Below are 57,671 nucleotides of genomic sequence, written 5' to 3'. Positions count from 1 at the left end.
GGTGTGGTCACCGGCCGGGTGCGGGTGTAGGCGGCTCGGCGGATCGGGTCTCGCAGGCAGTCGTACGCGGCCAGGATTTCCTGCAGGCGCTGGTCGGCGGCTGCGTCCGGCTCTGAAGGTGCGCGCGTGTCGGGATGGAGCCGGCGGACGAGACGACGAAAAGCTTGATCGAGCTCGTCGTCCGAGGCCGTGGCGGGCACGCCGAGGACCGCGTACAGGTCGGGGATCGGTCGCGTGGTCACGACTGCGCCTCCTCGGGACAGAGCATTCTCGGTGGTGTCAACACACACTTTCTTTATACTGCGGACGTCGTTCACCGTGAAGGTGGACCTTTCGGCGCCGCAGCACCGCGGGCCGCCGTACTCGCCGAGCTCTTCGCGGCCGCGGCCCGCGGCGAACTGCACCCCGTCGTCCACCAGACGATCGTCCTCAGGCCCTGACCGGCTCGCGGGACGGCGTCGACTCAGACTGTCTTTGCTCGGTGAGGAAAGAGGTGAGGAGGAGGGCCAGCGCGACGACCCAGGCGAGGACGCTCAGGACGGCCTGTGGAGCGGGCTGCCAGCCGCGTTCGGTGAAGCCGAAGAGACCGATGGTGCGGGAGACGGTGAAACCAGCCAGCCCGCTCAGGCACAGGCCGGCTGCGGCGAGGCGTAGCAGTACGGGCCTGCCGACAAGGAAGAGTGCGGCGACAGCGAACGATGCGGCAGCGTCCCACCGGAATGACGTTCCGATGTAGGGGATCGCGTGGTAGCCGCGGACGTAGAGCTGGGCGTGGATGTAGCCGCTGGTCGCCAAGCAGAGGGCTACCGCCAGACGGGTCGCGAGGGCCAGTTTCATGCGAGCTTCACGTCCTTGACCGCGAGGTTCCGGGTGCCTTCGAGGTAGCTGACTTCGCGGATCCCGAGGGCGTCCTTGAGCTTTCCAGCCGGCAGCGTGACCGGGGTCGGGGCGGGACGTTCGCCGGGACGTGGCAGCGGATAGGCGGTGGTGGTCGCGCTGTGGAAGGTGACGTTGCCTTCGGTCTTGGTGAAGAGCTGGTGGATATGGCCATTGAGGCAGGTGACCGACGAGAACCGTTTGAGATAGCTGAGGGCCTGGGTCGCGTCGTCCGTGCCCCAGCCCCACTGCGGATACAGAGCGAACAGTGGGATGTGGCTGAACACCACGATCGGCGTATCCGAGGACAGCTTCGCCACGTCCTTCTCGATGAACTCGAGCTGTTCGGTGCCGAGATGGCCCAGCTTCTCCAGGCTCAGCGTGTTGACCAGAGACAAGAAGTGCACGCCGTGGAGGTCGAAGCTGTACCAACCGTCGCCGACCGTCCCGGCGCCGAACGCCTTGCGGTACTTCTGCCCCGAATCATCGATGGAGTCGTGTTCGCCAGGAACGGTGAACACGTGGCCGGTCTTCAGTTCGCTCATCATCTGCTTGACCTGGTCGAACTGACCGGCGGTGGACAGGTGGGTGAGATCGCCGGTGTGCATGACGAAGTCAGCGCGGTACGGCAAGGCGTTGATCTGCTGGATGGCCTCGGCGAAGGAGTCCTCCACGCCGGTGTTGGCGGGGCCTTTGAAGCCGAGATGGCTGTCACTGATCTGGATGAACCGCAGCGATGCAGGAGCGGCTTGCGCCGGAGGTACGTCGTCCGGCCGGGCGATCTGGCTGATCACCTCGCCGCCGGTGACGGTGAGGACCACAGCGGCCCCGAACCATGCGGTATGCCGCAGCAGTTGGCGTCGCGTCATCCCTTCGGGGCTGAGGTCCTCCTCGACAGGTGGTGAATCCTGGCCGTCGGCGTTCACGCTGTCACCACCACGGTGCCGGTCATGAACGGGTGGATCGTGCACAGGTAGTCGTAGGTGCCGGCCTTGGTGAAGGTGTACTGGTAGGTGTCGCCGTTGTTCAATGTTGCCGATTTCAACGGTCCGTCCTTGGCCTGGCTGGTGACCGTGTGCGGATCCTGATCAGCGTTGGTCCAGGTCACGGTCGCGCCGACCTTCACGGTGATACTTGCCGGACCGAAGGCGAACTCCTTGATCTTCACCGACTGGGTCGCGACGGCCGGACCGGTGGGCGCATCGGTCGGCGACATCGACATCCCCGGCATCGGTGAGGTGGCCAATGAGGTGTTCGCGGCCGGCGTCGAGGGAATGGGCTGGGACTGGGGCTTCGTGTCACCGCACGCGGCTACGGCCGTCAGGCTGACGGCCGCGGCGAGCGCGGTGATGAAGCGTCGTGTTCCACGGCTGTTTCTCATGCCTGTCAATAGGCGTTGGGGTTACGCCGGCTGCGGCGGCACGAAGACCTGGATCACTCCCTCGGACTCACGGACCATCAGGCTGGGCAACGGGGCCAACGCGATCGGGAGCCGGTGGTGCAGGACCGAACCGTCGACGGCGAAGGCGGCGTTGTGACACGGACAGTTCAGTTGCCGCGCGGGTGCGTCCAATGCCAGCTTGCAACCGAGATGGGTGCAGACGCCCGACACGGCGTACAGGCCTTTGCTTGTGCGACGGACGAAGCCGACCATCGTGCCGGTGTCGAACGGACGGACGCTGCCATCGGGGAGGTCCTTGGCGGCGACCACCGCGCGCCATTCGCCGTTGTCGGGCGTGAGGGTCTGCTCGGCCGGCGACGGCTCGGCAGTGACAGCGCCGCTCAGTCCCCGTTCGATGGCGGCGCCGAGCCCGATCGAAGCAGCCGAAGCGGCCGCCACCGACGTCACGAACCGGCGCCGGCTGTTACCGCGGGGCAGCTCAACCGGCGGGGTTTCGTCCAGTTCCGTCCGCAGCCGCTCGCGAAGCGACTCGACAAACTCCGGGCTCGGCCCCGTGTCTGAGCCGCCTGCCTTCAGTGCGATCGCGGCCCGCAGTTGCGATTCGTCCGCCCGGTCGACAGTGAAGGGCTTGGTCCGGCGCTGTCGCAGCAGGTCTTTGACGAAGCGGCGCACTCCACGCATGGTCACGCCTCCATCCTGTCTGCCACTACCGCGGCCTGACGAAGTGCCCGGTGCTGAAGCACCTTCGCGTTGCCCACCGTCACTCCCAATTCCGCCGCGGCCTCTTTCAGCGAACACGCATTGAGAAACCGTAGCTGCAGAATGCGCCGATACCGCTCGGGCAACTCGGCCAGGATCGCCTCGGCGCGAGCGCCGGCACCGGTGCTACCGGAGTCCGCGACCGGCTCGACCAGCGCCCAGTCCTCCTCGAGCACGGTGATCTCCCGGCCGAGCGTTCGCCGCCAGTACCCCGCGAGCACGGTCCTCGCGGTCGCGAGGAGATATGCCCGTACTTCGCCGACGCTCGCGGCCAACCGCAACGGCCGCAGCGCGGTGACGAACACCTCCGCGGCCAGATCCTCCGCGTCGGGCCGGTTGCCGACCTTGGCGTACATCAACCGGTACACCCGGTCGACGTTGTCGTTGTAGACCGCCTCCCAATCCGGGTACCTGTCGTCGCTCACCACGTGCAGGTGAACCGGTGCGGCCACACCGTCATCCGCAGCGGGCTCATTGTCCGCTCTCCGCCGACCCCAGAACCGCTGTCCCGCCACGCGTCACCGCCCACTCCAAGTCAGGATCGACACCACATCAGGTAATAGGCGACGGGGTTACACGGGCCGGGTTGTAACTCCTGCGCCTATCTGTTGATGTCCATCGAAATCTCTCCCTGGAGTCATCGTGACATCTCCGGTCTCGCGTCGAGATCTCCTCCTCGCCGGCGGCACGATCGTGGCGGCGTCCGCGGTAGGAGCCGGTACTACGGCCGCCGCCACCCCCGACCTCCGGACGCGCCCTGGCGGCCACAGCGGCGGCGGTCTGGTCGTCGCGTGGAATCAGACCCTGCTCCGCATCGTGCGCACTCCCGGGGCTCAGCCGGCCACCGTCCACCCGACCCGAAGCTTCGCGATCCTGCACGCCGCGATCCACGATGCTGTGACCAGCTCTGGGAGGTCGCACCTGCACGTCGGAGCGCCGACTGCCGCCGCGGCGCAGGCGGCCCACGACGTACTGGTTGCGTTGTATCCGGCTCAGGTGGCGTCGCTCGACTGGCAGTTGAGAACGGACCTGGCCACGGTCGAACAGCGGCATGCTCGTGAGATCGGGATCGAGGCCGGCCGCCTAGTCGCCCGGCGGCTCCTCGACCTGCGCAGGAACGACGGGTCGTCGGCCACTCCGTCGCCACTGCCGCCAGGCACCGAACCTGGCCAATACCGGCCGACGCCTCCCGGATTCTTGCCGGCCGCGTTCACCCACTGGTCACACGTCACGCCGTTCGTCGTCGACCGGGTCGACCGGTTCCGGCCGGAGGCGTATCCAACGCTGAGCGGCCGCCGGTACGCCGCCGCGATCAACGAGGTCAAACGCCTCGGCCAAGACACGAGCACCAGCCGCACCAGCGACCAGACCGAGCAGGCGCACTTCTGGGCGGCGCCGATCTGGAACTACTGGAACGAGATCACCCAGACCGCAGTGCTTGCCCAGGGCAAAGACCTGGTCCACGCGGCCCGCATCTTCGCGCACCTCAACCTGGCCTTGGCCGACGCGGTCATCGCCTTCTACGACGCCAAGTACCACTACCGCATCTGGCGACCGATCACCGCGATCCGCTTGGCCGACAGCGACACGAACCCCGCCACCGTCGCGGATCCTGCCTGGAACAGTCTCGCCACCACACCACCGGATCCGGCTTATCCCGGCGCCCACAGCGTCATCTCCCAGACCAGCGCGACACTGTTGACCGCAGAGTTCGGTCGAGGCCACCGACTCGCCGTCACCTCCGAAGCGCTCCCCGGCGTCACCCGCCACTTCACCACCTTCCAGTCCATCGCCGACGAAGCCGGCCTCAGCCGCATCTACGCCGGCGTCCACACCAGACTCGACCACTACGCCGGCCGCACCCTCGGCCACCACCTGGCCCGCGCAACCCTCACCCGAACACCCACAGGCTGAGGCTGCGAGCCGGTTGTCTGGCAGCCTGGCCGGATGACGAGCATGCTCTGGATCGGTGGGGCGCCGGGTGCCGGCAAGTCGACGATCGCGCGACAGTTGGCGCGGGCCGGAGATCTGCCGTTGCACCCGGTGGATCTCTGGACCTACGACCATCTCGAACGACTGCCCGCCTACAGGCTGCTGGCCGAGAAGCCTGTCGAAGGTCCGCAGGGCGCCGCGGAGGTGTTCGTGGAGATCTCGCGGGTGCGGCTTCCGGTGATCCTCGAAGACGTCCACGCGCGCGGACTCGGCGAAGTACCGGCTTTGGTGGAGGGTCCACAGCTGTTCCCGTCGATGCTCGGGCCTGCCGTCCGGGCAGCCATCTGGCTGGTTCCCGATGCCAGTCTGACTCGGAAGGCACGCGAGGAAAGGCTCGACGCTGTCGATGATCCGCAGGCCCGAGCGCGATTGGATTCGTTGCTGGCGCGCGACGAGATCCTGGCGCGGTGGGTCTGGGACGAGGTGACCGCGGCCGGGTTGCCGTTGATCGAGGTGGATCCGGATCCTGACTGGAATGCGATCACGGCGAGGGTGGAGACAACTCTGGGTGACGTCCAGAGGCTGCAAGCCGGTGACGAACTAAGTCGCCAGCGCAAGATCGAGAACACGGCTGCCTGCCGTCAACTACGGCTATGGCGCGCCGACCGCGGCTTCGCCGACCTGCCGATGTTCCCGTTCGCCTGCGAGTGCGGCCGATCAGGCTGCACTTCGACCGTCCTCGCGAACCCCGACCAGTACGAGGAACTCAGCGGCGATCGCCTCTTGGCCCCACAGCACGGGGCCACGCGATCACCTCACTCGCCTTGAAAAGTTGCCTTCTACTCGCCGACGTGGAGGGAGCGGCCGCTCAGGAGGCTGTGCTTTCGCGGATGACGAGGTCGTAGTCGGCGGGGATCTCGGTCGGCGGGGACTGGTCGCCGTCGAGGCGGTTGAGCAGGAGCTGGACGGCGTGCGTCGCGATCTGCGTCTTGTCAGGGCGGATGGTGGTCAGGCTGGGGGTGCTGTAGCGGCCGTCCTCGATGTCGTCGAAGCCGACGAGTGCGATGTCCTCGGGGACGCGGAGACCGCGGCTGAGGATGGTGCGGAGCGCGCCCAGCGCCAGCAGGTCGTTGTAGCAGAAGACGGCGTCGGGGGGCTCGGGGAGGGCGAGCAGCTCAGACATGGCGGCGGCGCCGTCGGAGCGGTGGAAGAACTCCGTGGGACGGATCAACTCGGGGACGATCTCGTGGCCGGCAGAACGCAGGGCGGTCATGTAGCCCTGCGTCCGGAGCCGGCCGGTACGACGGCTTTCGTCGGACTGGTCGCCGATCGCGGCGATCCGGCGGCGGCCGAGGTCGACCAGGTGCTCGGTCGCCAGCCGAGCGGCGCCGACGTTGTCGATCATGATGTGGTCCAGGCCGCCCTGGATCACCCGCTCACCGAGCAGCACGACCGGCGTCGACGACGGCCGGTCGCGGAGGTCGGCGTCACCCAGCGCCAGCGGGTTGAAGATCAGCCCGTCGAACATCGCGGCCCGGCTGCCGCGCATCACCAGCTCCCGCTCGCGCACCGGATCACCGTCGGTCTGGTCGACCACGACCGTGTACCCGGCCGCGGCCGCCTGCTCGATCACCGCCCGGGTCAGCTCGGCGAAATAGGGGACGTCCAGCTCGGGCAAAACCAACGCGATCAGCCCCGACCGTCCGCGCCTCAGCGTCCGGGCGACCGCGTTCGGCTGGTATCCGAGTTCGTCGAGCACCCGCTGCACCCGGGCGCGGGTGTCCGGCGCCACCTGTGCGAAATCGTTGACGACGTTCGACACCGTCCGGACCGAGACCCCGGCCCGCTCGGCGACCTCACGCAGTGTGGCACCCACTCCGTACCCCTTCGCTGGCGTTCTTTCGACCCCTTGACACTTGCAACGTTGCAAGCTTAGCGTTTCAACACTGTTTGCAACGTTGCAAGGATCATACGAAAGTCACCGGCTTCGGCTGAAGGTCCGGTTCCCCTTGAGGACGCGCCATGATCAATTCCGTTTCATCCCCGGTTTCCCGTCGCACCGTACTGCGTGGTGCCGGTGCCGCCCTGGTCGCCGGTGGCCTCGGCGCCTGCGCTCCCGGCAACACCACCGGCAGTGATCCGCTGCCGACCGGCAAGGCGACCACTGCGCTGTCGGGTGAGCTCACCATCTGGGACCGCACCGGCGACCTCTACAAGGTGTTCGACAAGGCGATCGCGTCGTTCACCGCGAAGCACCCGCAGGTGAAGGTGAACCACCTCGCGGTCGACATCAACGCCAAGCTCCCGGCCACGCTGATCAGCGGCGCCGGCGTGCCCGACGGCGCCTTCTACGACGACTCTCTGCTGACCGGGGTCGCGCCGCATCTGCACGACCTCAGTCAGCTGATCGAGCAGTACAAGCCGGACATCGCGCCGTACAAGCTCGGTGTGGTCACCGTCGACGGCAAGGTGGTCGCGGTGCCCTGGGACCTCGACCCCGGCCTGCTGTTCTACCGCGAGGACATCGTCACCCAGGCGGGCGTCGACCCGGCGAGCCTGACGACGTACGACGCTCTGCTCGGGGCGGCGCGGACGGTCCGGGACAAGTTCCCGCAGGCCAGGCCGATCCACCTGGAGAACGACCAGTTCCTGGCGCAGTTGTGGATCGACATGTTCGCCAACCAGCAGGGCGGCGCCATGATCGATGCCCAGGGCAAGCTCTCGATCGACTCCGATCCCTACCGCAAGGCGCTGACCTGGCTGGACACGGTCCGATCGGAAGGGCTCGGCACGCTGGCGAAGTACACCCAGCCGACGGATCTGCAGACGCAGGACAAAGGTACGCAGGTGTTCGTGCCGTGGGCGCAGTGGTTCGTGTTCGCGCCGCAACAGTTGCTGAAGGCAAGCAAAGGCAAATGGCGTGCGGCGGCGCTGCCGGCATGGCAGGCCGGTGGTCCGCGGGCGGGAGTGATGGGCGGCTCGTCGTTCGTGATTCCGGCCAAGGCTAAGAATCCGGAGCTGGCCTGGCGGCTCTACGAGCACCTGGTCTTCAGCAAGGAGGGGTATACGACGGTCTACGGCCCGAACACGGTGTACCCGGGCGGCCTGAACACGTCGATCCCGTCGTACCTGCCGGCGCTGGATCCGGACACTCCATTGTTCAGGCCGATCGATGCCCTCGGCGGCCAGGACCTCTGGAAGGTGGCCGTCGAAGCGGGCAAGCAGGTGCCGGGCGGGTACGCGATCCCGACCTGGTGGGGCAAGGCGGTGGACTACTTCGGTGTCAACGTGCAGAAGATGCTCGCCGGCCGGCTCAGCCCTGATGAGGTCCTGAAGACGTCCGCGACCCAGATCCAGAAGAACCTGATGGGGCCCAGTTGATGGTGACCGTGACCGAGGCGATGGCGGCACGGCGGGAGGCGAGGACGGCAGGGCGACGCCGGGTCAAGGCAGCGCCGTACCTCTTCGTCGCACCGTTCGTCCTGGTCTTCGCGGCCTTCAGCGCGTACCCGATCTTCTTCGCGCTGCAGTTGAGCTTCACCAACTGGCACGGTGCCGGTGCGCTGAGGGTGGTCGGGTTCGCCAACTACCGCTACCTACTGGCGAGTCCGGACTTCTGGCAGTCGATGGCGACCTCGGGCGTGCTGTGGCTGCTCGTCGTACCGGCGCAGGTGCTGCTCGCACTCACCATCGCCGTTGCGTTGCGGAAGGCGCGGTTCCGCGGGCTGTTCAGCGCTGCGCTGATCGCGCCGTTCGTCACTCCGCTGGTGGCGATGGCGCAGGTCTGGATCATCTTGTTCGACAAGGACTTCGGCGCGGTCAACCACGGTCTGACCTCGCTCGGACTGCCCGCCGTCGGATGGTTGACCACCTCAGTGTGGGCCAAGGTGACGGTTGCCCTGCTGGTGCTCTGGCGCACCACCGGGTACGCCGTCATCTTGTTGCTGGCCGGATTGTCGACGATCCCGTCGGACGTCTACGAGGCGGCGCGGATCGACGGGGCCGGCGCGTGGCATCAGTTCTGGTCGATCACCGTCCCGCTGGTGACGCGGACGCTGAGCTTCGTCGTCGTGATCGGCACGTTGACCGTGTTCCAGCTGTTCGCCGAACCGTACGTCGTGACCGGCGGCGGACCGTTCAACGGGACCCGGACCGCAGGGCTCTATCTCTACAAGCACATCACGAACTCCGATCTCGGCCTCGGGGCAGCGAACTCGATGCTGCTCGTGCTGATGGTGCTGGCGCTGTCGGTCGCGTCGATCCGGCTGCTGCGATCGAGGGAGGACTCATGACAACCCGTACGGGATCCACGGCGTCCGTCCGGCTCGGCGCGGTGGGACGATACGTCCTGCTGATCGTTGCCGCTTGCATCAGTCTGGCGCCGCTGCTGTGGATGATGGCCTCCGCGTTCAAGCCGGGTGGCGACATCATCGCCCGGCCGTTCAGCTTCGACGCCGGCCGGCTGACGCTGCACAATTTCCGCGCGATGCTGGAGACGATTCCGATCGGTACCGGCTTCCGGAACACCGCGATCGTCGTCGTGATCAAGGGCGCGCTGACGATGATCTTCTGCCCGATGGCCGGGTTCGCCTTCGCGAAGTACACCTTCCCGGGCAAGCGGCTGCTGTTCGGCACCGTGTTGACCACGCTGATGCTGCCGACCCTCGTCCTGCTCATCCCGCTCCTGCTGGAGATGAGTCAGCTGGGCTGGGTCAGCACGTTCCAGGCCCTCATCCTGCCCAGCGCGGTCGACGCGTTCGGTGTGTTCTGGATGCGGCAGGTGATTATGGCGATCCCCGACGAACTCCTCGACGCCGCCCGCGTCGACGGCGCCGGTGACCTGCGGATCTTCGCCAGCATCGTGCTCCCGGTGATCCGGCCCGGGCTGGCAGCCCTCGGCGTCCTGAGCTTCATCAACATCTACAACGACTTCGTCTGGCCCGTGGTGGCGGTGAACGACGAGCAGCACCAGACCCTGCAGGTGATGCTCTCAGCGCTGGCGCAGAACATCCGCTCGGGTCAGCTCGGCGCCGACTGGACCAGCGTCTGGGGTCAGCTGCTCGCCGCCAGCACCGTGGCCGCCGTGCCCGTCCTGGCCGTCTTCATCGTCCTGCAACGTCACCTGATCAAAGGCGTCATGGCCGGCAGCCTCAAAGGCTGACGTCCCGACTTGGAGAAACAACCATGAACACACCCCGTCCCGAATACCCACGTCCCCATTTCGACCGCTCGTCGCGCTGGCTCAATCTGAACGGTCAATGGGATTTCGCTCATGGCCCGGACGACCCGAGCGACTTCCCGGAAACCATCGTCGTGCCTTTCCCGTGGGAGCACCCCGATTCGGGTGTGATGGCGCACTGGCTACCGACGGCCTGGTATCGCCGGCACCTCGATCGTCCCGCAGACTGGGCGGGGGAGCGGACGATCCTGCACTTCGGCGCGGTTCACCACCACGCGACCGTGTGGGTGAACGGTCAGCTCGCCGTCGAGCACGAAGGTGGTTATCTGCCGTTCGAGGCCGACATCACCGACCTGCTCGACTCCTCAGGTGCCGGGACGCTGGTGGTCCGGGTCCAGGCGCCAGCTGACAAGCGGTTCATCCCGCACGGCAAGCAGCGCAGCTTGCCTGCCGACGACTACGACGGCTGTGCCTTCACGCCGTCCAGCGGAATCTGGCAAACCGTGTGGCTCGAGCCACGCCCGCCGGAGTACATCTCGCAGCTCGACCTCCGCCCGACCCCGGCGCTGGACGGCATCGAGGTCACGGTCACGGGTCCGGCGCCGGTCCGGATCGAGATCCCAGGCGTCGTCGTCCGCGAGTACGACGAACTCTCGGGCCCGGTCACCCTTCCGATCCCGGAGCCCCGGCTGTGGAGCCCCGAGGATCCCTACCTGTACGACGTCGTCGTCACGGCCGGCGAGGACACAGTTCGCGGCTACACCGGGTTGCGCAAGGTCGAGTGGCAGGGCACCAACCTGCTGCTGAACGGCGTACCGACGTATGTGCGCGGCGTGCTGGACCAGGGGTTCTGGCCGTCGGCCGGACATGCGGCGCCGAGCGACGAGGCGTTGCGGCGGGATATCGAGCTGGCGCGCGAAGCCGGGTTCAACCTGGTGCGCAAGCACATCAAGCTCGAGGATCCGCGCTGGCTGTACTGGGCCGACCGGCTGGGGATGCTGGTCTGGGCCGAACCCCCGTCGACCGGCCGGTTCACCGAGGAGGCCGTTGCCGCATTCGAGGACGTCACGGCCGGGATGGTGGCGCGGGACGGCAACCATCCGAGCATCGTGATCTGGGCCGCGTACAACGAGGAGTGGGGGCTGGACTGGGACGTCCCCGGTGATCCCGCGAAACAGGACGCCGTACGCCGGGCGTACCGGCTCATCCGGGTGCTGGATGCGAGTCGCCCCGTCGTCGACAACTCGGGCTGGGCGCACGTCGAGACGGATCTGGTCGACTGGCACTACTACGACGACGACGCCACCTCGTGGGCCGCGGTCGTGGATCGTCTGATCAACACCGCCGACGGAAGTTTCCCGGTCCGGCTCGGGCCGGACTTCGTGGTGGACAAGGTGATTGCGGCACCTGGTTTCGATCCGGGGGACAAGCCGCAGCTCAACGGTGAGTACGGCGGTGGGTCGACGAGTGTGGAGCGCGGCTGGCACCTGCGCTGGCAGACCCAGGAACTCCGCCGTCATCCCCGCAATGCCGGCTACATCTACACCGAGCTGTACGACATCGAACACGAGACGGTCGGCATCTACACCTACGACCGCCGCACCAAGGATCTGGGCGGCACCGTCCCGTCCGATGTCCACGCCGAGACCACGCTCATCGTCGACGTCACCCCGCACGCACCCGGCCGCGACCTCGTCGTTTCGTCCGGTTCCGTGACGGTGCCGGTCCGTGTCTCCCACCACGGATCCGAGCCCTTGGTCGGAACCCTGCACTGGTCGTTGTCAGGCGCTGCCGCTTCCGCGCCGATTGATGCCAAGCCGTTCGCCGTCACCGACCCGATCGAGGTCGTGGTCCCGGTGTCTCGTTCCGGGCGTCTGCACCTGTGGATCACCGACTCGGCGGGCACGACTGTCGCCCGCAGCTTTGCGGACGTCACGCAGTACTGATCTCGGGGACCTCTCGACCCACCTGCCCAACGTCTGAGGAGGTTTCATGTTGATTCGTAGGTTGTTGGTTGCTGCCGGCGTCGTCGCCGGAGCTCTCGTCGCGATGCCGGCCACCGCGGCGCCGCCGGGGAACGTGCTGTACAGCCCCAACCTGTCCACCTATCCGAATGCCGACGCCAGTTATCCGCGGGCGATCCGGCTCGACCACGACGGGAACGGCGGCCGGACCGTGCTGGCGACCTTTGCCCGCCGCAACGAATCGGGGCCGAGCAACTTCCCGATCTTCCGCAGTACGGATGGCGGCGCGAGCTTCGGGTCGACCCCGATCAGCACGATCAGTTCGAACACCGCCGGCTGGGACCTCGGCGCGCCGGTCGTCTACGAGGTGCCGCGGACCGCGAACGGGCTCAACCAGGGCGACCTGCTCGCCGCCGGCACCGCGTGGGACGAGGGGAACTTCACCGCGCAGAAGATCGAGGTGTTCAAGAGCACCGACCACGGCGCGCACTGGCAGTACCTGTCGAACTGTACGGCGACCAGCGGCCAGCCGAACACCATCGGCCAGGGGATCTGGGAGCCGTGGTTCCTGCTCGCCCCCAACAACACTCTCGCCTGCTTCATCTCTGACGAACGCCCCGCGGGTTCGCCGACGAACAACCAGATCATCGGTCACTACACCTCGACCAACGGTGGCGTCACATGGAGCGCCGCCATCACCCCTGACGTCGCGTTCCCCGCCGACAATCTGGCCCGGCCTGGTATGTCGATCATCACCCCGCTTCCCAACGGCCAGTTCCTGATGTCCTACGAGCTCTGTCGCGACGCCACCAACCCCGACCACGCCTGCGAGGTGTACCTCAAGACCAGCCCTGACGGTTTGAACTGGGCACCGACCAACAGCCCTGGCACGCTCGCCCAGACCAGCGACGGCCGCCACCTGCTGCACACGCCGTACGTCGCCTGGGTCCCCGGCGGTGGCCCGAACGGGACGTTGCTGCTCTCCGGGCAACGCGTGGTGACCGGACCGACCGGGAACAAGGCCGTGATGGCGGAGTCCGGATCGGTGCTGTTGGCTAACACGTCCCTGGGTACCGGCAGCTGGACCGAGCTCGAAGCCCCGGTCAACGTCAACCCCACTGGCAGTTACGGCCCTGGCGCCCCTGGCTGCCCCGGCTACAGCTCGCCGATCGTTCCGTCGAGCAACGGTACGTCGTTCCTCTACCTGGCCGCGACCTGGCTCGGCACCGGGAACCAGTGCCAAGTCCGCTTCGGTACCGGCGGCGTCGGTGGACCGACCGGCGCGATCACCGGCCCGGCGGCGGCCGGTAAATGTCTGGATGTCGACCACAACACGGCGGTCAACGGGAACGCCGTACAGCTGTGGACGTGTGGCAGCGTGCCCGGACAGCAATGGACGATGATGGCCGACGGCACCATTCGCGCCTTCGGCAAGTGCCTGGACGTCGTCGGCAACGGTACGGCGAACTTCACCAAGGTGCAGCTGTGGGACTGCGGCCCGGCCGGTGGACAGCAATGGCGGCCGCAAGCCAACGGTGCACTGCTGAACCCGCAATCCGGTCGTTGTCTGGACAGTCCCAGCGGTGCCACGACCGACGGCACCAAGCTACAGATCTACGACTGCAACGGCCTCGACCCCCAGAAGTGGAGCCTGCCCGGCTCGCCGACCGGCCCGATCACCGGGCCCGCGGCCGCCGGCAAGTGCGTCGACGTCGACACCAACACCTCGACCAACGGGAACGTCGTCCAGCTGTGGACCTGCAACGGCGTACCGGGTCAGCAGTGGAGCGTGGCGACCGACGGCAAGATCCGTGCCTTCGGCAAGTGCCTGGACGTCGTCGGCAACGGTACGGCGAACTTCACCAAGGTGCAGCTGTGGGACTGCGGCCCGGCCGGCGGTCAGATCTGGCAGCCACAAGCCAACGGTGCCTTGCTGAACCCTCAGTCGGGACGGTGCCTCGACGCCCCTAACGGCGCGACCGCCGACGGCACCGACCTACAGATCTACGACTGCAACGGCCTCGACCCCCAGAAATGGAAGGTACCGCTGTAAACCGCCTGCAGAGCCCCGAGGACTTGCCGCTCACCCCGGCAAGTCCTCGGCCCGGACACCTTCCGATGCAGCGCGGGGACGTTGTCTCCGACTCGTTCCGTCGACGACTGCGCGGAAGGGAACGGAGGCGGCGAGTGTCAGGACCGCCTGGAAGGACCAGAAGTAGAGGGCGATCCACGTCTCGCGCGGGCCGATGGTCGCGGACTGGGTGAGGGTGGCGATTGCCCAGCCCGGGATCGGCCCGAGGGCGAACAGACCGCACGCAACGCGCACCCAGCGCCGCCCGGGACCGGCAAGGGCGTAGCCACCCGCTATGGCGAAGAGGGGGAGGGCGAGTGCTCCACCGCCGATTCCGTCGGCCAGAAAGTTGGCTGGGTCGGTCAGACCGGGAAGCAGAACACTGGCGAAGAGCAGTGGGGAGAGCGTCAACCATCGCCTGCGTTCGCCGCCTGTCCGTCGGATGTGCTCGGCCCATCCGAGGAGTACGCCGATCAGCACCCCAGGCAGCAGGATCCAGCCGAACGTGCCCGACCACGACACCGCGGAGTCGGGACCAGCGACCTGAGTCATGAAGCCTCGGAATCCCGAGGCCCAGGCCAGCCCGCACACGCCGCCCCAGACCAGCAAGCGCAGGTTCGAGTGGATCATCCTGCCCGCCTCCTGCTCACTGCTCGATCCGGGCGCGAAGGCGCTCGGATCGCTCACCGGCCGGGCTTGCGTGCAGCGTGTAGACGGCGAGATACAGCGCGCAAAGTGTGAGGCCGTAGATCGCAACCCCGACAGGCAGTGCGCTGGTGAAGCTCAAGCCGATCATGAACAACGACCAGACCCCGGCACCCACCGGTGCGTACCGCTGCCATCCGTGCCACTCACCCGATCGCAGTACCGCGACGCCCGCGACCAGCAGACCGATCGCGGTGACCGCAACGCCGAGGCCGAAGAGACCACCGACCACCTGCGGTCCGGTCTCGTCCATTCGCTGATCGGCGAACGGGATGCTCGCGAACTCCGCGAGGAAGAGCAGGAAGGTCCCAACCAGCGCGAGTCGCGCGCCGGCCCGCCCACGACGAAGAGAGCGCGCGAAGGCGAACATGCCGAGGAGGACGAGGAGATGCATGCCGGCGAACACGATCGACACCGGCGTCAGGGCGTCGCTGCTCCACGGGTAGCTCCACATCTCGTTGGATACGTCGGACGCCGGCTTGACGACCGCCTCGATGACGACGCCGGACAAGACGGTCGCGAGACCGCCGGTGAGTCCGGCTACCGCAAGCCCGCGGCTCGAATGGTTGTTCATGATGGTCCCGCCTTTCGGAGCAGAGGTGATGTCGCTGACGCTAGGAGCCGGTGATCAGTCCGCGCATCGGCGCCAGTACGAGACCTCGATCGGCGATTCCGCGCGATCGCCGTAAGTGCTAGCACTGTTGGCCGCGACCGTCGTCCGCTGTCACGATGGGCGGGTGGGCCGACGGACTGTACCGGCAGTGCTCTTCGGAGCGACCGTGGTCGTGGAGATCGCCGCGGTCGTGCTGTCATGGCGTTTGGAGCCCGGGTACGACACCCTCCTGTACGCCGTCGCAGGACTGACCACCGTCGGTGCCGGCGCGGTGATCGCACACCGCCGGCCGGAGAATCCGATCGGCTGGCTGTTCTGCGGCTTCGGTCTGCTCAACGCGATCGCCGCTGATCTCCTTCAGGGGTGGGGCCTCCGGGCCGCTGCCGACGCCTGGCCGGGCGGTTCGCTCGCTGAGTGGATCGCCTCGAGCAGTTGGCTGATCAGTGGCTACGGCTGGACACTGACTTTCCTGCTCTTCCCGACCGGTCACCTGCCCAGTCCACGGTGGCGGTTGGTGCCGTGGGCCGGCGCGCTCGGCATGGTGCTCGGTACGACCGGGTGGGCGCTGAGTCCGGACCGGGGCCGAGATTTGACCAGCGGCCGCAATCCCTGGGCGGTCGAGTCATTGCCGACCGGCTTCCTGCTGACTGTCGGAATGCCGCTGTTGCTCGGCTCACTGATTGCTGCCGTACTGTCCCTCGCGGTGCGTTTCCGCAGGACCAGCGGCCTCGAACGTCAGCAGCTCAAGTGGTTCGTCCTCGCAGCCTCGGTCGCGGGAGTGGTACTCCCCATCACCTTCGCGCTGTGGTACGTCACCCCGGCCGCCGGCGTGGTCGCCGCCCTCGCCCTCTCCGCGCTACCGCTCGCGGCGGGAGCGGCGATCCTGCGCTACCGCCTTTACGACATCGACCTGGTCATCAGCCGAACGGTCGCCTACGCCACGCTGAGCGTAGCGCTGGCGGCTGCGTACGGCGTACTGATCGTTGCTCTCGGCACCATGTTCGGCCGGAGCTCGGGGTGGGCGACCGCCGCGGCCACGGTGGTGTGCACGATCTTGTTCCACCCCTTGCGCCGCCGGATCCAGGACGCCGTCGACCGCCGCTTCAACAGATCGCGGTACGACGCGCTGCGCCGGATGGCGGTCTTCCTCGACGAGGTTCGCGGCGGTCGCCGTGCACCGGAGGACGTGCAAGCTGTGCTCCGTGAGATCCTCGCCGACCCGGACCTCGAACTCCTCATCTTCCTCCCGGAGACTCAGCAGTATGTCGATCTGGCCGGGAACCCTCGAGACGAGGACGCCCGGCACCGGATCGTGATCGAGCGTGGAGACGACCCGATCGGCGTTGTACTGCACAACAGCGGGGCGAACTTCGGTCCTGAGTTGCTACGGTGCGTCGTCGAGGAGGGCGCCTTGGCCGTCGAGGTCGCGCGGTTGCGTGCGGAAGTGCGTTTGCAGCTGAGCGAGGTCGAGGCCTCGCGAGCCCGGATCGTTGCCGCCGGCCACGCCGAGCGCCGCCGGATCGAACGGGACCTGCACGACGGCGCGCAACAGCGTCTCATCTCCATCGGACTGGCGCTTCGGCATGCGCAGCATCAGCTGGGTTCGTCGCGGGATGCGGTTGGCGCGACGCTGGATCGGGCGGTCGGTGAGGTCAGTGTCGCGATCGGCGAGTTGCGCGAACTCGCTCGCGGTCTGCCACCGACGCAGCTCGACGCCGGTCTGGGACCGGCATTCGATGATCTCGCCCGTCGGGCACCGTTGCCGGTCTCGGTGGAGGTGCCGGGCGAGCGGTTCGGCCCTGGCGTGGAGGCAGCGGCGTACTTCCTTTGCTGCGAAGGCCTCACCAACGCGGTGAAGCATGCGAACGCAAGCCGGGTCGCTCTCGCTGTTCGTTGTGATCAGCAACGATTGCTGGTCACTGTGACGGACGACGGCATCGGTGGTGCCGACGCGCGCCAAGGCACCGGACTCACCGGGCTGGCGGACCGGATCGCCGCCCTCGGTGGAACCTTCCACATCTACAGCAGCCCTGGTAAGGGGACAACCCTCACTGCGGAGCTGCCATGCGGATCGTGATCGCCGAAGACCAGGTTCTGTTGCGCGAAGGACTCGCGATGCTGTTCGTCGACGGTGGGCATGAGGTGGTGGCGACTCTGGGCGACGCGGAGGAGTTGCTCGCCGCGGTGACGTCGTACCGGCCGGACCTGGTGGTCGCGGACATCCGGATGCCACCCACGTTCAGCGACGAAGGGGCGCGGGCGGCTCAGGCGGTGAAGCGTGCGCACCCGGAGGTCGGCGTACTGCTGTTGTCGCAGCACATCGAGTCCCAGCACGTGGTCGAACTGGTGGCCCTCGGCGGGTTCGGGTACCTGCTGAAGGACCGGGTCCTCGACGTCAGCGAGTTCCTCGGCGCGGCTGAACGGGTCGCGCGGGGCGGGTCGGCGCTGGACCCGCAGGTAGTGGCCGGACTGGTCGCGCGCAGCGATCCGCTGGCACCGTTGACCGATCGGGAACGGGACGTGCTGGAACTGATGGCGGAGGGGCTGACCAACAGCGGGATCGCGAAGCGCCTGTACCTCAGCGAACGCACCGTGGAAGCACATGTCCGCCACGTGTTCACGAAGATGGCCCTCCCCGAAACCGAGGACGGCCACCGCCGTGTGCTGGCCGTCCTCACCCATCTCAGCACAGCAGCCCGCTGACGATCGACGGTCGATGAGTCGTTCGGCATCGATGGAGGCAGCCGCCACCCCTAGACGACCCTGCCTAGTTGGGTTTGGGTGAAGACGTTGGCCGGGTCGTAGGTGCGTTTGAGGTCGTGTAGCCGGGTGAGTTTGGCCGGGGAGTAGGCGCGGCGTACGGCGGCGGGGTCGTGGTCGGAGATGGTGTTGACGTAGGAACCGCTGGTGTAGGGCTCTAGGCCGGCGGCGTAGGTGCGCGCTGCTGTGATGCGCGCGTCGTCGTCGGACGGGTCGGTCCAGGAGTCCCCGGTGGTGAACTCGGTCAGCGCGTCGCGGTGGCTGAAGGCGGTGTCGGCATCGGCGAGGTCACCGATTGCTCCACCGTTGAGCGTCATGCGGGCACCAGGATTGTTGTCTTGGGCAAGGAACGCCTCGATCGCCGCGTCCGGAAGCGAGCGCAGGTAGTGACCCTTGCAGTAGCGCCGCACCGCATGCCGTTCGTCGTCGTCCAGCCGCGTCTGCAGCTCCAGATAGCTCAGCTCCTGCACCTGCGTCTCGACCGGCTTCCCGATCGCCCGGTACGACGGAAGCAGTCGCAGGCCCTCCTCGGCATCACCGACCCATACGTACCCGATGCTGGCCATCAGCCGCCCGTCCCGCAGCCCGACCCGAGCCACCGGGGTCGCCAACCGAGGCGTGTCGACCAGCAGGTCGCGCCAGCCACGCAGTGCCTCGTCCGCGTCCGGCATCTCGTAGTACTGATTCACCATCAACGCGCGAGTCCCGACCGGGTGCAGCCGGAACTCGAAGGCTGTCACCACCCCGAAGCTCCCGCCGCCTCCGCGCAGCCCCCAGTACAAGTCCGGATGCTCCCGGGCGCTGACCCGCAGTACGGAACCATCGGCGGTGACCAGCTCGTACGACGTGACGTTGTCGCAACTCAGCCCGTACGCCCGGGCCAGCCAGCCGATCCCACCACCGAGCGTCAACCCGCCGACGCCGGTGTGCGAAACGTTCCCGGCGGTGGTCGCCAATCCGTATCGCTGCGCCGCCCTGTCGAGCGCGCCGAGCAACGCACCGCCACCGACTCGGGCAAGGCGCCGGGCCGGGTCGACAGTGACCGAGTTGATCGCAGACAGGTCGATCAGCAGGCCGCCCTCCACCACGGGCAAGCCCAGGAAGCTGTGTCCGCCGCAGCGCACACCGATCTCCAGGCCGGCCTCGCGTCCGTACCGCAACGCCGCCACAACGTCCGCCGTACTCCGGCATCGGGCGATCGCCGCCGGACGCCGGTCCACCGTCGCGTTCCATACCGCGCGACCCGCTTCGTAGCCCGCATCGCCAGGCCGCAGCAGCAGCCCGTCCAGCGCGGTGACAGTCATCGCCGGACCAACTCACGCACCGACGCCCGGCGGAACCAGGCGATCACCGCGGCGAACGCGAGGAAGACCAGCGGAATCGCCGGCGAGATCCCCAGCACGAAGGCGTTGGTGATGGTCGCGCCGATCATCAGCGCGACCAGGCCGGACGCCGCGAGGCCGCACAGCCGCGGGATCAGCAGCCCGATCGCCCCGGCGAGCTCGAGGGAGCCGATCAGGTACCGGAACCACTGGCCGGCCCCGATCGAACCGAACTGCTCCACCATCGCGGGATCCCCCGTGAGCTTCGGCAGCGCCGCCATCACGAAGAAGAACGCGAGCGCCACCTGGGCCACCCACAGGGCCACGATGCCGGGCCGGATCCGCCGCGAAGTCGTCATCGTCGTACTCATCATTGACCTCCAGGAAAGAGTTGTTCTGCTACGACGAGCCTCGCGGCGCGAGCCGGTCGGCCACATCCGTGCCGACCACGGATTCACCACGGAAGGCCCGCGGATCGGACATGATGTGCGCGTGAACGAGGGGACGGTGTCGGCTCGCGAAGCCGAGGTACTCGAGGCGCTCGGTGCGCATCGGTCGAACGCGCAGATCGCGGGCGCGCTGCACATCTCGATCCGTACGGTCGAGAGTCACGTTTCGTCACTGCTCCGCAAGTACGGCGTCGCGGATCGTCGCGAACTCGCCGACCTGGCCGGGTCACGACGCGGTCCGGGAGTGAGCGGTATTCCGGCCGGCCGGACGACGTTCGTCGGCCGCAGCCAGGACACGGCGACGGTGCGCGACGCTCTGGGACGCTCGCGATTGGTGACGCTGCTCGGTCCTGGTGGCATGGGCAAGACCAGGCTGGCGGCGGTGGTCGCCACCCAGTGGGGGGCAGGCGGCGTCTTCGTCGATCTCGTCCCGGTCCGTGCCGGACTGGTGACCAGGGCGATCGCGACGGCATGCGGACTGACCGAGCGGCCGCCGCAGACGCTGGATCAAGTGCTGATCGAGCATCTGCAGACCGGCCGCTCGCTGCTGGTTCTGGACAACTGCGAGCACCTGGTCGACGAGGTCGCGGCGCTGACCGAACGGCTGCTGCGAACCTGTCCTGAGCTGACGGTGCTCGCGACGAGCCGCGAGCGGCTCGGCGTTCGGGCGGAAACCACCGTGCTGTTACCCCCGCTGGACGCGGCTGCCGAACTGTTCGTCGACCGGGCCCGCGTGGTCGATCCGGAGTTCCAGGCGTCGGCCGACGACATCGCCGAGATCTGCGCGCGGCTGGACGGCATCCCGCTGGCGATCGAACTCGCCGCTGCCCGGATCGGTTCACTCGGCGCGGATGGCCTGCGGGCTGCCCTCGACGACCGGCTCCGGTTGCTCTCGGGCGGCCGGGGGATGGATGAGCGCCACCGGTCGCTGGCTGCGGTGATCGGCTGGAGTCACGAGCTGCTGGACGAGCGGGAACGCCTGCTGTTCCGCCGCCTCGGCATCTACGTCGGTGGGTTCGACCTGGCAGCCGCGGCTGCGACCAGTCCTGAGCTGGGGCGAGGTGAGGTCGCCGATCTGCTCGGCCGGCTGACCGACAAGAGCCTGGCCGTACGTCGTGGGTCGCGCTGGCTGCTGCTCGAAACGATTCGGGAGTTCGCCCACACCCAGCTCAGCGGCGACGAGCTCGCGACCGCACAGGACCGGCGTTTGCACTGGGCGGCCGACACGGCCGCAACGCTGGAAGGCCGACTGGACGAAAATGGGCTCGAGCCGGACGACCGCACCGGATGGCAGCAGTCGTACGACGAAGTGGTCGCCGATCTGCGCGCTGCTCTGGCAGCGACGCCGGCCGAACCCGATCCAGCGGCGCACCGATTGGCGCGTTCACTGGGCCATCTCGCCTTCGCCCGGCGCGAGTTCCTGGAGTCGGTCGGGCACTATCGCGCGGCGGCCGAACGCGCGGAGGACAGGGTCGCGGCCGCGTTCGATCTGCGATCGGCCGCCGATGCGACGATCGCGATCTCGGACGCGCAGACCGGCGTCGAGCTCCTGCTCGACGCCGCCGACCGTGCAGTTGCCAATGGCAACGTTCGTGCCACGATGCTCGCGCTGGCAGTGATCGCGGTGAACCGCTATCCCAACGGCTCGCTGTTCGAACTGTCGGGGGAGGAGACCGAACGGCTGCTGACGGAGGCCGTCGGCTGTGCCCAGCCCGGTGACCCGCAGGTTGCCGCTCTGCTGGCCGCGGCGAAAGCGTGGGAGCAGGGCGGCCGTCGGATGGAGGCCGATCCGGCCCTCGCGGCAGAGGCGGTCACCGCGGCCCGTCGTACGGGCGATCCTGTCCTCGTCGCCGGCGCACTGGATGCGCTCGGCGTCGCGGATGCGCGCCACGGACGGTTGCGGGCCGCCCGGGCGGCTGCGGTCGAGCGGATGGAGCTGGTCCGGCCGCTTCCGCGCCAGAACCCTATGCGGCCGCGGAGATCATCGATGCTTTCCACGTCGCGCCGACGACGGCGACCGCGGTCGGTGATCTCCGTGCGGCAACGGCGGCGGTGGGCGCGCCGGACGATCCGGTCGGCGATCATCCGTACATCTCGTTGCCGCGGCTCATCCGGGTGTGTGCGCTGACCGGCCGGTTCGACGACTGCGTCGCACAGGCGGATGCGCTGTGGAACCGCTGGCAGCGGGCCGGCTCCCCGCCCATCGAGTGGATGGCGTCCGCGATGTCCGCGGTGGCCATGGTTCACGGGCTGCGGAACGACGGCCTGTTCAGCACCTGGGAGGCGCGTGCGCTCAGGGTCGCGCGATCCGATGATCTGGCCGGTGCGCCGTGGCTGATCGCTCCGCAGCTCTTCGCCCAGGCGCGAGTCGCGATCCATCTGGGGACCTTCGGCGACGCGGCCGACGTCGTACGACGTGCTTTCGGCGAGCTGGGCGAATACTGGTGGGCGCCGTACGCGCGGGCGGCCGCTGCCGAACTGGCGGTGGTTGCCGATCTCCCTGAGGCAACCGCCTTGCTGGAGGCGGCGGCTCCACTCGGTGCGGAGAACGACTGGGCCGCCGCATGTCTGCGGCGCGCCGAGGCACGTCGTACGGGAGATCTTTCGGTGCTGGCCGGTGCCGCTGCTGAATTCGAGCGCGTCGGCGCCCACTTCGAATGGGCCTGCACGCTCGCTCTGATTCCGGACCGTGCCGCCGAGGCCCGCGCCGAACTCGCGGCCTTGCACGCACCACTTCCGTAGCGATTCAGCGGTCAGCACAGATGTCCCGAGGGCGCCGCGCCGCCAGGTTGGAGGCAATCCCGCGTTACGCCTGAAGACCAGGCAGTGGCCCGGTGGGTCGCTCAGAGCCAGTGTTGGCGGGAGGCTTGGACGCCTAGTTGGAAGCGGGTCTGGGCGCCGAGGGCTTCCTGGAGGCGGCTGATCCGGCGAGCGATCGTGCGTTCGCTGACGCCGAACTCGCGGGCGATCGACTCGTCGGTCAGCCCTGCGCTCAGATAGGTCAGTAGTCGCTTGGTTTCCAGCGCCGGGGCACCGCTGGTCTCGGTACCGCTGGTGATCGGCACCGCCATCCGCCAGAGCGCGTCGAACACCCCGACCAGGCCGGCCAGGAAAGGCGAGTGATGCACCACCATCGCCGCGGTACTCGTGATCTCGCCGACCGTCGTCCGGGCCGAGACCAAGGCCCAGCGGTCGTCCACGATGGTCAGGTTCAGCGGCACCTGCGGGAACACGCGCGCCTGCTCGCCGGCGTCGACGCACTGCTGGACCTTCCGCAGCGCGGCAGGGTCCTGCAGCACCTGCGTCCCGTAGATGACCTCGTAGCTGACCCCGCGCTCGAGAGCCTCGAACAGCCCCTTCACGATCTGGTGATCCGGCGACGCGAGGTTGCCGACCGTCATCGCCCGAACCTGTTCCTGCGCGTCGACCTGGACGTGGTCGAGCACGGCACGCGCGGTCTCGGCCGACGGCAGCAGTTCGACGTACGTCTGCCGTCCGATCCCCGCGGTCCACAGTTCGGAGAGCAAGGATGCGCTCTCCCGGGCGAGCGCCGCGTCCCTCGTACGCCGTTGCGCCAGCGCCTCCATCGCCAGCTGCGGCGGCTGCGGCTGCACCTTCCCGTCGGCGTTCTCGATCAGCCCGAACGCAGCCAGCTCCGCCAGCGGCCCGTCGAGTCCCTCGCCGTGACGCACCGCGATCTCGCCGACACCGAGCGGCCCGCGCGCGATCAGCTCGAGGTAGATCGCCTCAGCCTCGGCGGAAACACCCAACGCCCGAAGTTGCTGCATCCCCCCTGTGTACCAGTTGGCAATCGATGAATCCTGCTCGGCATTCGGATCTACAGGTGGAGAACCCAGCCTGGCGTTCTCCGGCAAGGTGAGTGGGGGGGTTCCTCGTGGTTGCGATGAGTTCGGTCCGCGGGGCCGGTCTGTAGAGGTGACAACACACTCTTGGAGAGCTCGGCCGATCGTCTCTCCGCCCAGATGGAGGTCTCATGCAGATCAGGAAGCTCCGCCCGGCCGCCGTCGTACTCCTTGCCGCCGGCGCGGCCGCGGTGGGGACCGCGCCCAGAACTCGTGGGGGCCGGGGCAAGTCGACGGGAAGCTCGCCGACAACGCGGTGGGCGACAACCGCATCAGCGCTCTCCGCGTGAGCTGCTGATTCGCTGATCCACCACGACAGGCCGCCCCGGATGCCTCCGGGGCGGCCGCTCAGGAGAAAGCGATGATCCGAGGAATCGTGGCGTTGCTGATGCTGGCGGCGTTGTGCGCCTGTGACTCGACGCAGACGCCCACGCAAACGCAAACACAGCAAGCCGAGCCCGCGCCGGCCGCAGCCACCCTGCCGGCAGTCGACTTCAGCCTTCCTTTCGATCGTTACCGGTTCAGCCGTGCAGAGCAGGCATTGATCCAATCGGCCCTCGATCGGCAGACTGCACGATGTCTGGAAAGGCAGGGCGTTCCCGCTCCGCCCGCCAAGCCGCTGCCGCCTGCGGAAGTCAGCGGCAATGCGCGACGGTACGGATTGATCGACCCTTCGGCCGCCCAGCAGTACGGATATCACCTCTCTTCGGATCCGAAAGGGACTCGAGGATCGGCCGACCATCGGGTCAGCGATTGCGAGAACCAAGCCTCACGGCAGCTGCTGTACGGCGTCCCGAAGGTCGACCGGTCATGGCTCGACCGTCTCAACTTTTCGTCGGCCGACCGCTCCGCAGTCGCACCGGGCGTCCAGCGGGTGACCGCGGACTGGAGTCGGTGCATGCAGACGGCCGGCTTTCACTATTCCACTCCACTCGCTGCGATGGCCGACCCTCGGTGGAACCTCGATACAGCAGAAATCTCCGCCGACGAGATCGCGGTGGCGACCTCCGACGTGCGTTGCAAGCTTCGCGTGCAGCTGGTCGGTATCCGCGCCGCTGCGGAGACCAAGATCCAGAACGCGTCGATCGCGGCCGACCCGGTCCGGTTCGCGGACCTCGAGCGAGCGAACCAGCAGACCATCGCCGCAGCCCGAAAGCTCCTGACCAACTGAACCGATCGAGCACCGGCACTGCCCTAGCCGGCCAGGTCGCCGTCAACCCGACGATCCCCGGTACGGCGACGATCCCCGGTACGGCGACGTTCCCCGGTACGGCGCGGATCCTCGCGGAACGGTTCGCGGCCGCGCTCGAACGCGGCGAGCGCGAACACCTGGCGGCGCTGTTCCGATGAATTCGCGCTCCGGCCGCGGTCTACATCACGTGACCCGCAACCATGACTGGAGTGAAAAGAAATGACGGACCGCGTCAAGTCGACATCCGCGCAGACCTGGGTACTGCTCCTCAGCGCGGTGGCGTCGTTCATGGTGGTCCTCGACATGCTCGTCGTCGCCACCGCCCTGAGCGCCATCCAGACTGATCTCGGCGCCTCGCTCGAAGAGCTGGAATGGACGGTGAACGCCTACACCTTGAGCTTCGCCGTCTTCTTGATGACCGGTGCCGCACTGGGCGATCGCTACGGGCGAAGGCGGATGTTCGCCGTCGGGCTCGCCGTCTTCGGCCTCGCGTCGGCTGCTTGTGCACTCGCGCCGAACGTGCCGAGCCTGGTCGCGGCTCGCGCGGTCCAGGGGACCGGCGCCGCACTGATCATGCCGCTGGCCCTGACGCTGCTGAACGCGGCTTTCCCGCCCGAGCGCCGAGGCTGGGCGACCGGAGTCTTCGGCAGCGTGACAGGGCTCGCCGCAATGCTCGGACCGGTGGTCGGAGGTCTTGTCACCGAAGGGCTCAGCTGGCCGTGGATCTTCTGGCTCAACGTCCCGATCGCGGCCATCGCCGTACCGCTCGTGTTGACTCGGCTCCCCGAGAGCAAAGGACCCGCAGGAAGAGTCGACCTGCCCGGCCTCGTCCTGGCCGCCGGTAGCGCTCTCGGTCTGACCTGGGGCCTGGTGCGGGCGAACTCGGTTGGCTGGACGGCAGCGGAAACCGTGGTCGCGCTGGCGGCCGGGGTGGTGCTGGGAGCCGCCTTCGTGGCCTGGGAGCTGCGGACCCAAGCGCCGATGCTCCCGTTGCGGCTGTTCCGTTCGCGGGCGTTCTCGTCCGGCAACGCGGTGATCTTCTTCGTCAATGCGGCGATGACCGCGGCGATCTTCTTCACGGCTCAGCTGCCTCAGGTCGCGTTCGGTGAAGGCCCGCTGCTGGCCGGCCTGCGGCTACTGCCTTGGGGAGTCGCGCCGTTCCTGATTGCTCCGAGGGCGGGCGTACTCGCGGACCGGATCGGTGAGCGGCCGCTCATCCTGATCGGCACCGGGCTGCTCACCCTCGGTACGGCGGTCCTGGCGCTGGTTTCGACCTTGAATACCGGGTACGCCGTGACCGTCGGCCCCATGATCGTGGCAGGCATCGGGTTCTCGCTGGCCATCCCTGCCGTGACGAAGGCCGTGGTGAGCTCGGTGGCCATGCCGGACATCGGCAGGGCGTCCGGGACGTTCAGCACCCTTCGGCAGCTCGGCGGTGCTTTCGGCGTTGCGATCGCGGCCGCCGTGTTCGCCTCGACAGGTGGCTATGCCGGTCCGGACGTCTTCGTCGACGGCTACCGGCTCGCGATCGGATCAGCCGCGGCGCTGGCGCTGGCCGCCGTGCTGGTGAGCTTGCCGCTGCCACCGAAGGTGAAGCGGCCGACGAACGAGAGTGCTGACCGCCTCGCCGCGACTGTCGACAAGTAGCCGGATCGTGCAGGAAGTCAGCAGGTGAAAGGAGATCCGGGCCGTGACGGCCGGACCAGGTTTCGTGGTCCGCCGACGACAGTCCCTGGGTCTTCAGGCGAGTTGGAGGAAATCCAGGACCAGCGGGCCGGCGATCGATTGGAACTCGTGGAAGTAGGCATGCCGTGCGCCGGGGATGATCTCGGCGCGAGCGTCGGGGATCCGGTCGGCCAGCAGCTGCGCGTTCGCCGCCGGGCTGAAGACGTCGTCCGACCCGTGCAGGATCAGGGTCCGCGCCTTGATCGACGCTAGTTCCTGCCAGGCGTCATGGTTGTTGCTGGCAACCAGATGACGACCGCGGGCGTACGTCGGCATCGTCGGGTCGCCGAGCACGTAGTACGGACCCTGGTTCTCGGCGATCCAGCCGGGGGTGTACATCAGGTCGAGCAGGACCCGGTCTCGCTCGGCCCGGTCCGACTGAGCGAGCGCTCTCCGCGTTTCCTGGCTCCGCTCGAACCCGTGCGACCTCCCCGGTGAGGTGCAGCCGAGGACCAGCGATTCGACCCGCTCGGGATGGCGAATCGCCAGCCATTGGGCAACCCGGCCGCCCATCGACGTCCCGTAGACGTCCGCGGAGTCGACCCCCAGGTCGTCCAGCACCGCGACGACGTCATCGGCGAAACCTTCCGTGCTGTAGAGCTCATCGGGCTTGTCGCTGTCGCCGGTACCGCGCCAGTCGAGGGTGATCGTGGTGAACCGTGTCTCGAAGTCGCCGCGGACCGGATCCCACCAGTGATGGTTGTTGGCTTGCCCGGCGAGCAGCACCAACGGCGGACCGTCGCCACGCACCTGATAAGCGATCCCGACCCCGTCACGCCTCGCAATCCCCATAGCCGCAGTCTGCCAGCAGGCGCCGATCGCGGATCGTGTTGTCAGGCCTACTGGACAGTGAGAACCGCCTTCCCTCTGAAAGTGCGGTGCTGCAGCCCGTCGAGGGCCGCTTCGACCTGTGTCCAATCGGCATGGAACCCCAGGTCGGTCGTCAGCTTCTTCTGCGCAACGAGCTCCGCCAGGGTCTGGAGATCCCGGTTGATCGGAGACGGGTCGGCGTACGACATGTAATTGACCAGTCGTGCTCCCTCGTGGCCGATGAAGTCGTAGACGTCAATGGGAGTCTTGGCTCCGCTGCTCGTGCCCAGCACGACGACTGTGCCGCCTGGGGTGATCTTCGCGATCGCGTGATGCAGCGACTCACCGCCGCTCGATTCGGCGACCAGGTCGTAAAGGCCGTCAGCATCCGTGACACTCGATACCGTTTTGGCAGCGCGGTACTCCGCTCCTGAGCGAGAGACTGCCGCCACGTCTGCACCGGACAGTACGGCGAGTTGCACTTGGTAGTGTCCGACGCCGCCGGTCGCGCCGGTGACCAGCACCTTCCGGCCGAGCAGGTTCCCGCCCAGACGGATCGTGTTCAGTGCGGTTCGGCCGGCCAGTGGCAGTGCCGCCGCCTGCTCGATCTCGACCTCGTCGGGGAGTTCGGCCAGACGCCCAGTCGGTACTGCGGCGAGCTCTGCCCAGCCGCTGTCTTCGACCAGTCCGACGACCCGCGTGCCGGCCGCGGGGCCCGAACCGTCGGCGGCCGCTTCCACCACGACACCGGCGATGTCCTGCCCTGGCCGCCAGTCTTCGGTTCTGGCGGCAAGCAGAGCCAGTTCGCCCCGGTTCACGGAGAATGCCCGGACCGCGACCAGCGCTTGGTTCGGGCCCGGACTCGGGTCGGGAATGCTCTTGAGGACGAGACCTGCGGATGTGTTGATCAATGTCTTCATGCCTCAATCCCAGTTCTCCGCAGGCCTTGTCACAAGGCGACATCGCCATCTGGACCGATCAGCAATCGTGATGAATCCGGCGACGGTTTTCCGGCTTGCGGTGGGTCTACACAGGTGACCGAACCCGACCATCCGTGGAGTGTGCGATGCCCGAATCCTTCAAGACAGCGCACGCATCGGTGTTCCTTTCGATGTTCGTCGGAGGTCGTCAGTTGGTGGCAGAGTCAGGAGGCTGTCAGGCAGGTGTCGAGGAGTAGCTGAACGGCCGCCGGTTGTGGGCCTGGGGGAGTCACGACGACGGTCTGGACCGCGGGCAGGTCCAGCTTGCGGAAGGCGATTCGGCGGACTCGCAACTGCTCGGCTGCGGCCGAGTACAGCACTGTCCAGGCCGCGTCTCCGGTTCCGATCTCGGCGAGGGCGTCGTACACAGAGATGATCGGTACGCCGCGGGCCGGCTCGACCTCCATCGACTCGAGCTGGCGCTCGAGCAGGTCATGGAGCCCCGGGTTGGCCTCGCGTGGGCTCATTCGCAGCGGTACGTCGGCCAGGTCGCCGAGTTTCACTACCGATCGCGCAGCCGCTGGATGCGTGGCAGGTAAGGCGGCGACGAGTGTTTCTGTCCAAACGGGCACTGTACTGAGGTCGGTGACCTGTGGGGCCGGCCGGACGAATGCGGCGTCGAGTTGTCCTCGGCGCAGCGCGTCGAGGCGCCCCGCCGAGGGGAGACTCACCAGTCGTACCTGCAGGCGTGGCGCCTGGTTGGCCATCGAGTCGAGGACCTGATCGAGGCGGTCGCCGAGGCCTTCGCTGGTTCCTATCCTGAGCGTGCCGGCCAACTCGTCGACAGGCTCGACCACAGTGGCCCGCAACCGTCCGATCGCCGTCAAGGCTTCCTTTGCCGCTGGCAACAACCTCCGTCCGGCCGCGGTCAGTTGAACCCTGCGAGTGGTGCGATCGAAGAGCTGCGCACCGAGTTCACGCTCCAGCCGGGCGATCTGCTGGCTGACCGCGGGCTGCCCGATGTGCAGGCGGTCCGCGGCGCGCCCGAAGTGCAGGTCCTCGGCGACGGCAACGAAGTACTCCAGCTGGCGAACTTCCACGGTCCACTCCTGACAGGTCATCCCCCAGCTGTAACGCGACCGTCTGGTCAGCTTCTTCCCTGGGGCGCCGCAACGACGAAATTGTCTGCGATCAGGCCGACGCCCTCGCCGCGTCGTGAGTCTTCGGCAGGCCGTTCTCGTCGAGAGTGATCGTGACGTGCTCGGTCCATCGAGCGTCCGTGTGCGGGTAGTCCGAGCGCCAATGGCAGCCTCTGCTCTCCTGGCGAGCGGTTGCTGCCGCGATGACGGACCGTGCCACCGTCGCGAGCGGTCCGTTGCCCAAGGCACTCAACTCCTCCGCGGCGGCAGCGAGACCGGCGCCGTCGCGGCGGATCCCCGCGTACTTGGTCAAGATCGCCCGGATCCGCTCCGGCTCGCGGTCCTCGGTCAGCACTACCTCGTACGACGTACTCTCAGTGCTCGCCGGCAGATCCAACGTCAACGCGGTCGCCACCCGTCGCCCGAAGACCAGACCTTCCAGAAGGCTGTTGGATGCGAGCCGGTTCGCCCCGTGCACACCGGTCGCGGCGACCTCGCCCACGGCGTACAGACCTGGTACGCCGGTTGCGCCGTCTCGGTCGACCTGGATGCCGCCGCAGAGGAAGTGTTCGGCCGGCGCCACCGGGATCTGCTCGGACAGGAGGTCGACACCGATCGACGCGCAGGCGGCCAGTACGGTCGGGAACCGTCGGCGGAGAACGTCCGGCGCGATGCTCCTCGCGTCGAGCCAGACGTGATCGGAGCCGTCTCGGCGCATCGCCGCCTCGATCTCCCGGGCGACGACGTCACGGGGCGCCAGATCGGCCCGCGGATGCCGGCCCGCCATGATGAGGCGGCCGCGGGCATCACGCAGTACGGCGCCTTCTCCGCGGACCGCCTCGGTCACCAGCGGCAACTGGCCGCGGGTCTCGCCGGTGAAGAGCGCGGTCGGGTGGAACTGGACGAACTCCATGTCGACCAGCGACGCCCCGGCCAGCAGGGCGAGGGCGATCCCGTCACCGCGCACCGCGGACGGATTGGTGCTCGCAAGGTAGGCGTTGCCGATACCGCCGGTCGCCAGTACGACGGCGCGCGCGTCGATCCGGATCGTCTCGCCGCCCGCCTGGACGAGGACGCCGGTAACCCGGCCCGACGCCGATTTGGTCAGGCCGATCGTCCGTCCGGCCATCGTTTCGACACCGGCAGCGCGAACCGCGGCACGCAGCGCGCGATCGACCTCCGCCCCGGTGGCATCACCACCGGCATGCACGATCCGGGGATGACTGTGGCCACCCTCGAGAGTCCTGGACAGTGAGCCGTCCTCGCGCCGGTCGAACAGCGCGCCGTGCGCGATGAATTCGGCCACCCGCTGTGGTCCCTCCTCGACCAGGGCCCGCACGTTCCGCGGATCGCAGAAGCCGGCCCCGGCGATGTCGGTGTCGTGCGCGTGGTCGAGGGGATCGTCGTCGCCGAACGCGACGGACACTCCGCCTTGTGCCCAAGGCGTACTGCCGTCGCCGGCGCTGAGCACGAGGACCTCACGGGTCGCAGCCAGGCCGAGCGCGGCCGAGAGCCCTGCCGCGCCCGCACCGATCACGACGACGTCGACCGCGCGGTTCACCGTGCGCCTGCCGGCTTGCCGATGGCAACCATCCGCTGGACGGAACGCCGGGCGCGTTCGGCGAGGTCGGCCGGAAGCTGGATCTCGTCGCGTCCCTCCCGCAGACACCGCAGCAGCAACTCCGGCGTGATCATCTTCATGAAGCGGCAGGAGGCCTTCGGGTTCACCGGCAGAAACGTCGTCTGCTGGTTCACCTTGCGCAGCTGGTGCAGCATGCCGATCTCGGTCGCGACCAAGGCGGTCTTCGCGGTCATGTCGCGAGCAGTGTCCAGCATGCCCGCGGTGGAGAGGATATGGGTCCGCTCCGCCGGCAGGTCACCACGCCCGGCGAGCCAGATCGTCGACGAGGCGCAACCGCATTCGGGATGAACCAGGACCTCGGCCTCGGGATTCGCCGCAACCTGAGCGCGCAGATCGACGGGGCTGATACCTGCGTGGACATGGCACTCGCCCATCCACACTTCCATGTTCTTCCGGCCGGTCTGCCGCCGGACGTGTTCGCCGAGGAACTGATCGGGCAGGAACAGGACCGGCTGGTCCGCCGGGATCGAGTTCACCACCTCGACCGCGTTGGACGACGTACAGCAGACGTCTGCTTCGGCCTTCACCGCGGCGCTGGTGTTGACGTAGGCAACGACCGCCGCGCCCGGGTGCTGTGCCTTCCAGGCGCGCAGCTGGTCGGCGTCGATGGTGTCCGCCAGGGAGCACCCGGCCTGCGCGGTGGGGATCAGCACCGTTTTGTCCGGGCTGAGCAGCTTGGCGGTCTCCGCCATGAAATGTACGCCGCAGAACACGATCGTCGACGCGTCGGTTTCGGCCGCGATCCGGGAGAGCGCGAGCGAATCGCCGACATGATCGGCGACGTCCTGGATCGCCGGTTCCTGGTAGTTGTGGGCGAGCACGACCGCGTCCCGCTCGTGGGCGAGGCGGCGTACCTCGTCCTGCCAGGTGTGCGCCGTGCGCTGGCCAACAGTCACGACAGATCCTTCCAGAGGTTTTCGCTTGACAGTCGATAACTAGGAACGACGCTAGCATCGTCGACGTGCCCAATGCCAAGAAAGGTGATCCGGTTAACTGGCCGAGCTATCCGCACGAGGTGCTGGCGGTGGTGCTGTCCGTCCGCGACGGCAGGCTGAGCGTGTTGCTGTGGAAGCGTGCTCGCAACCCGTATCGCGGCCGCTGGTCACTGCCCGGAGGTGGGGTCGAGCCCACTCAGAGGCTCCGCGAAGCCATCAGCGCGCACCTGGCACAGAAGGTCGACATTCGTGAGGTGGCTCATCTCGAGCAGTTGGCCACGCACAGTGCCGTCGATCGGGACCCGCGAGAGCGCGTGCTCGCCACGGCGTACCTGGGCCTGGTCCCGTCCGACGTACAGCCCGAGCTTCCCGACGACACGGCCTGGCATGCGGTCGACGAGCTGCCCGAGACCGCGTTCGACCACCATCACTTCATCGACGCCGCGGTCGGGCGGCTGCGCGCGAAGCTCTCGTACACCAACATCGGCTTTGCCCTGGCGCCGCGCGAGTTCACCATCTCCGAGCTGCGCGACCTGATCGGCGCGGCCCTGGGCTACCAGCTCGGAGCGACCAATCTGACCCGGGTGCTGACCCGGCGACACGTCATCGAGCAGACCGATCGCACCGCCCGCCCCGGCCAGTCCGGCGGACGCCCCGCCACCGTCTACAAATTCGCCGCCCGCGAACTGACCGTCACCGACCCCTTCGCCGTACTACGCCCCCCACGCTGAGCGGTCGTACACCGCGCTCGCCACGTGTACGCCGTACAGCCGGCCCAGGTATTTGCCTTCGGCAAGGATCCGCGATGACAGGCCGGATTGCAGGTACGGCGGTGCCTGGCGGGGCGGGGCGGTTCAGCCGAAGCTGAAGGTGAAGGCGGAGACGCCCGGACTGTAGGTCAAGGTCATCGTTTTGCGTTCCTGGCCGGGCTTGTCGACCAGTTGGTAGGCGTTCGGCGTGCCAGAGACGGTGATCGTCTTGTCGGCTTCGCCCGGAATGGAGACGGTGACGGTGCCTTCGCCGGACAGGACGTGGAAGACCTTGGCGGCGTTGAAGTTCAGCTTGGCTGTTGATCCCTTGGTGGAAGTCACGCTCTGGGTGCCGACGGCCCAGTTGCCGCCGAGGCTGTAGGTGTCGTCGGGCTGGGCAGGATTGAGGCCGAAGGCAACGGTCTTGTTCGGTGTGAGCTTGCCGGTTCCGCTGAGATTGGCCGACCGGGAGTATGCCAGATAGGTCTCGGGCGTAGTACCAGCTGCGCCGATGGTGTCCGCCTTGACCGCGCCGTCGACGGGCGCGGGGAGCTGGACGGTGGGATTGGCGTCCTTCAGCAGTTGCCGGATCTGGTTCTCGGTCTGGCCGTAGCTGCCTTCACCGAACTTGATCGACCGCACGGTGCCGGTGGCATCGACGAGGTACTTCGCGGGCCAGTACTGGTTGCGGTACGCCGTCCAGGTGGTGAGGTTGTTGTCCTGGCCGACCGGGTAGGCGATGCCCTCCTTGCGTACCGCGGCGTCGAGGTTGCCGGCGCTCTTCTCGAAGGCGAACTCCGGTGAGTGGATGCCGACGATCTCGAGCCCCAGCGCCCGATAAGCCTTGTCCCAAGCGAGCAAGTGCGGAGTCGCGCGCTGGCAGTTGATACAGGAGTACGCCCAGAAGTCGACCAGGACGACCTTGCCCCTGAGCGCGCCGAGAGTGGCCGGCTGTCCGCCGCGGGTGTTGAACCACTTCTGGGTACCACGGAACTCCGGCGCAGCACCGCAGAATGCGAGTTCGGCCGCACCAGGGGTGCACTTGGCGAGGTCGGCGCTCGCGTTGTTGCCTATCGCCGGTGCCAGGGCTCCTTGGACGGTTTTGGAGTCGGCGACCTTCTTCTCGATGCCACCGGTGTAGCTGGGCAGGGAGCGTTGGATGACGTCGGTGATGTTGAAGGCGAGCGCTATGGCGAGCGCGATCATGACGATCCCGCCGCCGATCCGGAATCCCTTCTGATGGTTGCGGTAGGCCTTGACCCGCTGGGAGATGCGCGATCCGGCCGAGGCGAAGATCAGCAGAGGCAGCGCCGCGCCCATGGCGAAGGTGACGGTCAGTACTACGGTGCGCCAGCCGACGTTGCCGGTCGCGCCGGCGACGGTGATCGCGGCCAGGACCGGTCCGGCGCAGGGGACGTAGAGAGTTCCGAGGCCGAGCCCGAGGACGAAGGCGCCGTTGTTGTTGCGATTGATCTTGGGCAGCCGGTAGAACGGCTTCTCGATCCAGTGCCCGATCGCCGGGAAGATCAGGCCGATCCCGACCAGCGTCAGGATGGTCAGGCCGCCCCAGCGCAGGAAGCTGTCCGGCAGGCCGAGCGCCGACAAGATGACCGAGCCGGCGAGGGTGAAGAGGCTGAAGCTGACCACGATGCCCGCGATGATCTTGAGCGGCCGGGAGTCGCGTGGCGGCTTCCCGGCCTCGACCTCCTCGACCAGGAGGCCGCCGTCCGGCGTACCGGCGGCGGCCTTGCGGGTCCGCTTGGTGGCTGGCGCCGTGGCGGTTTTACCGGCGGTGCCGGCGAAGAAGATGATCGGCAGCATGGGCAGGACGCACGGAGAGACTCCGGTGATCAGCCCGCCCAGCAATCCGATGAAGGCCAGCGTCACCATGGGGTCACTCCAATTCGAAGAATTTGAACAGCGTCACCTCCACTTCGATTCAATCCCGCCTCCCGGATGGGCCGTCACAGGCGCCGATTGATTACGGCGTCCTTACCGCGCCGCCATTCCCGGCCGCTTTGTCCGGACCGCCGATGAGTCTCGGTGAGTGCCCAGCTCGGCCGCGGCGGGAAATATCCGGACGTGGCACCCATCCGGGGCAGGGGCGGCGCCGAAGTACCGATGTCAGCTGCGAGCCGCACAAAGCGCCTCAACAGCAACTGGTGGCGACAAAGCCGGGTAATTGACGGTCTTCGCCGGAATTACCAGTCGCCCCGGCTTCCGTACCATTCAGTGAAAGAGAGATCTCGTCATGTCCAAGAGCCTCGTTCGGGTCGGCCTCGCCGCGTCCGCCCTGTCACTGCTGTTCGTCACCGCCGCTTGCGGCGGCAACGACGACAACTCGAGCAGCAGCCCGTCGACCAGCACCTCCACGACCACCTCGGCCCCCGCCGAGACGCCGAGCGCGATGCCTGTCGACAACACCACCGGTCTGGTCGGACCGGGCTGCGCCGACTACGCCAAGGCCAACCCGAGCGGCGCCGGCTCGGTGGACGGCATGGCCGCGGCTCCCGTCGCCACCGCCGCATCAGGCAACCCGCTGCTGAAGACGCTGGTCGCTTCGGTCTCGGGCAAGCTGAACCCGAAGGTCGACCTGGTCTCCACCCTCAACGGTGGTGAGTTCACCGTGTTCGCACCCGTCGACTCCGCCTTTGCGAAGATCCCGGCCGCGACCATCAACACCCTCAAGACCAACGACGCGCTGCTGAGCAAGATCCTGACCTACCACGTCGTACCGGGTCAGCTGGACAAGACAGCGGTGGTCGGCAAGCACACCACGGTCGAGAAGCAGGCCCTCACCGTCACCGGCTCCGGCGACAACCTGATGGTCAACAACGCCAAGGTGATCTGCGGCGGCGTGAAGACCGCCAACGCGACCGTCTATCTGATCGACACCGTGCTGATGCCGCCGGCGGCCTGACGATCCCGTCGGTCCGGCATCACCGGGTCGATGTCACCAGGCCAGGACACCAGATCACGGTGACACCGACCCAGCAGTAGCGGTGGTGCTTCCCAACTCCAGGGAGGCACCACCGTTCCAGCTCCAGCTGAGGACGCCTTCCGATACACCTCACCGCGACGGCTCCAGGGAAGCGATGCCACGTGACATCAACAGTCGACATACACGCCCTGAGCGGTCCGTACGTCATGGACGCCGTGGACGACTGGGAGCGAGCCGCGTTCGACCGGCATCTGGCCGGCTGCACCGACTGCGGCACCGAGGTGGACGATCTTCGCGAGGCCGTCACCAGACTCAGCCGGTACGTCGCCAGGCAGCCGCCGGCGGCCCTGAAATCCAAGGTGCTGACAGCGGTCGGTCGGCTCCGGCAGCTACCGCCCGAGCCCCGTGCAGAGGTCAGCGTTGCCGCAGGGTCCAGACCGAACCGGGCTCGAACGGTGCGGCGCTCGCTGACCCTCGCGGCCGCCTTCGTCGCTGTCGCCGCCAGCGGGGGAGTCGCGTTCGACCAGTACCGCGACAACGCAGCGACGACCGCCGCAAACACCAGCACCGCGACCATCCTGGCCCAGCTGGACACCCGCACCTTTCAGGGTGCGGTCGCCGGCGGCGGCCAAGCCACCGTGGTGTTGTCGGCACACCAGGACGCCGCCGTCGTCCTGGTTCGCGGCCTCAAACCGCTCACCGGCCGCAGGACGTACCAGCTGTGGCTCATCGACGGCTCACACAACGCCCGCTCGATCGGACTCACCGACGGCAAATCGCTGCACCCCACTGTGATCAGCCACGGCACTACCGGCAAGGTCGCCTTCGGCGTCACCATCGAACCACGCGGCGGCTCTGCCCGCCCGACGCTGCCCAGCGGCGGCGACCTCGAACCCGTCGTCCAGCTCAGCACCTCGACCGCCTGACCGCGCCACAGCCCCGGCCGCAAGTACAGGCGAACTCCGTCGCTACGGCATCGCCGGCTGACCACCGATTCTGTGGCGGGGCAACTCCGCGGACCGTGGCAGAAATTCGTCGCCCGTTTCACCCATCCACTGGCCGACCAGGCTCGAATGCCCCCCGACCGCCGTTGTGATCCAGGTCACGACAGCTGCGATGAGGTCGCATGTGTGGCGGTCCGGTCAGCGGCATTCGCCGGTGGCCGCGTAGTACCGGAGAAGGAAGGGACAGTCATGAGTGACGCAACACGCCGCGGCTTTCTGGTGTTCGCAGGTGCGGGGACCGTGGCCGCGGCCGGCGCTGTTGCCGCGCCGAAGATCTACGGCGCGCAGTCGGCCGACGCCGCGACCCAGCTGGAGCAGTCCGACCTGGCCGACGCCGAGTCGTTCGTTGTCCACGTCAAGGACGTGAAGAAGGGCGAGCTGGCGATCATGGTCGGCGAGCGCGAGGTGCTGATCACCGACCGCGAGCTGGCCGCCCGCCTCGCCGGTGTGCGAACCGCCTGACCGTCGCCGGTCCCGCAGGGCCGCCGCCGGTGGCCTGCCCAGCTCGAGCTCGACCTTTCACTGGAGGAAATTTCATGTCTTCGCATCGCGAAGCACCGGAGATCTCGAAGGACCCGGTCGCCGACAACACCGACGTGTACGCGTTCGTCAGCCCGGACAAGCCGGACACGGTCACGCTGATCGCCAACTTCATCCCGTTCCAGAACCCGTACGGCGGGCCGAACTTCTACGAGTTCGGCGACGACGTGCTGTACCAGATCCACATCTCCAACGGCGGTGACGGCAAGGCGGACATCAGCTACCAGTTCCGCTTCCATGCCGAGATCCGGAACAAGAAGACCTTCCTGTACAACACCGGGCCGATCACCTCGATCAAGGACACGACCTGGAACCGCCCGCAGTACTACTCGGTCACCCGGGTCGAGCACGGCCGCTCCCGGATCCTCGCCCGCGACCTGGCGGCGCCGCCGGTCAACGTCGGCCCACGCAGTACGCCGAACTATGCCAAGCTCGCCGGTCAGGCGGTCCACACCTTCGGGACCAACCGCAAGGTGTTCGCCGGCCAGCGCGCCGACGGGTTCTTCGCGGACCTCGGCAGCATCTTCGACCTCGGAACGCTGCGTCCGTTCCAGGCGGCGCACCTGATCCCGTCCGCCGGGGCGATGGGCGTGAACGGGCTGCAGGGCTCGAACGTGCACACGATCGCGCTCCAGGTGCCGATCACCGACCTGACCCGGGACGGCAGGAAGCCGACCGACGTGATGGACGCTAGGTCCGTCATCGGCGTCTACGCCACCGCGAGCCGCCAGCAGTCCAAGATCTTCGACGACCTGCTCGGCATCTCGGTGTGGCACGGCCCGCACAAGCAGGTCTCCCGGCTGGGCAACCCGCTGTTCAACGAGGTCATCGTGCCGATGGCCGAGAAGGACAAGTGGAACAGCCGGCCGCCGTCGGAGGACAAGAAGTACGCGCAGTACGTGACCAAGCCGGAGCTCGCGGGGCTCCTGCCGGTGCTCTATCCCGGCGTGTTCCCGAACCTGGCGGCATACAAGAAGCCCCGCGCCGATCTGGCCGCGATCTTGCTGACCGGGATCCCGAAGGGCGTGGTACCGGGATTCCAGAACTACACCGGCCCGGTCCAGGCCGACATGCTCCGCCTGAACGTCGCCGTCCCGCCGGCCAAGACGCCGAACCCGCTGGGCCTGGTGGCCGGCGACGCGGCCGGATTCCCGAACGGGCGAAGGGTTTTCGACGACGTCGTCACGGTCGAGATCCGCGCTGTCGCGGGCTTGACGATCCCGCTGGTCGACCCGGCGTACAAGCCCGACGGTGCGGCTTCGGCAGTCAAGGACGGTACGTCGAACACCAACTCCGACTACCTCAAGGTGTTCCCGTACCTCGGTACGCCGGGTGGTGGCTACCAGTCCAAGCCAGGCGTCCCGGCCGCGTCATGACTGCGCCCATCACCAAGCCGCTGACCAACGCAGAGGAGAACCCGCATGCGGGCAAAGGCTCCTCGGTCCTGCTCGACATCGGTGACGACGTCGGCGCGATCGTGCTCACGATGCCGGCCGAACTGGAGGACGTTGAAATCGAACGTCGCCCGGCAGGCTGGACCGCCGGGGAACCTGTTCCCGCCGGTCACCGGCATGACCACGCCCATGATCACGGACCTGGGCACCACGAGCACACTCACGGGTTCCCGCACGTGGCGGTCGTTCCCCGAACATCGCCCGAGGGGGAGACGGTCTACTCGGCGGTCTTCTTCGAAGTCCCCGCGGGCAGCTACGAGCTGTACGTGCTGCCTGACGGTCCTGTGCAGCTGACGGTCGACGTGGTCGGAGGGCGGGTCACAGAGGCCGACTGGCAGGATTAGCCAACCTCCGACCTCATGCGATGGAGACCGTCCTCTGCCCCCAGGGCCGCCGCGAGTTCGAAGTCCCGCGGGGAGTCTCGAAGTCTGGCTTTGGGGCTGGGGAGCGGCTATAAGGGTCGTGACGGTGTGGGGACTCCATGGGGGTGTGGAGTGCGCCGTCGTTGATGGGGGGAACCATCAGGGATCAGAAGACGGCTCTCGCCGCCCCGGTGCTGCCGTCTGCCGGTGGGTTGCCGACCGGGGGTGGTGCGATCCGGGGGATCGGCGAGAAGTTCGGGGCCGAGTCGGTTCGCGGTACCGGCGGGATGACGTTGTCGCTGCCCGCGAGCGCGTCGCGATCGGGCTTCGGCCCGGAACTGGCGTTGCGGTACGACTCCGGGACGGGGAACGGGCCGTTCGGACTCGGCTGGTCATTGGATCTGCCGGTCGTCAGCAGGGCGACCGAGCGAGGCCTGCCGCGGTACCTCGACGACCTGCCGGGCGAGCAGGACACCTTCCGGCTGAGCGGACTCGACGACCTGGTCGCGGTCCGGCTGCCCGACGGAACACCACGGCCGGACGACAAGATCGGCGGGTACGACGTACGCCGGTATCGGCCGCGGGTCGAAGGCAGCTTCGTCCGGGTGGAGCGGTGGACCCGGAGTACGGACGGCGACGTCCACTGGCGCACGCTGTCGCCCGCCAACGTTCTCGCGGTCTACGGCCGCGATTCGAGCTCACGGATCGAGGACGCACCGGATCCGGCCGACCCGGCCTGCCGCAGCCGCGTCTTCAGCTGGCTGCTCTGTGAGACCCGCGACGACGTCGGGAACGGCGTGTACTACGAGTACGCCGCCGAGAACACCGACAACGTCGACCTCACGGCGCCGCACGAAGTCGGCCGACCGGCGGCAGCACGCACCGCCAACCGCTATCTCAAAGCAATCCGCTATGGCAACCGCACGCCCTTTCTGGACGCTACCGGGAGTCGTCCGGTTGATGTACCGGCGGCCGCGCTGGCTGACGCGCGATGGATGTTCGAGCTCGTCTTCGACTACGGCGAGCACGACGCCGGCCGTCCGCTCCCGGGCGACGACGGGTTGAGGCCGGTCCGGCCGGACGCCTTCTCCAGCCGGCGGGCGGGCTTCGAAGTACGGACCTATCGGTTGTGTCGCCGGATCCTGATGTTCCACCACTTTCCGGACGAGCCGGACGTGCGCGCCGACTGCCTGGTCAGCTCGATGGATCTCGGCTACGAGCTTTCTCCTGTCGCGTCGCTGCTGACGTCGGTGACCCGGCACGGCTACCAGCGCTCCCCGGACGGCTACACCAGCGCCGGCACGCCACCGCTCAGCCTCGAGTACAGCCGCGCAAAGATCGACCGAACCGTCCATGAGGTGGCACCGGGCACCCTGCCTTACGGACTTGGCGCGCCCGGTAGTCACCAGTGGCTCGATCTCGACGGTGACGGCCTGACCGGCGTACTCACCGAGCAGGCGGGCGGCTGGTACTACGCCCCGAACCTCGGCGGCGGCACGCTCGGTCCGCTGCGGACGGTCGACCCGTTGCCGAACGCGGCCGACTTCGGCGCGGGTCACCGGCTCGTGGATCTCGACGGTGACGGCCGCCTCGACCTGGTCAGCCTCGGCCGCGAGCCGGCCGGTTTCCACGAGCGCACCGACGACGGCGGCTGGGCGCCCTTCGTGCCGTTCTCCGAGCTGCCGCGGATCGATTGGGATTCGCCCGGGCTGCACCTGGTCGACCTGACCGGTGACGGCCTGGCCGACGTCCTGATCGCGGACGAGGGCGTCTATCGCTGGCATCCGTCCCGCGGTGACGCCGGCTTCGGCCGGGCGCTGCCGGTACCACGGCCGAGCTCCGAGGAGGCCCGGCCTTCGATCGGGACCGGTCCGCGCGAGGGTGTCTTCCTCGCGGACATGTCCGGCGACGGTCTGAACGACCTCGTCCGGATCAGGAACAGCGAGATCTGCTACTGGCCGAATCTGGGCTACGGCAGGTTCGGCGCGCGGATCGTGATGTCCGACAGCCCTTTCTTCGATCGGCCCGACCAGTTCGACGCCAGCCGGCTGCGGCTGGCGGACGTGGACGGCTCGGGCCTGGTCGACATCCTGTACGTCGGCCCGACGCAGGTGCGCCTGTGGTCGAACCAGAGCGGCAACTCGTGGAGCGCGCCGGCCGACCTGCCGACGCTGCCGCACCTCGACGACCACACCGTGGTCCAGCTGGCCGACCTGCTGGGCGAAGGCACCGCCTGCCTGGTCTGGTCGTCGCCGTTGCCGGCGGACATCCCGGCGCCGGTCCGCTACGTCGACCTGATGGGTGGAACCAAGCCGTACCTGCTGACCACGGTCACCAACAACATCGGCGGCGTGACCAAGATCGGCTACGCGGCGTCGACCAAGTTCCTGCTGGCAGATCGCCGGGCGGGTCGGCCCTGGGCGACCCGGCTGCCGTTCCCGGTGCACGTGGTCGAGCGGCTCGAGGAACTCGACCTGATCTCACGGACCAGATTCGTCTCGACGTACACCTATCACCACGGTCACTACGACGGCGAGGAACGGGAGTTCTGTGGTTTCGCGATGGTGGAACGCCAGGACACCGAGAGTGTCGACGAGTTCGTCCCCGCTGCCGGGCAGGACCCTGATCCGCTGGTGCAGCAGCCTCCGGTCACCTCGCGCAGCTGGTTCCACACCGGCGCGTTCCTCGGAGCCGACCGGATCCTGCACCAACTGCAGAAGGAGTACCACCTCGGCCTGCGCGAGCTCCCCGACGCCGGGTTGCCGCCGGGCCTGGACGCGGCAGCTCTGCGAGACTGCGTGCGGGCGCTCCGCGGACTGCCGCTGCGCAAGGAGACCTACAGCTTCGACGGGTCGCCGAAGGCCGCGAATCCCTATCAGGTAACGGAATTCGGCTACGAGGTCGAGCTTCTGCAGACGACCCGTGAAGGACCCGGCGCCTGGCATCCGAAGGCGGTGCAGACTCTCGACCGGCACTACGAACGGGAGTTCGGAGATCCGCGCGTCGAGCACAGCATCGTGCTGTCGAGCGGACCCTTCGGCATCCCGACCTGCACTGCGTCGATCACCTACGGCCGGACGCTCGCCGACCCCGAGCTGCCGATCGAGGTGACCGAGGCCCAGCAGCGCCTGACCGTCACCATCACCGAGGTCGACCTCACGCCCCAGATCGACGGCCCCACGGTCTTCCGCCTGCCGGTGGCTTACGAGGGCCGTCACCATGAACTTACCGGTACGACGCCGGCCGCTGTCCGCTTCACCCGTCAGGAGCTCGGCGACGCACTCGCCACCGCCGTACCGATCGACTACGAGGTTGTTGCCGACGGCATCAGTCTTCAGAGCCGGTTGCTGGCACGGACGAGGACACTGTTCGCAAGCAACGATCTGACCGAACTCCCGCTCGGCCAGTGGGACACCCTCGGTCTCAGCCACCACACTCTCCAACTGGCCTTCACCCCTGGAGTGGTTGCCGAGTACTACGGGGGCAAGCTCAGCACCGACGATTGGCTCGACGCCGGCTACGTCCATGCCGACGGCGACCCCGGCTGGTGGATCCCCTCCGCGTCCTACGTCTATCCGCAGGATCCGGCGGCACACTTCTTCCTTCCCGCAGGTGTTGTCGACCCCACCGGCATCGAAACACTCACGACCCTTGACCAGTACGACCTCCTGCCCGAGCGGGTCCAGGTCACCCAGGCGCCATGGCAGGACAGCCTTGCATTGAACGACTACCGGGTGCTCGGACCGGTCCAGCTGACCGATCCGAACGGCAATCGCACTGCCGTCCGGTACGACGAACTCGGCCGGGTGACTGCTTCGGCGGTGATGGGCAAGGCCGGAGCCGGCGAAGGTGACACCCTCGACGATCCGACCACCCGGGTCGAGTACGAGATGTTCAACTGGCTCCTCACCAATACGCCCAACCGGGTGCGTTCGTTCCACCGCACCGAGCACGGGGCAGGGCAATGGCGTCAGAGCCTCGTCTACGGCAACGGCTCTGGCGGTACTGCGATGCGTAAGTCGCAGGCCGTGCCGGGCAAGGTGTCCCGGGCGAACCCGGACGGCAGCACCACCGAGATCGATGCCGACCCGCGCTGGCTCTGCAGCGGCCGCACGCTCCTGAACAACAAGGGCCTGCCGGTCAAACAGTACGAGCCGTTCTTCAGCGATACGGACGGCTACGACGAGGAGGAAGCAGTACGGACGGTCGGCGTCTCCTCGGTCCGGCACTACGATCCGTTGGGCCGGGCCGTCCGCGTGGAGAACCCGGACGGCACATTGGCCAGGGTCACCTTCACGCCTTGGTGGCAGCGGGACGAGGATGCCAACGACACCGTGCTCGACAGCCGCTGGTACGCCGAACGCGGCAGCCCTGATCCGGCCGGCCCCGAGCCGCTGGCTGATCCGGCCGCGAGAGCGGCGTGGCTGGCCGCCAAGCACGCGAACACGCCGGCCACCGCTCACTTCGACAGCCTCGGCCGGACGGTCTGGACCGTGCTCGACTACGGCGGCGGCAAGACTGCCGCTTCCCGCGCCGAGAGCGATCTGACCGGCCGCTTCAGCGCACTGTTCGACCAGCTCGGGCGGAAGGTGTCCACGAGCTTCACCGCCATGAGTGGCGCGGCTGTCTTCGGCACCAGCCCGGAGAAGGGCGATCGCTGGTCGTTCGTCAACGCCCGTGGCGCGATCGTCAGCAGCTGGGACGCTTCCGGCCGGTCCTACCGCACGGAGTACGACGCCCTGAACCGGCCGAGCGGCACCTTCGCGGCCGGGCCAGGTCAGCCGGAGATCCGCCTGAGTCACCTCGTCTACGGCGAGGCGGTCGCGGACGCCGAACAACGGAACTTGCTCGGTCTGACCCACCAGGTGTTCGACTCGGCCGGCATGACCCGCGTGCTCGAGGTCGACTTCAAGGGCAATCCGGTCGCGCTCGAACGCATCCTGACCGCCGACCACACCGCGCTGCCCGACTGGAGCGCGGTGGCCGCCGCGGACGGGTACGCCGCGATCCAGGTCGCCGCGGCCGCGTTGCTCGACGCGGAGCCGTTCCCCGCCGGTTCGGAGTACGACGCCTTGAACCGGCCGCGGCGGATCACGTTGCCGGACGGGAGTGTCGTCGTACCGACCTACGACCTCGCCGGCGCGCTTGCCCGGCTGCAGGTCCAGGTACAAGGGCAAGGACCGTTGGTGGAGTTCCTGGCCGAGCAGGAGTACGACGCGCTCGGCAGACGACGGTCCGCGCGGTACGGCAATGGCGTCTTGCTCAGCTACCTGTACGACGCGGACACCTTCCGGCTGGCGAATCTGGTAGCGGTCAAGGCCGGTGAGGATCCGGCGTCGCAGAGCTTGCAGAATCTGCACTACACCTACGATGCCGTCGGCAACATCACCGAAGTCCGCGACGAGGCCCAACCCACGTTCTTCTTCAAGAACGCGGTGGTCCCGGCACAAACGCAGTACGGGTACGACGCGCTCTACCAGCTCACCAGCGCCAGTGGTCGCGAGCATGCCGGTGGCGCGAACGACACCGTGCTCGGCAGCGGCGACGTCGAGGCGGTCCCGCAGCTTCCCCACGTCAACGATGTCGGTGCCGTGCGCAACTACACCGAGTTCTACGACTACGACCAGGCCGGCAACCTGACCCGCCTGCGCCACGTCGCACCGACCGCCAATGGAAGCTGGACCCGTCACTACCAGTACCAGTACGAAGTCGATGCGACCGAGCTGACCAACCGACTCGCCGCGACCAGCGTTGCCGACGACCCCGACGTCGGCCCTTACAGCGCTACCTACGACTACGACGACCGTGGGAACCTGCTGCACCTGCGACTGCCCACCCCCGGCGAGCTGACCTGGAACCTCCTGGACCAGTTGTCCAAGGTCGACCTGGGCGGCGGTGGTACGGCGTACTACAGCTACGACTCCGGCGGTCGCCGCGTCCGGAAGGTGATCGAGCGCGTCGGCGGTGCCAGGGTGGAACGCATCTATCTCGGCGCGGTCGAGATCTACCGCGAACGACAGGCCAACGGCCCGGTCAGGCTCGAACGCCACACCCTGCACGTGTCCGACACCGCGGGCCGGATCGCTCAGGTGGACCTCAAGCTCCGTGACGACGACAACACCGATCCGGCCAACCCACTTGGCACCGCCCTGATCCGGTACCAGTACGGCAACCAGGTCGGCTCGGCGACGCTCGAGACCGACGACACCGGCACACCGATCTCCTACGAGGAGTACCACCCGTACGGCACGACGGCGTACCGGTCGGGCAAGCCGTCGGCAGATCTCAGCCTGAAGCGCTACCGCTTCGCGGGACGCGAACGAGATGACGAGACCGGCCTGCACTACGGCGGCGCCCGGTACTACGCGCCCTGGCTGGGGCGGTGGATCAGTGCCGACCCCGGTGGTTTCACCGACGGCACGAACCTCTACCTGTACTGCCACAACAACCCGGTGATGGTGGCCGACCCGACCGGCCGCGAAGGCTGGTCCCTCGCCGGCAAACCACCCGAGATCAAGGCGGCGCAGAAGGAGCACACCGAGGCCGCCGGGGCCAAGTACGAGGCCTGGGTCCGCTCACAGTCGTTCGATGTGGACGGCAAGAGTTACCGGGTCAAGCCGGGCACCGGCACGCTCAAATGGAACAAGGGTGCTTGGCTCATCGCCGACGTGACGGTCGAGGAGGTCACGCCACCGGCGGCGGATGCCGACAGCGGCTCGTCCGGTGGCAGCTCCGGAGCCGGCTCGGGCACGGGGTCCGGCGGCGGTTCGAGTGGTGGTGTGAACGGTACGACCGGCGGTGGCGGCGGGCAGGCTCCGGCCGCGTCAGTTGGCGGTGGTGGCGGGGTCGGCCTGCTCAGCCGGCCTGCTGTCCAAGGTCCGCCCGGGATCTCGCCGGAGATCAAACAGATACCGAAGATCGACCTGCCGAGCGCGCCCGCGGGCACCGACTTCAAGGCGGCCGAGGCGGCCGGCCGGGCCAACGCACGAAACTTCTACACCTTCGGCCCGGGCGACAACGCCCAGCACTACCTGAAGTGGCTCCAGGGCCGGCGGACCAACCTCGATCCGCGGATCACCAACGACCCGCGGTACATGGGTCCGCTGCAGTCACTGGCCAAGAACAGCACGCCGCAGGTCGCGCCGAACGGGCGCACCTACGCGACGCCGCACACGTACGCCGACCGTGGGCTCTATCCCCATTACGAGGCCGAGGTCGAAGAGGGCTGGGGTGACTACGCGAGTCCCCGGACGCTGCACGTGGAGACCGGCCGCCGGGTGATGAAGGACATGACCGGCAGCCGCGGCCCGATGCCGCCGTACATCCTCGGACCGACGCTGGTCGGGGCCGGCGGCACGCTGGTGGTCGGGCTGGTGCGGGGCACGATCCCGCTGGTGGCCGAGGTGGAGACCGGGCTGGCCGGCCTGTCGATGTACGCCTACGGAGCGGGCTACTCCGCGCTCGGCAGCGGTCTGGCGACGGCATCGGCGTACACGCCGCTGGTCGCCGGCAGCGCGGTCGCCGGAGTCCTCGGCGGCAACCTCGCGGAGTACGGCGCGTCCAAGCTGACCAGCAACCGGGACGCCCAGTTGGCCGCGGGTGTGATCGGAGCGGCCGCCGCGGGGGCCGCGATCGGAGCCTTGATCGGTTCGGTGGTGCCGATCGCCGGTACCGCGATCGGGGCCGGCACCGGGGCAGCGATCGGTGCCGCCGTGGGCCTGGCCGCCTACTTGATCAGTAAGTACTGGTGAGGACGACGTGGAAGGTAGATCCAGATGCCAGAAAACGATGTGACCCTCACCGGCCGGATCGGCAGCAGGAGCGGCGTCGTCGAAGGGGCGACCGTCCGCGCCTTCGTGCGACTGCGGCGGCCGCAGCCGGGTCAGGAGACCGTCCGCTTCGGCGACGATGCCCTGACCGACCGCGAGGGCAGCTATCGGATCGACGCCAACCCGGATCAGACGCCGGACCTGTTACGTGGCGCCGGAGTGTTCATCCAGGTGCTGCGCCACGAGGTCCAGCTGGGCGAGAGCGAGTTCGTCCGGGTAGAGTTCCCGCGGACGGTGCTCGACCTCACCATCGAGCGCGACGACGAGCCGGATCCCGGCGAGCCCGGCGATGACACCCGGCGCGTCTTCGGTGCTGTCCGGGACGCGTACGGCGAACTGCGCGACGACGTCAGCGTCCAGGCCTTCGACCGGGACCTTCGGACCGAGCAGTTGCTCGGCAGCAGCCAGACCCCGGGCGGGCGCTACGAGGTCCGCTATCAGCCGTCCCAGTTCCGCCGGTCGGACAAGCTGTCCGCCGATCTGGTGCTCAAGGTTGTCGACGGCCAGGGGCAGGAGCTCTACCGGACGCCGGTGCAGTACAACGTGCCGAACGAGGCAGAGATCGACATCACCTTCACCGGTCGCGCGTTCCAGGGCAGCTCACAGTGGGACGAGCAGAGCGGTGCACTGCTGCCGCTACTGGAAGACGTGGCGCCGCAGGAATTACGGGACGACGAGCAGTTCCAGGACATCACCTTCCTGGCCGGCGAGACGGGGTACGACCCGCTGGCGATCGGTACCTGGGCCGCCTGCTTCCGGCTCGCCGAGAAGTCCGAGCGCGAGCAGGCCCCGATGGTCCCCGAGGCGTTCTACGCCTTCCTGGCGCAGGGACAGCCGTCGATCTTCCATGACTCGTTGCGCGAGGACATCAGGCATCCCGACCGGCTGGTGCTGCTGGAGGACAAGCTGCTGCGCGGGCTCGCCGAGCTGACCCCGGTGCTGCAGGAGAACCTGCTGGACCGGGCCGTGGCGGACAACCTGGTGTCAGCGCGGATCAGGGACGCCAAGAAGGACATCCTTGCCGCGCTCGCGCAGTACAAGGTCAGGTTCGCGGCGGAGCAGACTTTCGGCGGTGGCAAAGGGACCATCGGTCAGTTGCTGGAGCTGGTGCCGGAGTCGGCCCAGCGCAAGGACGCGTTCCTGGCGGCGTTCGCGAACCACGCCGGACCGCTGGGGACCTTCTGGCAGGACCTGGTCCGTGACGACGTACTGCCGGCCGACGCCGTCCCGAAGGTGAAACGGACCTTCGAGCTCGGGGCGCTGACCCGCAACCACGTGCCGCTGGTGCAGGCGGTGAGCAACCGGCTGGACGACGGGTCGCTGACCGGCTTCAGGAATCTCGCCCGGTTCTCCCAGCCGGAGTGGATCGAGCTGTTCAAGAGCCGGCTGCCCGACGGCGAGGTGGTCGGGGTGCCGGCGAACCTCGACGGCGACGAGGAGACGCGGATGGCGCAGTACGCCGCGATCCTCGACGGCCAGTTCCAGCGCGCCTATCCGACGGCGTCCTTCGCCGCGAAGCTCGGCCGGGCAGGTGAGGTGTTGCCGCAGGCGGCCCGGGTGTCGGCGTTCCTGGAGCGCAACGAGTCGTTCCAGCTGGACCGGTTCCGGATCGACCACTTCCTCGCCGAGCATCCGGAGGCGATGGACGGTGTGGACGACCCGGCCGGCCTGACGGCGAACCTGAAGGTGGTCCAGCGCGCGTTCAAGCTGACGCCGACCTTCGACGGAGTACAGACCCTGATGAAGCTGGGGGTCGACAGTGCCCAGCGGGTGTACTTCAAGGGCCAGAGCCAGTTCCTCAGCGCCGTGAAGGACACCCCGATCAACACGGTCGAGGCGCGCCGGATCTATCGCAAGGCCGAGGCCACCTACGCCATGGCGCTGACCTGGTTCGGGCAGTACAACCAATCCCTCAACGGCGGTTCGCCGTTCGCGGTGCCGACACAGGTGCTGGATGCGGAGACCGAGGCCAAGATCGCCACGTTGCCGAATCTGCAGTCGCTGTTCGGCTCGCTGGACTACTGCGAGTGCCCGCCCTGCCGCTCGGTCTACAGCCCGGCCGCGTACTTCGTCGACATCGTCAGCTACCTCGAGGACCGGCAGACCCAGGGGACCGGGATCAACGCGGGCAAGTCCGTCCGGGAGGTGCTGTTCGAGCGACGGCCCGACCTCGGCGACGTCGAGCTCAGTTGCGAGAACACCAACACCGGCGTGCCGTACGTCGACCTGGTCTGCGAGATCCTCGAGGACGTCGTCGCACCGCCGGCCGGCGCGATCCTGTCGCCTGCCATCGAGGCGGACCTGGTGGCCGGTACGGCGAAGCAGTCGGTCCTCGACGAGTTGGCGGCCCATGAGGTGGCGATCGGCCAGGATGCGCTGGTCTACGCCCAGGACGTCACCGGCCGCTGGGTGATCCGCGATGCCGAGCACGCGTACGGCGTACGGAAGACCGGGGCGGGACTCGTGCTGCTGCCCAGCAAGCAGACGTTCCTTTCGGCCGACGAGGTGCGGGCCAACCCGGAGTACATCAACGCCGACGCCTATACCAAGTTGGCCGGTGAGGTGTTCCCGATGAATCTGCCGTTCGACTTGTGGAACGTGCAGTCGCGGTCGTACCTGGAGCGCCTCGGAGTACCACAAGCGCGGCTGTTCGAGTTGTTCCAGCAGCAGACCACCGGGGTGCTCGCCCCGGACGCCGTGCAGCTCGAGACCGCATGGCTCGGACTGAGTCAGGTGCAGCGCAAGATCATCACCGGTACGCCGATCGGCCGCGACCCGTGGGAACTCTGGGGTCTGGCCGAGAACGGCAACAACCTGCCGCACCCGGACACGCCTACCGACCCGACGACCAATGTCACCGGCGGCTGGCTCGACGTACTGGCCGTCGTGCCGGTGATGCTGCATCGAACCGGCCTGAGCTATCCACAACTGCTGCAATTGCTGGATCTGCGCTTCGTCAACCCCACCCGCGCGGTCCACGTCTTCGAGAACGCCGACCCCAACACGGCCAACTGCGACACGGCCACCTTCGTGATTCGCAACCTGACTGCCGACGTGCTGACCAGGATCACCCGGTTCATCCGGCTCTGGCGGGCACTGGACGCGCAGATGTGGGAGCTGGACAGCCTCCTGCCCGACGGCGACCCGAATCCCGCTGTGATCGATCTGCAGCTCACCGACGCGGTGCTGCAGGACATCGCGCGGATGCAACGGTTGCGTTCGGCAAGCGGTTTGGACTGGACCGAGGTCCGGGCCTTGTACGCCGGCATCGACGACACGTCGTACGTCGACCGGAGCAACGGAAGCGTCGCCATCCAGACGCTGTACCAGCGATTGTTCCGCAACAAGCTCGTGGATTCCGTGGCTGCCTTCCCGGCATCGCCACAGCTACTGACCGGGCCGATCTCGGGCCGCGTCCCCGGGCTGCTGGCCGCCTTCCGGATCAAGGAGCCGGATCTCACCCTGATCCTGGCGCAGCTGGCCCTCACACCGGCGGATCCGCTCGACGCCGAGGTCCTGGCCGGCATCTTCCGCATCACCACCTTGGCCCGCGCGGCGGGACTCGGCGTCGAGGAACTGCTCGTGCTGATCCGGCTGTCAGGTCAGGATCCGTACGCCGATCCGGCTGCCACCCTGGCGTTTCTCGATCTGACCAGGCAGCTGGCCGGGTCCGGCTTCTCGCCTCGCGAACTGGACTACCTGCTGACCGACCGGCGAACCGGGGCCACCGGTATCGCCCTTGAGGACAAGGCGATCAGCGCGATTCTGAAGACGCTGCGCGAAGGTTTGCAGCGGGTCGCCGACGACGCCCACAGCCATCCGGGCGACGCCGCCGAGTTCGTCCAGGAGAAGCTTGCCCAGGCGCTCTCGCTCGACGTGCCGACGACGTACTCGCTGCTGGCCGGCTTGCGGCTGCCTGGTGGCGCGGATCCGTTGGCGAAGGTGCTCGACGATCCACGGCTGCTGGCCGTGCTGCCCGACGGGAGCTACCAGTTCGCGCTCGACGAAACCGGCTTCCCGTCGCAGTTCGCAGCCCTGCGCCTGCTGCACAAGAACGCCGAGGTGATCAGCCGGCTGTCGCTGAGTGCGCCCGACGTGGCCTGGTGGCTGGTCGAGGCGAATGCGACCGGACTGGCATGGCCGCATCCGGGCGACTTCCCGGTCGACTCGACCGGGCCCGCCGTCGACCTGGCCAAATGGATCTCGCTCCGGGGATTCTTCGCCTGGCGCTCGGGGCTGCCTGCCTCGGCCGGTACGGCGCTGGAGCTCGCGTCCTTACTGCTTGCACCGACCACCGCACCTGCGGCCGCCGTGACCGCGTTGAGTGCGCTCACAGGCTGGAACAGCGCCGACGTGGTGTCTTTGGCTGAGGCGTTCGGCTGGGTCGACAAGGTGGCCGGCACGGACACGACCGTGCAGCAGTTGCTGAAGCCCGGGACGCTGAACAGGTTGGCTGACTGCTTCGGCGCGCTGCGGTCGTTGGGGGTCACTGCTGCTCGGGCGGTCTCGTGGGCTGTGGCGCAGCCCACCGAGGACATCGTCGAAGGGCTCAAGCAGTCGGTCAAAGCGAAGTACGACCTGTCCCAATGGCTGCAGGTCATCACTCCCGTCCAGGACGGTTTCCGGGAGGCCAAGCGGCAGGCGCTGGTGAGCTGGCTGGTGGCCCATCCCGACCAGGCACAAGGACAGAACTGGGTCGACTCCGACGGTCTCTACGGCTACTACCTGATCGACGTCGAGATGCAGCCGTGCATGGTGACCACCCGGCTCAAGCAGGCGGCGGCTTCGGCGCAACTGTTCGCTCAGCGGTGTCTGCTGAACCTGGAGGTCGACATCCTCGCGAACTCGGCGCTGGACCAGAAGTGGAAGCAGTGGCCGTGGATGAAGCGGTACCGCGTCTGGGAGGCGAACCGGAAGGTCTTCCTGTATCCGGAGAACTGGATCGAGCCGGAACTGCGCGACGAGAAGTCGCCGTTCTTCGTCGATCTCGAGCAGGAGCTGCTGCAGAACGAGATCACCCAGGAGACGGCGGAGCAGGCCTACCTCAACTACCTGGAGAAGCTGGACGCGGTGGCGAACCTGGAGATCCGGGCCACCTACGACCAGGCGATCGGGGCGGACGAGTCGGTCCTGCACGTGATCGGCCGGACCCGCAGCAGCGCCAGTCCGGACCACTACTACCGGCAGCGGATCAACGGAGCCCGGTGGCTTGCCTGGCGCAAGGTCGAACTCGACATCAGCTCCGAACACCTGGTGATCGGCCTGCACAACCGCAGGCTGCACCTGCTCTGGCCGCAGTTCGTCGCGAAGGCCACTCCGCCGACGGCCATGACGACGCCATCCGAGAACGCCAGTACGACGCTGATCGCGCCGACCCGCTTCTGGGAGGTCCGCCTGTTCTGGAGCGAACTCAAGAAGGGCAAATGGACCCCCAAGGTGCTGTCGGACTCGTTCGTCAACCTGTCGGAGGGAACCGTCGGCGGCAGCCGGCTCGACAACGTCAGCTTCCGGACCAGGGCCGAACCGTTCATCAGGACCCGCGTCTTCGCCACCAACGACACTGCCGCCTACGCCCCGATCAGCAACGCCTGGTTCGACAAGGTCGGCAAGCAGATCACGACGGCGAGCCAGACCTCGCAGTACGAGCAACTGGTCTCGCCCGCGGAGAGCCGGTTCGAGAACAACCTCATCCTGCACCAGACGCAGTCGCAGTACTTCTACTACAACGCGATCGAGGAGACCGGCGTCAAGCCGCATCTGCTCACCGCGCACGAGAACGCGCCGGCGATGCGCCTGCTCGACCAGATCGCGCCCGGCCTGACGCGCACGGTCGTCGACTCGCAGGCGCGGGGTTTCGCCGGTGACGGCTCGTTCTTCGTCTGGGACCCCTGGCGCTCGTACTTCGTCGACTACTCGTGGCGCACCGACTGGTCGTACTGGTCGCACGCCTGGCACTCGAAGGAGATCGCGACCTTCGAGTTCTTCCCGCACTACCACCCGTACGTCGAACTGTTCATCAAGGAACTCAACATCTGGGGCCTGGGTGGACTGCTGAACCGGCGGATCCAGGTCGACCCGGCCGCGATCACCGGCAGCCCGGCACCGTTCGACTTCGCCGGCTACAAGCCGACCCCGGTGGTCACCAAGCCTTATCCGGTGGAGGACGTCGACTTCAGCTACAAGGGCGCCTACTCGCCGTACAACTGGGAGCTGTTCTTCCACGTACCGTTCTTCATCGCCAACAAGCTGAGCTCGGACCAGAAGTTCGAGGAGGCGATCAGCTGGTTCCACTACATCTTCGACCCGACGACGCCGGACACGACGACGGCCGACCCGGACACGCCCCAGCAGCGGTTCTGGATCACCAAGCCGTTCTACGAGACGACCAAGGCGCAGTACTACCAGCAGAAGATCCAGAACATCATGCTGGGGATCGCCAAGGGCGACGCCGAGCTGCGCGAGCAGGTCCGGGAGTGGCGCGACAACCCGTTCAACCCCCATCTGATCGCCCGGATGCGTACCGTGGCTTATCAGAAGAACGTGCTGATCAAGTACATCCAGACGCTGATCGCCTGGGCCGACCACTTGTTCGCCCAGGACACCATCGAGTCGATCAACGAGGCCACTCAGCTGTATGTCATGTGCGCGGAGCTGCGGGGGCCGAGGGCACGCGTGGTGCCACGGCAGGACCCGGTACCGGTCAAGACCTTCAACCAGCTGAGGCAGGAAGGCATCGATGCCTTCGGCAACGTCTTGACCGAGATCGAGAATCTGGTGCCGCCGCCGTCGGGCGCCGGAGGAGGCGCCGGCCCGGCCGGGCCGGAGTTGCCGCGACTGGACGTCCTGTACTTCGGGATCCCGGACAATGACAAGCTGCAGACGCTGTGGGACACGATCGACGACCGGCTGTTCAAGATCCGGCACTGCATGAACCTGGCCGGCGTCGTCCGCCAGTTGCCGTTGTCGGATCCTCCGATCGATCCCGCCCTGCTGGTCCAGGCGACGGCGGCCGGTCTGGACATCGGTGCCGTGATCAACGATCTGTCGGCGCCGGCACCGCAGTACCGGTTCACCGTGATGCTGCGGCGGGCCCGAGCCGTCTGCGACGAGGTACGGGCGCTCGGCTCGGCGATGCTTGCGGCGCTGGAGAAGCGGGACGCGGAGGAGTTCGCCGTACTGCGGGCCGGGCACGAGCAGAAGCTGCTCGAACAGGTCCGCTCGATCCGCTCCGATCAGATCACCGAGGCGATGCGCAACAAGGAAGCGCTGGAAGCGTCGAAGCTGATTACCCAAGCTCGGTCGGCGCACTACACCAAGCTCATCGACGCCGGCTGGAACGGTTGGGAGAAGGCGTGGCTCGGGCTGACCATCGGCGCGATGGGACTGGAGACGGGTGCGACCGTCGTCCGGGCGATCGGTGCCTCGCTCGCCCTGATCGCGGAGATCGATGCGGGCGTGTCCGGCTTCGGCGGCTCCCCGACGGTGAAGCTGAAGATCGGCGGGAAGAACTTCGCGATCTCGCTGTACGGCGCGGCCGACGCGCTCCGGGGCGGCTCGACGATCGCCCAGATGGGCGCCGGGATGACCTCGACGATCGGCAGCTACGACCGGCGCGCGGAGGACTGGGGGCTGCAGAAGACCCTCGCCGATCTGCAGCTTCCGCAACTGGACAAGGAGATCGCGGCCGCCGACATCCGGCACCAGCTCGCCGTGAAGGAGCTCGCCGGGCAGGACCAGCGGATCGAACTGGCCAAGGTCGAGGCGGAGTACCTGACCACCAAGTTCACCGCCACCGAACTGTACGAGTGGATGGTGAACCAGATCTCGACCGTCTACTTCCAGAGCTACCAGCTCGCCTACGACCTGGCCAAGCGGGCCGAGCAGAGCTTCCGGTACGAACTCGGGCTGCCGACCTCGAACTACGTCAAGTTCGGCTACTGGGACAGTCTGCGGAAGGGGCTGCTGGCCGGCGAACGCCTGTCGTACGACCTGAACCGGCTCGAGGCCGCGCACCTGGAGCAGAACAAGCGCGAGTACGAGCTGACCAAGCACGTCTCCCTCGCGCAGTTCGATCCGGTGGCGCTGCTGTCCCTGCGGGAGAACGGCGAATGCCACGTCGACCTGCCGGAGGCCTTGTTCGATCTGGACTTCCCCGGGCACTACTTCCGGCGGATCAAGTCGGTCAGCCTGTCGATCCCGTGTGTGGCCGGACCGTACACGTCGATCGCCTGCACACTGACCCTGACCGGGAACCAGTTGCGCGCCGACTCGACGCTGCTGGGTGGCAAGTACCCGCGCGACACGTCGGTCGAAGATCCGCGCTTCCGCGACGGCATCGGCGCCGTCCAGTCGATCGCGACCAGCGACGCCCAGCACGACGACGGGATGTTCGTCCTCGACTTCGCCGACGAACGGTACCTGCCGTTCGAGGGCGCGGGAGCGATCAGCTCATGGAAGCTGCGGATCGCGAAGGAGCACGCGCAGTTCGACCTGGACACGATCTCCGACGTCGTCCTGCATGTGAACTACACCGCTCGCGAGGCCGGCGAGGCACTCGGCGAACCCGCGACCGCGGCACTGAAGAGCACGTTGAACGAACTGGAGCTGGCGGACGGGCGGCAAGGCCTGTACTGGGTGTACGACCTGCAGCGCGACTTCCCCGATGCGTGGTACCGGTTCCTGCACCCAGGCGGGCCGGGAGACGATCAGCAACTGGCGTTGAGTGGGCTTGCCGCGCGGCTGCCCTTGTTCGCCAAGAAGGCCGGCGCGAAGAAGGTACGCCGGATCGAGGTCGTCGCGCGGATCAAGGGCGGCGACCACCAGGTGATGGTCTCGGGGCTGGGCGAGACGCCGGCGGATCTGCTCACGCTCAGCGTCGATCCGGCTTTCGCCGGGATGCACCGGGCGGTGAAGGATCTGACCGGCGCGGAACTCGTGCTGGCCGACTGGGTGCTGAAACTGCGGGCGGACGGCGCCGCCGACTGGCATTCACTACCGGCCGACGCGATCGAGGAACTGTTCCTGATCATCAACTACACGGTGGCCTGACATGCTGACGGACCGCGAGATCAACGCCCTGGTGGATCGCATCGTCGCCCGCGCCGACCCCGAGGAGGTGATCGTCATCGGCTCGTACGCCAAAGGCACCGCCACCGCGGCCAGCGACCTCGACCTGGTCCTGATCCGCGACACGGATCTGCCCGCGTCGCGCCGGACCACGGACCTGATGCCCTTGGTCAGCTCCATGCTCATCCCCGTCGACATCCACGTCTTCACCCGCGAGGAACTCACGGAGTACGCGAAGGAACCGTTCTCCTTCCTGCACACCGTCACCACCACCGGCCGCACCCTCTACCGCCGCCCCAACCCCGCCAACGCCACCCCTCACGACTGACCAGGCCCCGAGCGATCTCGGTCTGCAGATTCCTGAGGCCGGTCATTTCGACTCCTCGGCTGGAGTGTGGACGAAGGTGGAAACGGGTCGCCGTGGCGTTGCGCCGTGCACTGTGCTGTGGCCGAACCGGATCACCATGTGCGCGATGCGTTCGCCGCCGATCCAGTGGGATCGCTCCTCGCGGCGGTGCCAGTCGCCGATCTCGCGCAGATCGGTGTCGACCAGCAGGTCGAGGACCGCGTGGACCTTGTCGGGCGGCAGCCAGGTGAGGTCGGCGCCTTCGTCCATCGCCGCCGAGGTCAGCGCAATCCGCGTGTCCGTGGACAGTTGCACCGGTCGGACCGGCTCCCTGCTGGTGTGCCGGCGGGGAATCTGGGTGTAGAGGTTCTGGAGGTTGCGGTCGGGGGTGTCCGTCGGCTCGACGACGATGCGGGCGACCAGGTCGGGCTCCTTGGGGTTGGGTACAAGACCGAACCAGCTGTTGTAGCCCATGGACGCGGCTGCGCAGCGCAGGTTGTAGGTCGCGGCGCCGGCGGCGATGCGCATCGCGCGGCCGGTGGGGTCTTCGGCGGGCAGGGCTCGGGAGCCGTCGAGGTAGACGTCGATCACGTTGCCGTCGATCTCGAACCGCCATGGCTGGGTGTTGTGCATGCTGGGTGCGGCGACGGCGGCGCTGAGCAGTACGTCGATCTGTTCCATCGTCAGCTGGTCTTCGGACATGAGGGGCCTCCACGAACTGCTCACGCGACAACCGCTGCCGCACCTTCAGCCTGTCTGCGGACTGGCGGTAACGCAGCAGGCTTGGGGCCCGTGAGGACAGGCCCTTCGGCACCAACGCCTGTGACCACATGCTCTGCCGAGCAGGGTGCGGCGGCCGCCACGATCAACACATCACTTCGATTCGAAAGGAAAGATCATGACCACCACACCGCACCGGCGGCCCATCCCCGCACCTGTGATGGAGCCCGACCGCGATGCAGTACCGACCAGCGCCACCCGGGTTGCTGCCGGGCGGGCCTTCGCCGTACTGCGGATCGTCTACGGCCTCACGTTCTTGTGGGCGTTCGTCGACAAGGTCTTCGGGCTCGGCTACGCCACCAAGTCCGGCAAGGGCTGGATCGACGGCGGCGACCCGACCGC

Annotated in this window: 41 protein-coding genes and 1 pseudogene (1 of these 42 running past the window's edge); 23 read left to right on the top strand and 19 right to left on the bottom strand. The window is 67.7% G+C overall.

The features are described 5' to 3' along the window. The 6 genes from DIZ26_RS03620 to DIZ26_RS03595 all read right to left on the bottom strand — a co-directional run. Positions 1–242, bottom strand: the 5' portion of a protein-coding gene (locus DIZ26_RS03620) for a J domain-containing protein (protein ID WP_198675879.1). Its footprint begins 115 nt before the window's first position; the window shows 242 of its 357 coding nt (coding positions 1–242); the start codon lies at positions 240–242; its stop codon lies off the left edge, out of view. Positions 243–429: 187 nt separating this feature from the next. Beyond that, a complete protein-coding gene (locus DIZ26_RS03615; RefSeq protein WP_112237688.1) occupies positions 430–837 on the bottom strand; it encodes a hypothetical protein in 408 nt (135 codons plus the stop codon). Further along, positions 834–1,802 (bottom strand): metallophosphoesterase family protein, encoded by a 969-nt coding sequence (locus DIZ26_RS03610; protein WP_198675878.1) that lies wholly within the window; start codon positions 1,800–1,802, stop codon positions 834–836. Before DIZ26_RS03610 ends, DIZ26_RS03615 begins: the two co-directional genes overlap by 4 nt. After that, positions 1,799–2,257: a cupredoxin domain-containing protein gene (locus tag DIZ26_RS03605; protein WP_112237686.1), complete on the bottom strand. Its 459-nt coding sequence runs from the start codon at positions 2,255–2,257 to the stop codon at positions 1,799–1,801. The genes DIZ26_RS03610 and DIZ26_RS03605 overlap by 4 nt, the downstream gene beginning before the upstream one ends. Positions 2,258–2,278: 21 nt before the next feature. Further along, a complete protein-coding gene (locus DIZ26_RS03600; protein ID WP_232828127.1) occupies positions 2,279–2,959 on the bottom strand; it encodes a QcrA and Rieske domain-containing protein in 681 nt (226 codons plus the stop codon). Between the two features lie 2 nt (positions 2,960–2,961). Further along, positions 2,962–3,489 (bottom strand): RNA polymerase sigma factor, encoded by a 528-nt coding sequence (locus tag DIZ26_RS03595; protein WP_198675877.1) that lies wholly within the window; start codon positions 3,487–3,489, stop codon positions 2,962–2,964. A gap of 190 nt (positions 3,490–3,679) precedes the next feature. Here DIZ26_RS03595 and DIZ26_RS03590 point away from each other — a divergent pair, with 190 nt between their 5' ends. Beyond that, entirely contained in the window at positions 3,680–4,951 is a 1,272-nt protein-coding gene (locus DIZ26_RS03590; RefSeq protein ID WP_112237682.1) for a vanadium-dependent haloperoxidase, read from the top strand. 33 nt (positions 4,952–4,984) lie between these two features. Next, entirely contained in the window at positions 4,985–5,797 is an 813-nt protein-coding gene (locus tag DIZ26_RS03585) for an ATP-binding protein (protein ID WP_198675876.1), read from the top strand. Positions 5,798–5,837: 40 nt separating this feature from the next. On the opposite strand, the gene DIZ26_RS03580 is transcribed toward DIZ26_RS03585, so the two are convergent. Further along, positions 5,838–6,845, bottom strand: coding sequence for a LacI family DNA-binding transcriptional regulator (locus DIZ26_RS03580; RefSeq protein ID WP_112237680.1), 1,008 nt, complete (start codon positions 6,843–6,845; stop codon positions 5,838–5,840). Positions 6,846–6,991: 146 nt separating this feature from the next. Here DIZ26_RS03580 and DIZ26_RS03575 point away from each other — a divergent pair, with 146 nt between their 5' ends. Genes DIZ26_RS03575 through DIZ26_RS03555 form a run of 5 tightly spaced genes read left to right on the top strand, consistent with a single transcriptional unit; the run spans position 6,992 to position 14,165 of the window. Beyond that, the gene (locus DIZ26_RS03575) at positions 6,992–8,350 is read left to right on the top strand and encodes an ABC transporter substrate-binding protein (RefSeq protein WP_112237678.1); all 1,359 of its coding nucleotides are present in this window, start codon (positions 6,992–6,994) and stop codon (positions 8,348–8,350) included. Then, the gene (locus DIZ26_RS03570) at positions 8,350–9,261 is read left to right on the top strand and encodes a carbohydrate ABC transporter permease (protein ID WP_112237676.1); all 912 of its coding nucleotides are present in this window, start codon (positions 8,350–8,352) and stop codon (positions 9,259–9,261) included. The genes DIZ26_RS03575 and DIZ26_RS03570 overlap by 1 nt, the downstream gene beginning before the upstream one ends. Beyond that, positions 9,258–10,130: a carbohydrate ABC transporter permease gene (locus DIZ26_RS03565; RefSeq protein ID WP_112237674.1), complete on the top strand. Its 873-nt coding sequence runs from the start codon at positions 9,258–9,260 to the stop codon at positions 10,128–10,130. Before DIZ26_RS03570 ends, DIZ26_RS03565 begins: the two co-directional genes overlap by 4 nt. Before the next feature lie 23 nt (positions 10,131–10,153). Then, positions 10,154–12,094, top strand: coding sequence for a glycoside hydrolase family 2 protein (locus DIZ26_RS03560; protein WP_112237672.1), 1,941 nt, complete (start codon positions 10,154–10,156; stop codon positions 12,092–12,094). Positions 12,095–12,140: 46 nt separating this feature from the next. Further along, on the top strand, positions 12,141–14,165 hold the full coding sequence (locus DIZ26_RS03555) for a ricin-type beta-trefoil lectin domain protein (protein ID WP_112237670.1): 2,025 nt from the start codon (positions 12,141–12,143) through the stop codon (positions 14,163–14,165). Positions 14,166–14,195: 30 nt separating this feature from the next. Here the strand turns inward: DIZ26_RS03555 and DIZ26_RS03550 are convergent, their stop codons facing one another. Both DIZ26_RS03550 and DIZ26_RS03545 read right to left on the bottom strand, forming a co-directional pair. Then, positions 14,196–14,813 (bottom strand): hypothetical protein, encoded by a 618-nt coding sequence (locus tag DIZ26_RS03550; RefSeq protein ID WP_112237668.1) that lies wholly within the window; start codon positions 14,811–14,813, stop codon positions 14,196–14,198. Between the two features lie 16 nt (positions 14,814–14,829). Then, positions 14,830–15,462, bottom strand: a complete 633-nt coding sequence (locus tag DIZ26_RS03545; RefSeq protein WP_112237666.1) for a hypothetical protein — start codon at positions 15,460–15,462, stop codon at positions 14,830–14,832. A gap of 163 nt (positions 15,463–15,625) precedes the next feature. Here DIZ26_RS03545 and DIZ26_RS03540 point away from each other — a divergent pair, with 163 nt between their 5' ends. Both DIZ26_RS03540 and DIZ26_RS03535 read left to right on the top strand, forming a co-directional pair. Further along, positions 15,626–17,578, top strand: a complete 1,953-nt coding sequence (locus DIZ26_RS03540) for a sensor histidine kinase (RefSeq protein WP_157979567.1) — start codon at positions 15,626–15,628, stop codon at positions 17,576–17,578. Continuing rightward, entirely contained in the window at positions 17,566–18,204 is a 639-nt protein-coding gene (locus DIZ26_RS03535) for a response regulator transcription factor (RefSeq protein ID WP_112237662.1), read from the top strand. The genes DIZ26_RS03540 and DIZ26_RS03535 overlap by 13 nt, the downstream gene beginning before the upstream one ends. A gap of 50 nt (positions 18,205–18,254) precedes the next feature. Here the strand turns inward: DIZ26_RS03535 and DIZ26_RS03530 are convergent, their stop codons facing one another. Together DIZ26_RS03530 and DIZ26_RS03525 are read right to left on the bottom strand one after the other, a co-directional pair. Then, complete coding sequence (locus DIZ26_RS03530; RefSeq protein ID WP_112237660.1) at positions 18,255–19,565, bottom strand: FAD-binding oxidoreductase; 1,311 nt, start codon at positions 19,563–19,565, stop codon at positions 18,255–18,257. After that, a complete protein-coding gene (locus DIZ26_RS03525; protein ID WP_232828126.1) occupies positions 19,562–19,942 on the bottom strand; it encodes a DoxX family protein in 381 nt (126 codons plus the stop codon). Before DIZ26_RS03525 ends, DIZ26_RS03530 begins: the two co-directional genes overlap by 4 nt. 133 nt (positions 19,943–20,075) lie before the next feature. Here DIZ26_RS03525 and DIZ26_RS03520 point away from each other — a divergent pair, with 133 nt between their 5' ends. Together DIZ26_RS03520 and DIZ26_RS03515 are read left to right on the top strand one after the other, a co-directional pair. Continuing rightward, on the top strand, positions 20,076–22,160 hold the full coding sequence (locus DIZ26_RS03520; protein ID WP_198675875.1) for an ATP-binding protein: 2,085 nt from the start codon (positions 20,076–20,078) through the stop codon (positions 22,158–22,160). Further along, entirely contained in the window at positions 22,085–22,774 is a 690-nt protein-coding gene (locus tag DIZ26_RS03515) for a hypothetical protein (protein WP_112237654.1), read from the top strand. Before DIZ26_RS03520 ends, DIZ26_RS03515 begins: the two co-directional genes overlap by 76 nt. 101 nt (positions 22,775–22,875) lie before the next feature. Here the strand turns inward: DIZ26_RS03515 and DIZ26_RS03510 are convergent, their stop codons facing one another. Continuing rightward, positions 22,876–23,820, bottom strand: a complete 945-nt coding sequence (locus DIZ26_RS03510; RefSeq protein WP_112237652.1) for a helix-turn-helix domain-containing protein — start codon at positions 23,818–23,820, stop codon at positions 22,876–22,878. Positions 23,821–24,271: 451 nt separating this feature from the next. Here DIZ26_RS03510 and DIZ26_RS03505 point away from each other — a divergent pair, with 451 nt between their 5' ends. Together DIZ26_RS03505 and DIZ26_RS03500 are read left to right on the top strand one after the other, a co-directional pair. Further along, positions 24,272–25,066 (top strand): hypothetical protein, encoded by a 795-nt coding sequence (locus DIZ26_RS03505; protein WP_157979565.1) that lies wholly within the window; start codon positions 24,272–24,274, stop codon positions 25,064–25,066. Positions 25,067–25,306: 240 nt separating this feature from the next. After that, complete coding sequence (locus DIZ26_RS03500; protein ID WP_112237649.1) at positions 25,307–26,734, top strand: DHA2 family efflux MFS transporter permease subunit; 1,428 nt, start codon at positions 25,307–25,309, stop codon at positions 26,732–26,734. Between the two features lie 93 nt (positions 26,735–26,827). Here the strand turns inward: DIZ26_RS03500 and DIZ26_RS03495 are convergent, their stop codons facing one another. The 5 genes from DIZ26_RS03495 to nadA form a co-directional block, all read right to left on the bottom strand. Then, the gene (locus tag DIZ26_RS03495; protein ID WP_112237647.1) at positions 26,828–27,604 is read right to left on the bottom strand and encodes an alpha/beta fold hydrolase; all 777 of its coding nucleotides are present in this window, start codon (positions 27,602–27,604) and stop codon (positions 26,828–26,830) included. Positions 27,605–27,651: 47 nt separating this feature from the next. Next, positions 27,652–28,542, bottom strand: a complete 891-nt coding sequence (locus tag DIZ26_RS03490) for a zinc-binding dehydrogenase (RefSeq protein ID WP_112237645.1) — start codon at positions 28,540–28,542, stop codon at positions 27,652–27,654. A gap of 224 nt (positions 28,543–28,766) precedes the next feature. After that, positions 28,767–29,642, bottom strand: a complete 876-nt coding sequence (locus DIZ26_RS03485) for a LysR family transcriptional regulator (RefSeq protein WP_198675874.1) — start codon at positions 29,640–29,642, stop codon at positions 28,767–28,769. Positions 29,643–29,733: 91 nt separating this feature from the next. Next, positions 29,734–31,242, bottom strand: a complete 1,509-nt coding sequence (nadB, locus tag DIZ26_RS03480) for an L-aspartate oxidase (RefSeq protein WP_157979564.1) — start codon at positions 31,240–31,242, stop codon at positions 29,734–29,736. Next, positions 31,239–32,219, bottom strand: coding sequence for a quinolinate synthase NadA (nadA, locus tag DIZ26_RS03475; protein ID WP_198675873.1), 981 nt, complete (start codon positions 32,217–32,219; stop codon positions 31,239–31,241). Before nadA ends, nadB begins: the two co-directional genes overlap by 4 nt. A gap of 65 nt (positions 32,220–32,284) precedes the next feature. Between nadA and DIZ26_RS03470 the strand changes: the two genes are divergently transcribed. Beyond that, positions 32,285–32,989 (top strand): NUDIX hydrolase, encoded by a 705-nt coding sequence (locus tag DIZ26_RS03470; protein ID WP_269815369.1) that lies wholly within the window; start codon positions 32,285–32,287, stop codon positions 32,987–32,989. Between the two features lie 123 nt (positions 32,990–33,112). On the opposite strand, the gene DIZ26_RS03465 is transcribed toward DIZ26_RS03470, so the two are convergent. Next, positions 33,113–34,897 carry a cytochrome c biogenesis protein CcdA gene (locus tag DIZ26_RS03465; RefSeq protein ID WP_112237635.1) on the bottom strand — a complete coding sequence of 595 codons (1,785 nt, stop codon included), beginning with the start codon at positions 34,895–34,897 and terminating at the stop codon, positions 33,113–33,115. Between the two features lie 361 nt (positions 34,898–35,258). Here DIZ26_RS03465 and DIZ26_RS03460 point away from each other — a divergent pair, with 361 nt between their 5' ends. The 8 genes from DIZ26_RS03460 (at position 35,259) to DIZ26_RS03425 (ending at position 56,531) form a co-directional block, all read left to right on the top strand. After that, positions 35,259–35,927: a fasciclin domain-containing protein gene (locus DIZ26_RS03460; protein WP_112237634.1), complete on the top strand. Its 669-nt coding sequence runs from the start codon at positions 35,259–35,261 to the stop codon at positions 35,925–35,927. A 182-nt stretch (positions 35,928–36,109) separates the two neighbouring features. Then, positions 36,110–36,874, top strand: coding sequence for an anti-sigma factor (locus DIZ26_RS03455; protein ID WP_112237632.1), 765 nt, complete (start codon positions 36,110–36,112; stop codon positions 36,872–36,874). Positions 36,875–37,141: 267 nt separating this feature from the next. Then, a complete protein-coding gene (locus DIZ26_RS03450) occupies positions 37,142–37,414 on the top strand; it encodes a twin-arginine translocation signal domain-containing protein (RefSeq protein ID WP_112237631.1) in 273 nt (90 codons plus the stop codon). Positions 37,415–37,488: 74 nt separating this feature from the next. Beyond that, positions 37,489–38,868: a DUF4331 domain-containing protein gene (locus tag DIZ26_RS03445; RefSeq protein WP_112237629.1), complete on the top strand. Its 1,380-nt coding sequence runs from the start codon at positions 37,489–37,491 to the stop codon at positions 38,866–38,868. Beyond that, a complete protein-coding gene (locus DIZ26_RS03440; protein ID WP_112237627.1) occupies positions 38,865–39,290 on the top strand; it encodes a hypothetical protein in 426 nt (141 codons plus the stop codon). The genes DIZ26_RS03445 and DIZ26_RS03440 overlap by 4 nt, the downstream gene beginning before the upstream one ends. Before the next feature lie 164 nt (positions 39,291–39,454). Continuing rightward, positions 39,455–47,059: a SpvB/TcaC N-terminal domain-containing protein gene (locus tag DIZ26_RS03435; protein ID WP_198675872.1), complete on the top strand. Its 7,605-nt coding sequence runs from the start codon at positions 39,455–39,457 to the stop codon at positions 47,057–47,059. A gap of 24 nt (positions 47,060–47,083) precedes the next feature. Continuing rightward, the gene (locus DIZ26_RS03430; RefSeq protein ID WP_157979563.1) at positions 47,084–56,185 is read left to right on the top strand and encodes a Tc toxin subunit A-related protein; all 9,102 of its coding nucleotides are present in this window, start codon (positions 47,084–47,086) and stop codon (positions 56,183–56,185) included. A gap of 1 nt (position 56,186) precedes the next feature. Beyond that, the gene (locus tag DIZ26_RS03425; protein ID WP_112237621.1) at positions 56,187–56,531 is read left to right on the top strand and encodes a nucleotidyltransferase domain-containing protein; all 345 of its coding nucleotides are present in this window, start codon (positions 56,187–56,189) and stop codon (positions 56,529–56,531) included. Positions 56,532–56,573: 42 nt separating this feature from the next. On the opposite strand, the gene DIZ26_RS03420 is transcribed toward DIZ26_RS03425, so the two are convergent. Beyond that, the gene (locus DIZ26_RS03420) at positions 56,574–57,275 is read right to left on the bottom strand and encodes a nitroreductase family protein (RefSeq protein ID WP_269815368.1); all 702 of its coding nucleotides are present in this window, start codon (positions 57,273–57,275) and stop codon (positions 56,574–56,576) included. A gap of 172 nt (positions 57,276–57,447) precedes the next feature. On the opposite strand from DIZ26_RS03420, the pseudogene DIZ26_RS37330 reads away from it, so the two are divergent. Continuing rightward, positions 57,448–57,671 (top strand): annotated as a pseudogene (locus tag DIZ26_RS37330) (hypothetical protein); the annotation flags it as partial.

The sequence above is a fragment of the Kribbella monticola genome, from assembly GCF_003261635.1.
GTDB classification, from domain to species: domain Bacteria; phylum Actinomycetota; class Actinomycetes; order Propionibacteriales; family Kribbellaceae; genus Kribbella; species Kribbella monticola.
The sequence above is the reverse complement of the archived record's forward strand: the minus strand, read 5'-3'. Positions and strand labels throughout refer to the sequence as shown.

What these genes read in the sequence shown, in the direction of transcription:
- DIZ26_RS03450 (WP_112237631.1), top strand. Translation starts at nt 37,142, where the DNA reads ATGAGTGACGCAACACGCCGCGGCTTTCTGGTGTTCGCAGGTGCGGGG.
- DIZ26_RS03525 (WP_232828126.1), bottom strand. Translation starts at nt 19,942, where the DNA reads ATGACGACTTCGCGGCGGATCCGGCCCGGCATCGTGGCCCTGTGGGTG.
- DIZ26_RS03460 (WP_112237634.1), top strand. Translation starts at nt 35,259, where the DNA reads ATGTCCAAGAGCCTCGTTCGGGTCGGCCTCGCCGCGTCCGCCCTGTCA.
- DIZ26_RS03430 (WP_157979563.1), top strand. Translation starts at nt 47,084, where the DNA reads ATGCCAGAAAACGATGTGACCCTCACCGGCCGGATCGGCAGCAGGAGC.
- DIZ26_RS03440 (WP_112237627.1), top strand. Translation starts at nt 38,865, where the DNA reads ATGACTGCGCCCATCACCAAGCCGCTGACCAACGCAGAGGAGAACCCG.
- DIZ26_RS03445 (WP_112237629.1), top strand. Translation starts at nt 37,489, where the DNA reads ATGTCTTCGCATCGCGAAGCACCGGAGATCTCGAAGGACCCGGTCGCC.
- DIZ26_RS03550 (WP_112237668.1), bottom strand. Translation starts at nt 14,813, where the DNA reads ATGATCCACTCGAACCTGCGCTTGCTGGTCTGGGGCGGCGTGTGCGGG.
- DIZ26_RS03535 (WP_112237662.1), top strand. Translation starts at nt 17,566, where the DNA reads ATGCGGATCGTGATCGCCGAAGACCAGGTTCTGTTGCGCGAAGGACTC.
- DIZ26_RS03605 (WP_112237686.1), bottom strand. Translation starts at nt 2,257, where the DNA reads ATGAGAAACAGCCGTGGAACACGACGCTTCATCACCGCGCTCGCCGCG.
- DIZ26_RS03500 (WP_112237649.1), top strand. Translation starts at nt 25,307, where the DNA reads ATGACGGACCGCGTCAAGTCGACATCCGCGCAGACCTGGGTACTGCTC.
- DIZ26_RS03510 (WP_112237652.1), bottom strand. Translation starts at nt 23,820, where the DNA reads ATGCAGCAACTTCGGGCGTTGGGTGTTTCCGCCGAGGCTGAGGCGATC.
- DIZ26_RS03495 (WP_112237647.1), bottom strand. Translation starts at nt 27,604, where the DNA reads ATGGGGATTGCGAGGCGTGACGGGGTCGGGATCGCTTATCAGGTGCGT.
- DIZ26_RS03560 (WP_112237672.1), top strand. Translation starts at nt 10,154, where the DNA reads ATGAACACACCCCGTCCCGAATACCCACGTCCCCATTTCGACCGCTCG.
- DIZ26_RS03465 (WP_112237635.1), bottom strand. Translation starts at nt 34,897, where the DNA reads ATGGTGACGCTGGCCTTCATCGGATTGCTGGGCGGGCTGATCACCGGA.
- DIZ26_RS03585 (WP_198675876.1), top strand. Translation starts at nt 4,985, where the DNA reads ATGACGAGCATGCTCTGGATCGGTGGGGCGCCGGGTGCCGGCAAGTCG.
- DIZ26_RS03435 (WP_198675872.1), top strand. Translation starts at nt 39,455, where the DNA reads ATGGGGGGAACCATCAGGGATCAGAAGACGGCTCTCGCCGCCCCGGTG.
- DIZ26_RS03570 (WP_112237676.1), top strand. Translation starts at nt 8,350, where the DNA reads ATGGTGACCGTGACCGAGGCGATGGCGGCACGGCGGGAGGCGAGGACG.
- DIZ26_RS03575 (WP_112237678.1), top strand. Translation starts at nt 6,992, where the DNA reads ATGATCAATTCCGTTTCATCCCCGGTTTCCCGTCGCACCGTACTGCGT.
- DIZ26_RS03555 (WP_112237670.1), top strand. Translation starts at nt 12,141, where the DNA reads ATGTTGATTCGTAGGTTGTTGGTTGCTGCCGGCGTCGTCGCCGGAGCT.
- DIZ26_RS03600 (WP_232828127.1), bottom strand. Translation starts at nt 2,959, where the DNA reads ATGCGTGGAGTGCGCCGCTTCGTCAAAGACCTGCTGCGACAGCGCCGG.
- DIZ26_RS03545 (WP_112237666.1), bottom strand. Translation starts at nt 15,462, where the DNA reads ATGAACAACCATTCGAGCCGCGGGCTTGCGGTAGCCGGACTCACCGGC.
- DIZ26_RS03565 (WP_112237674.1), top strand. Translation starts at nt 9,258, where the DNA reads ATGACAACCCGTACGGGATCCACGGCGTCCGTCCGGCTCGGCGCGGTG.
- DIZ26_RS03490 (WP_112237645.1), bottom strand. Translation starts at nt 28,542, where the DNA reads ATGAAGACATTGATCAACACATCCGCAGGTCTCGTCCTCAAGAGCATT.
- DIZ26_RS03615 (WP_112237688.1), bottom strand. Translation starts at nt 837, where the DNA reads ATGAAACTGGCCCTCGCGACCCGTCTGGCGGTAGCCCTCTGCTTGGCG.
- DIZ26_RS03425 (WP_112237621.1), top strand. Translation starts at nt 56,187, where the DNA reads ATGCTGACGGACCGCGAGATCAACGCCCTGGTGGATCGCATCGTCGCC.
- DIZ26_RS03530 (WP_112237660.1), bottom strand. Translation starts at nt 19,565, where the DNA reads ATGACTGTCACCGCGCTGGACGGGCTGCTGCTGCGGCCTGGCGATGCG.